Origin of the sequence: Desulfatibacillum aliphaticivorans DSM 15576 (assembly GCF_000429905.1) — a bacterium.
Taxonomy (GTDB): Bacteria; Desulfobacterota; Desulfobacteria; order Desulfobacterales; family Desulfatibacillaceae; genus Desulfatibacillum; species Desulfatibacillum aliphaticivorans.
On the sequence record NZ_KE386982.1, the window covers coordinates 1 to 56,286 of the forward strand.

A 56,286-nucleotide genomic window follows, 5' to 3' on the forward strand; every position below is an offset into this window, starting at 1 on the left:
ATATCCCCGTTTTTTGACAATGCCGCTGCGTCTCAGGAGCGACCGGAATTTCAGTTCCCTGAATGCTGAATTGATTTCAGAATCCATGGAAATGCTGGTGTTTTGAATTTGTTTTTGCATTGAGAGGGAAAATGTTTTACTTGTATTCATAGCGGCTCTTTCTTGTGTGTTATTAGGTGTTTGGCGATGTCTAATATTACACAATTAAGGCCGCTTTTCAAGTATTTTTTATATTATTTCAAATGGTTATATCTGTCCCCCTCCCATATTTCTTGTGCGAAACTTGAGTTAGGACTTTAGGTTTGATTTGATAATGGAGGCGTTCGAAAGGCCTTTTGAGCAGGGCAAGCCCTGAAACGACATGTCGGATTCACCGATGAACTTATAAAGCAGAGCGTCAGTTGGGCATGCCTATCCCGTTTCAGGGTGGCCGCGGCAGAGCAGTACCCTGCCGAGGCGCGTAAGCGCATTTTTTACAACCCATGCGGCCATTGAAATCTATGAGTTTTCTATAGCATATAAACTGTAGAAAGGTTTTAGAATTCAAATAGTTCAGTATGCATTCCCACGCAAAGCATGGGAACGAGACTTCAAAACGTCCTTCGCTTATTCGTTTGCCCTCAGAGATCGTCATCCCCGCAAGGGCCGGTCCGTTTTTCAGGACCGGCCCGCAAGCGGGGACCCAGCGTCGTGCTTATGAGTCGCCGAAATGGGCTCTTCAGCCAGCTAATTCCTTTGATAAAAGCGTCTACTCAATCTTTATGCCCGCGGCTTTGCGCTCCATGGCCGCGGCGGAGCGGTAAAATCCGAACATGTTCAGGTTGCCGCTTTGATATCCCAAATAGTCCAGAGAGTCGGCCTTGATGGCCCTGGCGGTTTTGTCCTTGGGATTAGCCTTGATGACCACGTCGCACAGCTCGCAAGCAAGCTGATGTTCGTTGGCTTTTTGGAGCTCAATAGCCCTCACCAGCAGTTTGTCCGCCCCGCCGGCCAATTTGACGACTTCCCGGTTTGCATAGGAGGAGGGAAGGGGATTAAGCCCCGAGCCATGGCCGTCGTACCAGCCTGTCTCGCCCTGGTAGATGCCGCGTACGGACCAGTCCACCCGGCCGTAAACCTCTTGTAAATGTTCTCGCGCGGCGAGGTTCGGCGGCAATTTGACCTTGGCCACGGCCTCTTCCACGGACAGGCCCTGATTGATGCACTCAATGGTCTGGTCGAATACGGATTTGATTCCGGCGGAGTGGGCTTCCAGGGTTTCCTTGATTTCCCGCGCCCCAATAATTTCAAAAGAATGGCCGGGGATGAGGTATTCGGCGTCCATCCTGGCCATGCGGTCCAAGGACTCGTACCAGCCCCTCACCGGCCTGGGCTCCAGCATGGGCGTGTGCAGGTTGGGGAAGCTGGCGTAATACAAGTCGCCGGGAAACAGGGCCTTTTCCTGGGGCATCCAGACCATGAGATGGTCGGGCGTCTCTCCGATGGTGTGGTACAGCTTGAATTCCTTGCCGCCCAGTTCAAAGGAGTATTCCTGATCAAAGGTGATGGTGGGCCAAACAATGTCTTTTTCGCCGGCGGTGTGGGACAGGCGCACCTTGGATTGCATGGGCGGCTTCCGGGCGTACTCCGAATCCATATCGCCGGACTGGATTTTCCGGCAGCGCCTTTGAAAGGGCGCCAGCCAGCCGAAATCCTTTTTCATGAACTCCACGCAATCCTCCGTGGCGATCACCTGGGTGTCGGGCCCCATAAAAACCGGAGCGCCCACGATGTGATCCACGTGGCCGTGGGTGTAGATGATGTACTTGACGGGCTTGTCTGTGATTTTCCGGAATTCGGCCAGGATTTCCTGGGCTGCGTCCAGGCTTTCCGTGGTGTCGATGATGACCAGGCCTTCGTCCGTGATAACCATCTGGACGCCTCCCAGGGCGTAACCCCGGGCGTAATAGATGTCATCCGTGACTTTGACGATGGTCGGCGTAAAGGCTTCTTTCAACTCCTTGATCTGGGCCAGGGATTCCACCATGACCTTGGGCGGCGGCGGAGGCGTGTATTCCACCGTGGATTCGCCGGGCGCCTCAGGCGCCCGCACAACCAGGCTGGAGCCTCCGAAGGATACGTAATGGCTTCCTAAAGCCACAATCAGCACAACAATGATGATGAATTGAAAAAAGGCCAGGACTTTGTATAGCATGTTACCCTCCCGATAAATATGGTGCATGTAACACGCCCTCGGTCAGGAGTTTCGCTGGATCTCCTTTCCAAACGGCATGGCAAGCAAGGCGAGATACTGGAGTTTGTCTTCCTCCCGAAATTTTGCCAGCCCAATGGTCATGCCCTGGTGGCCTTTTAAAGGGGCGGCCCGGTACGTGCCCATCAACCGGTCCCACCACGGCAGGCAGAATCCGAAATTGGAATTGAACTCCTTAATTATCACCGAATGATGCACCCGGTGCATATCCGGCGTAACCAGAAACAGCCGCAGGACTTTGTCCAGCCCCGCAGGCATGCGAACATTGGAATGGTTGAACATGGCTGAAGCGTTTAAAATCACTTCAAAGGCCAGCACGGCCAGGACAGGCGCTCCGATCAGGAAAATCACCCCGATTTTGATTCCCATGGAGAGCAGAATTTCCACAGGATGAAACCGGGCGCCCGTGGTCAGGTCGATATCCAGGTCCGCATGATGCATCATATGCAGCCGCCAGAACAAAGGCAGATGATGAAAAACCATGTGCTGCATATAAATGGCGAAATCAAGGACCAGGAAGGCCCCCAAGACCTTCAACCAATAAGGCGCCTCGATGAGAGCAAGAACGCCCCATCCCTTTTCCTGCGCCAGGATCGCGAATCCCGTGGCGCCTGCGGAAAAGAGATACCGTACGGCCAAAGTTCCCGTGGCCGTTATACCCAGGTTGGCCGCCCATCTTTTGGGTTTGGATGCGTTCAAACTTCTTTTTGGCGCCAGAACCTCCCACAAGGCCATCAGGAGGAAAACCCCAAAAAACGATCCAAGCCGGACAAGCATTTCATGTTGCAGGATCAGATTGCTCATGGGCTAAATTCCTTTTTGATTTCAGCGCCAGGCTGATTTGTATATAACATTTGAATAAAAATAATACAAATATTTCTTGAAAAAAATCTCATCGGCAGTTAAAGGGAAAGAATCAAGCCCATGGACGAAAGCGTTATCGCCAGTATTACTGGTATGAAAGGCGGATTCGCGGGCGTCCTGGCGGCCACGATATAGGTTCCGTATAAAGCCGGAACAGCCATGAAGTTATATATGACAAATATGGCCGGAGCCGCCCACGGCAGACCCTGGCGATAGGGTATGGCCAATAAAATGATCACGGCGGAGCTGGAGCAGAAGAATCCGCCGGCCACAATACGGAGGGCGGAAAGGATCATTCCCTGAAACTGAGGGGAAAGCTCTTCCCAATCCAGACCGGACGCCTGCTGGTGATAGGATAGAAATTTCGGCGTAAAAAAATAAACGCAGGCGGCGGCCAGGAAGCCCGCCGCGCAGATGGAAAAACATATGACGGCGACGGTGCGGTGAAGCCGCTCCGGCGCCCACAGTAAAACCACGGCCAGGATCAAGGCTCCGGCTGCAACGGTTATTATGGATTGTTTGAGCATGTTCTTCCCCTGGTTCATGGCTGCTCCTGGCTTTGAGGCGATTGTCTGCATTTGATTCCTATGGTATATACCGTTTTTACAGCAATTACGCAAACACAACAGCCACTGCGGACGCCGCCGGCGCGCATAACCCGTCGCGGCGGAGGGCGGGAGTAAAAAGGAACGAATGCAGGTCATCAAGGTTTTTCAGCAGAACAATAGCGGGGCGCGGAAAATTGCGGCGGTCAGGGAGAGGGCCGGGGACGATTTGGTCCTGGACGTCATCAATATTGACGATGCCCTGCCCATGGTTTTGGACGACACGGAGGAGTATCTTAAGGAAGCGTGGGAAATGGAGGCGGACCTGGTTCTGGACTACCTCAAGCACCCGGACCTTTCCTACGATTTATGCCGCATTTGCTCCGAACGGGGCATACCCGTGGTTTCCCCCACCAAAAAATGGCGGAGGCCCCACGTTTTTACGCCGCCCACATGCTGCGGCCTGCCGAGAAACGACGAACTGGGCGCCTACGCCTGCTCTTTTGGAGCGCCGGAAGTGGAAGCTGCGGTCGAGGACGGGGTGGTCAAGGAAATCCGGGTCATCCGGGGAGCGCCCTGCGGCGCCACCTGGGAGGCGGCCCGGGACGTTATAGGCAAGCCGGTGGAAGAAGCCGGCGTGGCCATTGGGTTGAAAGTCCAGTTTTATTGCGTGGCCGATCCTGCGGGATGGGACCCGATTTATGGAAAGAGTCCGGTGCATTTCGCCGGGCATGTGCATCAGGCCGCCTTGGAAAAGGCCTTGAGGAAATCGTGAAAAGCGGCCATTTTTATTGAAAAAAACAGGAGGGGATTGTATGGGGTATTATCTTAAAGCGCCCATGCCGGAGGCGCAAGTCGCGAAAATGCAAAATTTGGCTCAAACCCTGCGGGACGACCCGGTCAAGGGCAAGCACACGGACGAAATGCTGCAAGTGTCCTCCGGGACCATCGGCATCATCCTGGAGCATTTGTTCATCGAACCTTTAAACCGGGTGAACGCCGGAGCGGTATCACGCAAGGCCGCGTCCATGGGCATCAAAACCGGCCTATCCATGTTTACAAAAATTGCACGCAAATCCTTTGCCGGCTTTTCTCCGGACCAGCTTTTGGGCTTCGCCGACTGGCTGGAAGACGGCATCGGGACCGACTAAAGCGCGCACATCCTATTGGCTCAACTTTCGGGATTGGAAGTAGTGATTTGAAATCAATTAGTTATGTGTGCGGCTCAGATCTATCTATATACCAGAGCCCGAGAGTCATGGTCCCTTTCCCCCTGGCGGGGGAAGGACAGGATGGGGGGGAAACTGTCCGGAATGACGTACGATATCACCCCCACCCCAACCCTCCCACGTCAAGGGGGAGGGGGTTTTAGGGACGCCGGCTTTGATGTTTGATGCCTCATAGGCTACTGCAATCTCTTGAATATGTGAAGAAAAATTGATTCCCGAAATTGAACCGCAATTACTTGAATGACGGCAACTTTGTATGAAGCTCACATCTTAATTGAGAGGAAGACATGTCGCATTTTAAAGACAAGGTAGCCATCGTGACCGGGGCGGGCTCCGGCATTGGTAAAGGGTTGGCTCAAGCCCTGGCGGAGCGAGGAGCGAAAGTGGTTGCCAGCGACGTGAATGCGGAACGCATCGCTCAGGTGAAAAAGGAATTTTCGGCCAAGGGTTGGGAGTGCGATTCCCTCGCTCTGGACGTACGGGACGCCCGAGCCGTGAAGGACATGGTGGATTCCGCCGTGGAAAAATTCGGCCGCCTGGATTTCCTGTTCAATAACGCGGGCATAGCCATCGGCGGCGAGGCCAAGGACTGCGAACTGGAGGACTGGCAAAACGTTCTGGACATCAACCTCTACGGCGTGGTGAACGGCGTGGCCGCGGCCTATCCCATGATGGTGGAGCAGGGCTTCGGGCATATCGTCAACACGGCCTCCGTGGAAGGGCTGTGCCCTTTTCCCGGCACGGCTTCCTACGTGGCCAGCAAATACGGCGTGGTGGGCCTTTCCCATTCCCTGCGCCTGGAAGGCGCCGCACGGGGCGTGAAAGTCAGCGTTATTTGCCCCGGCTATATAAAAACCGCCATCTTTGACGACTCCAAACTCGTGGGGATGACCGAATACGAATTGGGCAAGGTCAGGCCGCCCGAATGGATCGGCATTACGTCGGAGCAATGCGCAGAAATCGTCCTTAAAGGCGTGGAAAAAAACAAAGCCACCATTGTGGTGACCAAATTCGCCAAGATTTTGGCCGCAATCAACCGGATTTCACCCACGCTCATGCAATGGATGATGATCCGCAGCTTTAAGGACGCTTTGAAAAAAAGGGCGAGGGAAGAACTAAAACGACAACAAGCCTAAGGGGGGAGGCCTGTCCATGTGGAATGACGCAACCGCACCATATTCCAAATTTGAATCCTGGTTTTACAACGCCTTCATCGCGCAAGGCATGCTTCCTTTTATGGATCGCGTGCAGGCCGACTTGAATCTCGAAGCGCCGGAAAAAGGCTCCTTGCTGGACGTAGGCTGCGGGGGAGGGCATATCCTGGAACGCCTGGCCGAAAAATTCCCCCAATTGACCTTGGCCGGGGTGGATCTTTCCGAAGAACAGGTGGCGCGGGCTAACGAGCGTTTGCGCCCTTACGTCAGCCGCACCCAGATCCGCCAGGGATCGGCACTCAACCTGCCTTATCCCCCGGACAAGTTCGACGTCATATTAAGCACAGGCTCCATCAAACACTGGCCGGACAAGGTCCTGGGCCTGTCCGAGTGCCTTCGGGTGCTAAAGCCTGGAGGCAGGCTGCTGATCATGGAGGCGGACCGGGGCTGCCGCCACAAGGACGTGGACAATTTATTCCTGCACACGAAAATTCCCGCCCTGTTAAGGCCGATTTTCAGATCCTTTTTCCTGCTGAAAGTGTCGGGCCCGTCCCTGGATTTGGACGACGTGCGCGACCTCGCCGCCCAGGCCCCGTTAAAAGATTGGTCCGTCTCCCGCATTAAAGACATGCCCGCCTGGGTCCTTGACGGGATGAAATAACAGTTTCGCAACACATAAAAAAAGGGGTCAAGTCTACGCTTGACGTTTGAGAATGTTTGGCCGGAAGTTAAACGAGTTTTTTGGGGCGCCGGCGGAGTGTGGCTTGTCGGGTCGCTCCGCAAGCGGCGAATGTGCATTTGAATGGCAGGACGCTGCTCCGCCGAATCTGACCTAAAAATTTGGGGCGTCAGCGCGCAGCGACCCGACATGCCTCACAGGCGCAGGCTGGTTCAACTTAGGGCGTATTTAAGGGCCGCTTCGGCGTGAATGATCGCCGTGTCCAAAAGCGGTATGGACAGGTCCTCCTGCTTAACCAGCAAGGGAATTTCCGTGCAACCCAGGATGACGCCCTGGGCGCCCTTTGCGACTAAGTCTTCCATTATCTCAAGATATATTTTCTTGGATTCTTCCAAAAAGCGGCCTCTTACCAACTCTTCAACAATGATTTTGTGTATGATTTCCTGCTGCAACGGATTCGGCGCCACGGTCTCCAGCCCAAAACGCGAAAGCCTGTTTTGATAAAAGCCGTCGCTCATTGTGTACCGCGTGCCAAGGAGGCCCAGCTTGTTCAGTCCTAATTCTTTGGCTTTGCCCGCCGTTTCGTCGATGATGTTGATCAATGGAAGGCCGGCTTTTTCCGCAACCAGGTCGAACACCTTGTGCATGGTGTTTGTGGCGATGAGGCCGAATTCGGCGCCGGCGCTTTTCAGTTTTTGGAATGAGGCGGCCAAGTCGTCGGCGATAAGATCCCATCTGCCGTCGCTTCTCCAGGCGTGATATTTTTTCAGATTTACAGAATAAATAATGATTTCAGGATAATCGTAGCCGTCGAATCGTTCGGCATAGGTTCTTGTAATGTACAAATAATAGCTTACCGTGGATTCCGGGCTTAACCCGCCGACGATTCCGATTTTTTGCTTCATTGCCTTTAATTCCATCCCGTGCCGTCGCCCAAAATCCAATAACCAATTCGATGGGCATTTTTTGAATAACTCCAGGGAATTATCCCTATCAGAATTCTATAGGAGTGACAAATGTTTTAGGCGGGGGGCGGGGCATTTCGCTAATACGCTGGCGTCTCAAATCATGTCGGGTTGCTCCGCACGAGAATTCGGAATTTCATATCATTCCCGGCAGGTCAGATTACTCCAAATTTTAACAAAATTCCTGGAAGGCTCCGCTTAACCCGACCTGCATAACTCATTAGAATATTGTTGGATTTTGTAGGTAGGGTTATTTGGAACGAGGAAATTGCATTGGATAGCCAAGACGCTGTTCTACCGCATCTGATTTAAAAACTTAGAGGGTAAGCGCGCAGCGACCGACATTTTTGCGATCATGCAACGGGTAACCCAGGCAGCAAACAACGCTGCCCGGGCTATCCAACAAAGGTGTACAAGGATGCGGCCGACGCATTATTCCTGCACCCTAAAGAGTGCAAGGCAGGCACAGGGGCCTGCCGCTACACTCCTTATTGGCGTTTCGTCCTGGTTATGGTCCTGTCTCGTTTTTTGCAGCCATATGAATCAGGCGCCTTTTTCCAATTCCGCAATGCGTTCCTTCTGGATGGCTTTCAGCTTGATCCAGAGTTCGTCCACCTGGGCTTGCGTTTTTTCCAGGCCTTCGGAGTTGTCCACCAGAAGGTCGCAATATCCCTTTTTGTCGTCCACGTCCATCTGGGCGTTGATAATGCTTTGGGCAAGCTCTTCGCTGTTCCCGTCCCGCTCTATGAGGCGTTTCAACTGCGTATCCCTGGGAGCGTATACCATAAGCAGGTTATGGAACATGCCCTGCATGTTGATTTCGATCAACAGGGGGATGACCACCTGGATGATGGCTTCCGGGTCCTGTGCCGTGTACTCCTCCACCAGCCTGAAGAACTCCTCGCCGATGCGGGGATGAGTGAAGCCTTCCAGCCTTTTGCGCTTCTCCATATCCGAGAACACGATTTCCCGCAGCTTGTCCCGGTCCAGGGTTTTATCCTCCTGCAGGACCTGTTCGCCGAAATAAGCCACGATGTCGTTGTATCCCTGGGTGCCTGGCTCCACAACCACCCGGCTCAGGACGTCAAAGTCTATGGTGAAGGCGCCTTTTTCCTCCAGCATTTTGGCTACCGTTGATTTGCCGGTGGCGATGCTGCCGGTGACTCCCAAAAGGAGGCGGCGTTTATTGCCCCGGAGAGCCGCGACCATGGCTTCCGCGCCGTAGGCGGCCGGAAAGGCGGCCGTGACGTCCGCTTCGGCGCCCGCGTAGCTGATGGGATACCGGATGCCCCGTTTATACAGGGATTCCAGGCCGGCCAGGGCTTTGTCCATGAGCCCTACGGGCAGGGCCATGACCAGTTCGTCGTCCTGGGCGTGTCCGTACCGGCGTTCCCCGTAGCAGGGGATGGTCAGCGACGGCTTGCCCGTGTTGTAGCAGCGGGCGATGGCGTCGGAGCAGGAGCTTTCTCCCACGCAGAAAAACTGCATGACCTCGTAGTCTTCAAACTGGAGCGCGTTGATCAGGAGCATCATTTGGGCCGGATTGGCGTAAATGAGCACGATGTCCGGTTCAAAGGGATTGTAAACCAGGGGCGCCATGATCACGGCTTCGTATTTCCCCGTGGGAATGCGCGGGATGCCGTTTTCGTATTTTTTGCCGTCCGCCCGGGATTTTGCCCAGACGATGCTGCGGAAGGTGCCGTCGGTCATGAATTCGGGCAGTTTCGCCAGGCCGATGATGGAGGGGCACATGACCGAGATGAACTCCTCCGCCGTGGCGCCCACGGTCCAGTCGAAATTGCGCACCAGGCTGGTGAGCTGGCACATGGTGGCTTTATGGCTCAACCTGCGCATGAAGGGGACTTTGTCGATATCCTCCTTGTTTTCCAGCATTTTAAACGCGACGGGAAAGGACTTGAGGCGCATAAGCAATTCCATGCGCCGGATTACGGGCTCCCAATTTCTTGCAGCTTTCAGATCGTTAGTTTCCATTGCAGGTCTCCTAATCCCGAAACCGGACCGGACGATAGCTTCCTGCATGCAGGGCTTGCACCAAGTCGGCCTCGCTGTTTATATTTACCGTGAATTCCGTGGCGTAGCAGCCGATGGTTCCCATCTCGTGGCAGTCGCTGCCGCCCGTGCCGGGCAGGCTGAGGGCGTCGGCCACTTTGGCTGCAAAACCGTTCTCATCAGGCGTTACCTTGCCGTTCAATACTTCAATGGCGTCCACGTGCTTGAACATTTCCCTTTGGGCGGCCTGCTCCACGCTCAGCCCCATTTGTTCGGCGCCGGTGATCAGAAAGCCCCGGAAAGGGTGGGCCATGACCATGAATCCTTCAGCCTCAATTACTTCGGCCCGCAAATCCGCAATCCTGATCACCCCTTTTATGTCGCGTTCCAGGCCGTAGACGAGAACGTCGCCCTGGTCGGTGATGACTTCGTTGCCCCGAAGGAGCAGGAAGCCGTGTTTGTCCCTTAAACGCTTTATATCATCCGATGTCCAAACATAGTTGTGATCCGTTACCACCATGCCGTGTACGCCAAGCTCCTTGGCTTCCCGGATAATCTCGTCAATAGGGGCCGAGGCGCAAGGGGAGGCCGGGGCCGTATGGACGTGCAGGTCGATGACCATGCCTCCGCTTGGACGGGGCGCGTCCGCAAGGGGCGGCGTTTCCGGAGCGGGCTGGGGCGGCGCAGGAGCCTTCACTTGAATGGATTGGGCGGCAGCCTTGGGCGGCGCCTGGTCCGGGCGCCACTCCGCAATAAAGGCTTCCAGGCTGAGCCCCGGGTCCAGGGCTGCGGCTTCCTGATATTCAATGGCCATTTTGGCGTTTTTTGCGGCGTGCCCCATTTCTATTAGCAGATTGGCGAAATGGCGGCAAGCGCCCCGGCCGATCACCTTGGCGACCTGGGTCCTGAATCCCGGCTCCAGACGCATGCCCACGGCGGGCTGAAGCATGTCCAAAGCCCGGGGGCATTCCGGGGTGGTGTACCTGTGCCACTTGCCGGTGATGGATAGAATTTCCAGGGCGCTCTGGCTGAACACCGCCGTCATTTCCACGCCGTACAGGTCGTCGTCCAACACGCCGAACACAGTCAGTTCATCGGGCGCGGTGCGATCCACGCTCATGGTTTTGTTGCGTAAATACTTTAGCATCGCTCTTCTCCTCCTACCCTTCGTCCAGGGCGCCCCGGACCATGGAGGATTCCGGAGCGTACGCCGCGCATCGGCCAATAAGCCGGGTGTTGGCCTTGGCCATGCTTTGGAAGATTTCCGCAGGCAGGTCGTCTTCGTTGGGGGCCATGGCCGCCATTTCCTTGGTGGAGCTTAAAATCACTCCGTGGCAGGCCTCCTCCACCATGAACAAAAGTTGACTGTCGGCCGCCTCCTCGCCCACAAGACCCTTGAAAATCTTCGCCATGCCGGGGCCCACGCGGATTCCGGCCAGTTGGGGCAGCAGGGGGATTGTGCGATGCTCCGCCGGATCGTAACAGCGCTCGATAGCGCCTTCCACCTTCTTGATTTCCATGTCCGGCAATTGCACTTCCACGGTGACGCGCATTTCACAAAACATGTCGTTCAAACGGCAAACGGTGCGCAACAGATTGCCCCCGGCCGCTTCCACGCTGGTGCATCGCGACCGGGAAAACTTGAATCGTTTGGGATTGGCCATATAGCTTTTCTTCCTTTCACCTTCTTCTATGGGGTCAAGTCTACGTTTGACGTTTGAGCGCGAATTTCAGTCTCAAACGTCAAACGTAGACTTGACCCCATTTCGTTTTCCCCGATCAACCTAAATATTTATCCAGGTTCTTTTTCAGTTCCTTTTTCACCACCTTGCCGATGAGCGAACGGGGCACGTCGTCGGTCACGATGAATTTTCTGGGCCGTTTGTAGTCGGCGAGGTGCTTTTTGCAATGGGCTTTCAGCGCCTCTATGTCCAGGTCCACGCCGGGTTCGGGAATCACAAAGGCCACGCCGATCTCCCCCCAGACCTCGTCGGGAGTTTCCATGACGGCGGATGTGTTGACCCCCGGATAGGCGTTGAGAAAAGCCTCGATTTCCTGGGGATACACGTTGTAGCCGCCGCTGATGTACATTTCCTTGATGCGGCCCATGAAAATCAGGTATCCCTGGTCGTCCAGCCTGCCCAGGTCGCCGGTGGCCATCCATCCGTCGCCCATGAAGACGTTTTTGTCGTCCTCCGGGTCCATGTAGCCGTTGATGACGCTGTCTCCGCGCACGAACATCTCCCCCACTTCGCCCACGGGCAGGTCGGCGCCGTGAAGGTCCACGATTTTCATTTCAAAGCCGGGAGCGGGCTTGCCCTCGGTTTTTTCGGCGCGTTCCGGCGGATCGTCAGGCGTGGTGAAGGTGAAGAAACCCGCGGTTTCGCTCATGCCAAAGGAGGCCACAATACTGCCGTTGGGAAAGGCCTGGGAAACCTGCTGGACCAATTCCTGGGAGGACGGCTCTCCGGAGAGCACAGCCAGGCGAACCGAGGACAGGTCGTGGGCGGTCACGTCGGCGTTTTTGAAGATCAGCCGATACATAGTGGGCACGCCGCCAAAGTAGGAAATTCCGTATTTTTCAATGGCCGCCAGGGTCTCCATGGGGTCGAACTTGGGCATGAGAATTCCGGTGGCGCCGGCGTAAAACTGGGCGGCCAAAAGATCATGGGTTCCGGCCACGTGGCTGGTGGGCATGTTGCACAAAACCTTGTCCGTGTGCAGGATGCCCCACATGTCCGTGGTGGCCTTGGATATGGCCCAGGAGTTTTTGTGGCTGATGACCGCGCCCTTGGGCCTGCCCGTGGTGCCGCTGGTAAAGATGATGATGTACGGGTCTTCGTCCGCCGGGTGGAATTCCTCCGGGACGGGCTTGGCGTCCCCCTCCAGAAGTTTTTCGTAGGGCAGGGCGCCGGGTTTGTCCAGGACTCCCATATAGTAGAAAATCCGTTCAAATTCATACAAGGAGGCTAATTGCTCCACTTCGGCCTTGATTTCCTCCGGAAAGGCCAAAGTCGCCAGGATTCTCGGCTTGGTGCGTTCGCACAGGGCCTGCATCTCTCCCGCCTTGAACCGGGGATCCAAAGGAACCACCACCATTCCGATGCGGCCGGCGGCCATAAACAAGGTGGAAAAGGCCGGAGACTGAGGAAGCAGGGTGGCGATTTTGTCGCCGGGCTTCATGCCCATGTTGAGAAGCGCGTTGGCCGCCTGGTCGATTTGGCGGTCGAATTCCCCATAGGTTACGGGCTGCTCGAAAAAATAATAGGCGATATGGTCGGGCCGCTCCTGGGCGTGCTGTTTGATGATATTGGGAAAAGGTCCGGTCATGAGTCTATCCCTCCTTAGCTCGCAGGTTATTGGGAATCGCGTTCGCGCAGCATGCGGCGCAGCAGCTTTCCGCTTTGATTCTTGGGCAGTTCGTCAATGAATTCCACCATCTTGGGCGCCTTGTAAGCGGCCATTTTTTCCTTGCAAAAATCCAGGATGTCCTGCTCGCTCGCCTGGACGTTGGGCTTGGGCACGATAAAGGCCTTGACGGTTTCGCCCCGGTAGTCGTCGGGAACGCCGATCACGGCCGCTTCCAGGACGGCTGGGTGCTGGTAGAGATAGTTTTCCACCTCCGCCGGAGCGATGTTGTAGCCGGAAGCCACAATCAGGTCCTTGATGCGCTCCACAAAAAAGAGGAACCCGTCCTCGTCCATGTACCCCGCGTCCCCCGTGTACCACCAGCCGTCCGACGTGAAGAGCTTGTCCGTCTCCTCCTGGTTTTGCCAGTACCCTTGGACAATGCCCTCGCCCCGCAGGACGAATTCCCCGACAACGCCCCGGGGTACGATCTTTCCGTTTTCGTCCACCACCTTGACCTCGCCGGTGCATACGCCCAGGGCGCCGCAGCCCGGCTTCTTTTTGTTCACCATCTCCACTATGCCGGGGCCGCAGGCCGTGGATTCGGTGCAGCCGTATCCGGCGTAAAGATAGGTTCCCACTTTCTGCTGCCATTCATCCTGCAAGGCAGGCGGCACCGGCGCTCCGCTGGCCAGGGTGTGCTTCAGGCTGGAAAGGTCGAACTTGGCAAAGGACGGATGGTTCAGCAGGCCGATATAGGCCGTGGGCGGAGCAAATCCGAAGGTCAGCTTGAAACGCTGGATCAGGTCCAGCATGTCTTCCGGATCGAACATGGGGATGGCCGCGCAGGTCGCCTTGGCCATGACCGCCGGAAAAAGAATCAGGGTCTGGCCGGCCACATGAAAGAGCGGAAACAGCATATAAAGCCGGTCCGTATCGTCCATGTCGATGAGATCCACCAATAGCCCGGCGGCGTGATTGTAATTGCAATGGGTGATCATGGCGCCTTTGGGAAAGCCCGTGGTGCCCGACGTATACAACAGGCAGGCCAGATCGTTTTCCGGGTCGATTTCCGGCAGGGGAACCGGACCCTGGTCCGAGGCAATGATCTCCATGAAATCCACCGCGCCATCCACCTCCTGCTTGGGCATGGCCAACAAGGGCGGAACCTTGGCCGTGGGCTCGCTGAAATCCGTTGCATGCACGGTCGCCGCCGCGAGCATGCCCAAATCCTTTGCAACCGGCAGGACCATGGGCGCCAATATGTCCAGGCAGAAAATCGCCTTGGCCCCGGATTGTTCGCAGATATACCGGATTTCCTGGTCCTTGAGCATGACGTTAAAAGGCACCATGGTGCAGCCCGCCTTTAGGATGCCGTAAATGACCATGACATGCTGCGTGCAATTGGGAAGCATGGTGGCGACTTTATCGCCTTTGCCCAGGCCCAGAGATGCCAGCCAGGCCGCAATGCGGTCGCTGCACTGGTCCAACTCCTTATAGGACGTGGTTTTGTGCAGGAAAATCAAAGCGTCCTTTTCGGGCTGCTCCCTGGCTGCCTGGCGCAGGAAATCAAAAACCGGGGTTTTAGCGGTATCCTTCGGGGGAACGGCGCCCCAAGAGGGGTCGAATTTTTGGTGAGATAATGCTTCGGCCATTGTAACCTCCTGGCGAAAAAAAGTGCGGTGCTCCGGGGGAAAGTAAAACGATGTTTTATCTATGGCGAATGTAAAACAATGTTTTCTCTTCTGTCAATAAAAAAATACTGCACACCCCGCTGGATTAAGAGGCGCTCTATATGCAAATATCTAAAATAAAAAGATAAAAAAGGACTATGGCTGCGAGGGTGCGGAAATGGTCTTCCAAAACAGGGGAAAAAAGAACTGCATGGCCTCCACCAGCTTCCATTGCTGGCCCCGGTAATACCAGATGGTGACTTCGCGCTGCATGTGCATGAAGTAAAGGCCGGTGATCTGGGCGTCGTCCACGTTGGGGTCCAGGTCGCCCCTTTCCCTGCCCACTTTGATGATTTGGCGCAGCAGTTCATGGATGTCGTACCGGGCGTAGGATTCCCGTTGCATCCAGGTCCGGGTGGGGACCGTGATGAAAAAGGTGATGGCCAGTTCCGGGTTCCGGTCGTAATAATCCAGGGCCACCCAAAAAGCCTTGTAAAACCGGTCTTTTGTATCTTTTACGCCCTGGCCGTGCATGGCCGTGAGGATTTTAAGCTCCCCGATTTTTTCTTCCAGAACGTCCAGGAGCAAATCTTCTTTGGAGTGAAAATACTTGTACATGGTTCGGGTGCTGACGCCCGAGGCATGGCTGATTTTTCGGATGTTAACTTGGTGAAAGTCGTTTTGGGCGAAAAAGTTCAGGACAATGGGGTACAGGCGGTCTTTGATTTTTTGCGGAACCGGGGGTTTTTTTTCGTCCTGCTTTTCTGGGGCCATGGTTATTTTCCGGCTAATGGGTTTACGCTTAAGTAAAACATTGTTTTTTATAATAGAGGCCTCAAAGCCCAGTGTCAAGGCAAATTCCGCTTGGCTTTTTCGTCGCAGACAGACATATGGGGCGGCGGCCTCTATGAACCTGTCCAACAAGCCGAACAGGAGGGTCAGGGAATCGAAGGGAGGGATTATTTTTGTGTATGGGAAGGCAAAAAGTTTTTGAGAAAGCCTACAAGCGCTGTTAACTCTTCACACTCATCCAGGTTGTCAGGAATCCATTTTTGATCTTCTATGGAAGCGTTCAAAGGCTTCCCCGGCTTCAACAATGCCGCGGCGGCGGACAAACGGGCTTTTAGGGGGCCGCTTGGCTTACGAAACTCCTTAAAGTCTTTTCCCTCTGGCGCTCCTTCTTTTTCACGCCATGATTGCACATATTGTTCCGCGTGCTTTGACAACTCAGGAAAGCGCAACTCAGAAAGAGGCATCAGCACATCCTCTATAGTCCCTTGCCTCCCGTCTCCAGGAAAGGAAAATATTCCGGAGCGCAACTCATCTGCATTGGCGACCTCCTCCAGATTGGCAGGTACGGGATACCCTGCTTCTCTTATCATCGGGGCAAATTCAGCAAATCTTTCCTTTGGAGTTTTGTCATCCGCATCCAAGATGATCGCCAAGGAGTCGGGCTTCCACTTCAAACGCAGAAAGGCCTCCATGTCCGCTTCCAAAGTTTCCCTGACTTTCGAGAGGCCTTGGGCGTTTCGAATTGCAATCAGTTTTGCGTCGCAATGAAGAATCGCCGGGGCTGGTACAGCTTTACGTTCTATGTTGTCATCCACGGGCCACTTAAACTGGTTGAGCCAGTTTTGAGCCGGTTCAGGGAGATTGCTTTTTTTACGGACGATGCCATACCCAAATGCCTTAAGGATTTGAGCCAGGAACACGACATCCAAAACGCCTTCGGCGATCATGTAGGAATATCCGCTCATCGCAAATCCAGCCCCGACTCTCGCAACCTGATCAATTTATCCTGGGCGTAACGCCTGATTAAATGCTCCTGATCATTTTTTTGTAAATAAAACAATACGGCGTCATCCGTTTTGTCTTTTACAACGGAAATAACGGCGTCAATGGCCTCCAAACTATGGGTGGTGGCAATGATTTGCACATTGGCGGTGCGTGCAGCGTTTAGCATCCAGCCCAGAATACTTGGCATGATGGCAGGGTGGATTCCAGCTTCCAGTTCGTCAATCAGGAGCACGCCTTCATTTGCTCTTGTTAAAGCCAAAGCCAAGGCGGCGGAGCGCCGCATTCCGTCTCCAAAGGAAGAGAGATCCACAATGCCCCGCTCCTTATGGCTGACTTTCACGCTGCTGCGGCCGTTGCTCACACTGACGTCCAAGTCCGTAACGGAGTCATCAAAATATTGAAGCAGTTCAACCGCCATGCCCTTTTTGCCGGAGTCAACCGCCTTGCTCAAGTGCTCCACCAAGGTTTTAATGGAGCGGTGCGTGGCGGAAGTAATCGTGAAGCAGCGATAAGAAACCACCCCCTCACTCCTATGGATCGTGGCAAAAGCGGATTTTCGAAAGGCCAAAGTTTCCCTCATGTTGTCCACCTTGCATTCCACATTCAGTGCTATTATCGGCAAATCCTCATCGTCCAAGTCGGTGCTTGCATGCCCACGAGCGCTGAAATTGCGATCTTCATCGCCAATTGTCGCTTTGAGTTCGATATGTTGCGTTTGTACAGGTCCTTCTTCAACATCCAGCGGTTCTTTGGACGGAAACATGGACCACACGCCATCCACAACCGCTAAATCAGAATCTCTTTGCCTGGCGACATTAAACCACTGGGAAAGGTCGAAAGGACGCAGCAAAAGAGCCGCCGCCTCAAGAACGCTGCTTTTGCCGGCATTGTTATCGCCCACAATGACGCTAAAAGGCGGTAAGTCATCCAGACGCACATTCTTCATGCCTCGAAAAGCGCCAATGTCCAGATTTTTTAAAAGCATGGATATTTCTCCGGTTGTCTTTATGGAAAATAGTATAACATGCTGAAAACAAATTTTAAAATAAAATCGCAGTTAAATTGGCGATTGGGCAAGGCGGCAGAGAAAGCGCATTTTTAACAGAATGCAGATTGAAAGGCCCTTGTCTATAGCAAGGCTTTTAGACAAGGGCTTGCGGACGCATCCCATTTTACGGTTCATATTCCAATATATCGCCGGGCTGACAATCCAAATGCAGGCAAATGGCCTCCAGGGTGGAAAAACGGATGGCTTTGGCCCGTCCCGTTTTTAGGATTGACAGGTTTTGCGGCGTGATGCCCACCGCCTCGGCCAGGTCCTTGGATGCCATTTTGCGCTTGGCCAGCATGACGTCAAGATTTACTATGATTGGCATAATGCACTCCCTTCCATGCTGGCTTTTATATGGTGAGAGATTGCTCCTCCTGAATCTTCCGGCCCTCATCCATGATCCAGGCCACCACGATTACCATCACTCCAATGATCAGGGCCGTAAAGTTGGCGTCACTGAATCCAACCTGAAGAACCCGTTGCCCGGGAGGGTTGGGCAGGGTCAGGGCCACGCTGGTCATGGCCTGCACCACAGGGTTAAGCGCCTGCTTCACCAGCAATGCAATCCCCAACACGCGGATGCACCTAACATTGCCGGCGCCGAAAATGATCCCTTGGGCGTAGAGTCCGAAAAGCATCCTAAGCCGGTTCAGCACGTACAGGCCCACGCACAGCGCTGGCAGGGACGCCGCAAAACCCAGGAGCCTGGACCAACCGGGCACAGGCAGTTGAAAGGGAACGCCCGCACAAGCCAAACCCTGAAAGGCGCCCAATCCGTCAAACTGCATCAGGTGATTGAAAAACAGCCAAAATAACCCGTACAAAAAGGGAACGGCCGCCAGTAAAACCAAAAACAAGCCGCTTAGCGCGCGGCTGACGCGAACGATTTTTTCCAAAATACACGCCTCCTTCGTGGCTGTTAGTAAAAAATTAAGGCTGGGCCTTTTCGCCATGGCAGGGTGATTATCAGTAAAAAATTATCGTTTGTCAATAATTTATTAATAAAAAACGGACGAAGTGAATGCTGAAGGCAACAGATGGAAGTCCCCCCAATAAAGAAACTGACTGCAAAGGGTTTCCTTCCTCAAGGGCGTGGCTTGGGTTTTTTCAGGCTACCCCACGGAAGTGAGGCTAACCGGCGGCCTGGAACGGCCCTCTTGAAAGCGGGATGATGCAGGCTGTTTTTCAACGCTTCCATTTTTGGATGTTTTTGAAGCCGCCTGATAGATCTGGGGGGGGACGTCTTTGGCCAAAGCCTGATAGGTCCTGGCATAAAGATTCTGCTTGTCCTGATCCGTGTCCTGAAACTTGTCCTTGATGACCAGAATTTCATCCAGGGTGGTGAAGAACGCGTCCGTCACCTCCGGCGAAAAATGATTTCCTCTTCCTTCCTGGATGATCCGAATGGCCTCGATGCCTGAAAACGCCCTCTTGTAGGGCCGTTCCGAGGTCAGTGCGTCAAACACGTCCGCAATGGCGGCTATTTGGCCGGCAATGGGGATTTGCCTGCCCTTAAGGCCTTGGGGGTATCCGGATCCGTCCCATTTTTCGTGATGGGTCAAAGCGATCATTTCGGCCATGCGGATGAAGCCGCTTTGGGCGCCGGAAAGAATGCTGGCGCCGATCTGCGGATGCCTTTTCATGATTTTCCATTCTTTGTCGGTCAAGGGCCCGGGCTTGAGCAGAATGCAGTCGGGGATGCCGATTTTACCGATGTCGTGCATGGGCGCGGAATACAGGATGGACTCCTGCACTCTTTTGTTGAATCCCATGGTTTTGGCGATGGCCGCCGCATAATGGCTCATACGGCGAATATGGGCGCCGGTCTCATTATCCCGGAATTCCGACGCCGCGGACAGCTTCACGATAGTTTCCAAAGAGGCGGTTTTCAATTGCCAGGTCTGCTGCTCGACCTTTTTTTCCAGGTTGCTTTGATAATCCGCCAGCCTGCCGTGCATTCTTTTCAACTTTAAATGCAGCCGCACCCGAGCCAGGATCACTTCCTTATGCTCGGTCTTGGACAAGAAGTCGTCCACGCCCATTTCCAGGGCTTTGGCGTGGTTCTCCACCGTATCCCGGCCTGTAAACAGGATGATGGGAATGAGGAACGCCTGCGGTTGCTCCTTGATTTGCCTGGCAACCTCAAAACCATCCATGCCCGGCATGGATAAGTCCAGGATCACAAGGTCGATGCCGCCCTGGGCGACTATTCCCAATGCCTCTTCCCCTGAATAGACGGAGAGGAGGCGGTAGCCTTCCCGCTCAAGAATATGCTGCATCAAACGATGAATGGCAGGTTCATCGTCGACAAGCAGAATGTTGGCTTTGGATTGCTGCATGAAATCCGTCTCCGATTATGACGTTCACTTCGGCCTGACAGGCCCTGTCAACGCTGACATCCAATAGATTATCTGAGCAACTATTTGAAATGCCGTGTTTTTGGTTTTGCCGGGAGCAGCCTGCATCCCCGGGCTATTTCGCCTGTGCATCACACTGGCGGCGGCGCAAGGGCGCCTTCCTGACTATTATTAATAATCGGCAGCAAAGGATTAAATCTTGACTATAAAGGAAAGGCTGTTCAGGCGATTCCAAAGGGGAGGAGTCTAATATTTTGTTTTTGATTATTATTTTGATGAGAAACGTTTTTTCGGCTTTCCCGGGGCGCAAGCGGCTTAACCCGTCTTTTGGGGGATGGGAGCGTTCCTGGGCGGCGCCCATTTGCGGCCGTCGTAGCTCCACTTGTCGGGGAGGCCCCTCTGGCTGCGCACCACGGGATTTTCAAGCCATTCCTTCATTTCCTCATAAGCGGCGTGCACCTTGCGGAAAAGAGCTGCGTCGCCTTTGTGGTCGGGGTGGTGGGCCATAACCTGTTTGCGGTAGGCGGACCGCAGGGCCTTTTGAGGGTCCGGGCCGATAACTTCGGATTTTTTCAACTTAAGAACGGACAGATGCCTTTGGCTGACCACCGGATGGGAGGCGTCCTGAGGACGAATCTGCCCCGGTTTGACCATGCTGGTGCGCGCCTGCTCCAATACGCTTTTGGAAGCCTGATGCCTGGACCTCAATTTGTCATGCTCCTTCCACCACAGCCGCCCCAACTGCTCCACAAGGTCTCCCAGGTCGTCCACCGGTTTTTTGCCCGGAGTGCGCTTCCATAGGTAGCTGTACACATGCGGGGCTCCCGAAGCCACCACGTGCAGCATGAGCGTGTCCCGGGTGAACGAAAAGGACGCGTATCTGGTATGCATGGCCCGCAGCAGATTCGCGGCCACTTCCAGGCGCCACAGCAGCTTCTGCCTGCAGGCTCTGGAGCAATATTTTCTCCGCCCCATGTTTTGATCCGTACCGCAGGCCTGGCAGGTATAAACCTTTTTACGGCCTGGAACTGCAGGGAGCATATTTTGGGGGCCGGAGCCCATTTTCACATGACTCATGGCTTCATCCGCGTACAATAAAAACTTACTGCGTTGCTTTGGGTTGCTTTTCCGCCTTTTTCAGGGCGTCGGCGATTTGCAAGTAACGAAGGCCCTTTTCCTTCTGGCCGATTTGCATCAATAAATGCCCCGCATTCCGGTTCGCCCGGGTCCAGCCGGGGGCTAATACGGCGCACTTTTCAAAGGCCGTGGCCGCTTTTTCAAAATCCCGGGCCTTGAACGCGGCCACGCCCAGATTCATCCAGATCTGGGGATTTTGGTCGTCCAGCTCCGCAGCCTTTGTAAAGGCTTCCACGGCTTCCGGAATTTTTCCCGTATTCATCTGCACGTTGCCGATGTTATTATGGACTTTGGCATAGTCGGGTTTGATTTGCAGCACCTTGTTGTAAACCTCCAGGGCTTTCTCGTTTTCTCCCATGGTCCCGTAGGCCACGCCCAGATTCAGCAAGGCGTTCATATGATAGGGATAGGCCTGAACGACCTTTTCCAGTTCGGGCGCCGCCTTTTCCGGCATTTGTTTTTCCAGGTACGCCCTGCCTAAATACGAACGCACCTTTACCCTGTATGGATCGGCCGCCAATACCTGGTTGCCTTTTGAGATGACCAGGTTCCAGTTTCCTGCGGACTCGCCCACATCCAGCCATTTGTACTGCTCATCCGCTTTCATGGCCCGGCTTCCCGCCCAGCCGGCGGCTATCAACAGCCCGGTGAATGCAACGCCGCAAATCAGCCAGACCGGGGCGGGCGGCGCCACTATGCGAGGAGGCTTTTCCTCATATTTGGGATCCCAGCGCGCCAGCATCGCCAGATAAAGGCTTACGACCAATAAAGGGGCCATCCTTTGAAACGGAAAGGACGCCGCAGCGTTTAAGCTAATGCCGGCCAGGCAGGCTGCAAGGGCGATCACGAGAAATTTTTCTTCCCCGTTTTCCTTCCTGAAAAGCCTGAGCAGGATTAAAAACGCTGAAACGCCGAGCCACAGGACCATGATAAGCCCGGGCAGGCCCAACTCCGCCGCAATCTGCAGGTAGTCGTTATGCACATTGGATAGTTGGGACTCCTCCGAAAACGCCCCTTCCACCTTCGCCCTCCGGGAGTAAATGGGGTAAAGCACCTTGTGGGAGCCCATCCCGACCCCAAGCAGGGGGTGGTCCTTGATCATCGCCAGGGTATTTGCCCAAATGTCCAGGCGCAATCTTTTGGAGGCGTCATACTTCCGGGGCGCCGCCGGAGAATCTTGCTTTTTATCCGCCGGAGCCTGCGTTTCGGGGCTCGTCCCGGGACTCTCCAAATCTGATTGACTGAGCGCCGAAACTCTCTGGAAAACCTTGCCGAATTGCCATTCAAAGCCCTTGGGCCCGCAATTGAACAAAACCAGAAAAAGCGCCAGGCACACGGCAAGGGAGATCATTTTTCCCCGATTCATGCCTATGGCGCCTGATTTGACTTTGTAAACAAGCAGCAGCGCCGCGAATACGGCGATTTGCAGAAGCAGGCAAAGCCAACCCGTTCTGTTGGAGGTGTAAAACAGATAATTCAGCATGCAGGTTGTACAGACAAGGAACGCAGCGGCCGGCCAGCCCCTTTTTTCCTGTAAAAAAAAGCCGACGCCCAGGGGCAGGGTCAAGACGATGAAGTGGACCGCCATGTTCCGGTTGGTGAAGGTGGAGGCGGGAGGCTCCGCCTGCTTGACGCCGAACCAGTTTTCCCCGCCCATATGCTGCAGGACGTCTCCTCCCAGATGTTGCAGTATGCCTAGCAGGGCAACGGCCGTTCCGGATAAAAAGAGCCCTTTCAGCAACAAAAGCCGCCGTTCCCTGGAATCCGGAACATTGAATGCCGCCGAGAAAAAAAACAGGCACGCAACCCAGGGAAGCCAGATTGTAACAGCCTCATAGGCGTTCGCCGCCCAGAAGATGCTAAGGCCGCCCCACAGGGTCAGAGCCGCCAGGGGAAAAAAAACCGTGGGGGGCGCAACGGCGCTTTTGGGGGAAAAGTAGCTTTTCAGGCAAAAGACGGCGCTTAACAGCAAGGCGCCGATAATGAAGAAAACCGTCTGAGGCAGGTTGGTCTGGTCGTATAAAGCAGGCCGGACGGCGAACGGCGTCAGCGCAACGATTGCAAAAAGAATCATGGTTGACGCTTTATCCAGGATGCGGGCCAGCTCCGACGGCGAAGCCGCCCCTTCGCCGGCGCCCGCTGCAATTTCCCGTTCTATTTCCTTGACCGGAGCTCCCAGGTGGGAGGCCATTTTGGAGACGGACATATGGCCGTGATTGCGGGCTATGAACTTCCTTTGTTTATTGGAAAGCGTCACAAGACATTCCCCTGTTTGGTTATGGCCTCCCGTTCAAACGCACCCGTGCGAGTCAAGCGGGGCTGAATAATAGCAGGCTTGAAAAAGTTTTTCAAAACAATGTGGAAGTTTTAACAGAGGACGGCGGCGGGGGCCTCGGTTGTTCGGCGCAGGGGGCGAATTTCCCTTGCGCCGAACCAAGCCGAGCGCGAGGCCTACAGCTCCGGCGGGCCGTCCGGAATCAGGCAGACGAAAAACAGGGGCGTTTCCCCGGAGCAGCGCAGTTGATGCTCCTCCTCGCCGGGGATGAATGCGGCGGCGCCGGCGCGGACGGGAACCCATTCCCCCTCCCTGTATATTTCGCCGAATCCTGCATGGATGAATATCTCGTGCTCCCAGGCGTGGCTGTGCCGGGGCGTGGCCGCGCCTGGCGGCAGTTCAAACAGACGCATGCAGAAATTTTCCGCGCCGTCTTTTTTCCCGACTAAAACGCGCCCCTTGACGCCTTTGGCCGGCTCAGGGAACTCCACAGGGTCGATTTCAGTAAAATGAACTATCTTCATGCTCTACTCCTTCTTGGATGTGTTAACATCTTTGTGCATCAAAGCAGGTTCCGCACCTTCCGGCTCAATCTCCAGCACCTCCGGAGCGCACTCCCCCAGCATGGCTGTCAACACGGGGCAACGCCTGCATTGGGCCATTTTTTCGCCCCAGTCCGAGCACACCTGGCCCCCGCACACGGTCCCGTTGATGAACCAACACAAGGCGCCCGCCTTGAACTCCCAGGCCGGGCATTTGCTTTTCAAATGGCTGGGGCATTTATTGATGGTCCAGCACGCCTTTCTGGGAACCTTGCTTCCCCGGCGGCGGGTTAAAAGAAAATACAGCTGTCTTTCCACGTGGGGCGGGACGTTTCTCCATCCCTGTTCATAGCTGTGCACCGCCTTGACTGAGACGCCTAAAATCTGAGCCATTTCCGTCTGTGTCTTAGCTAAAATGCTGCGGGCGTTGGTGAAGCCTTTGCGGGTCATGAGGCCTGGACTTTCTTTTGGACAATCGGTAAAAAAGTAATTGACACACTGTGTCATCGGTGATAGGCTGTTTCCTACAGTGTGGTAGCTCTCAGTACTGTCATATCAAGTCTGCTCTGTCAACGCAAAGGCGCAGTTTCAAGCACAACCATTTGATTTTTTTATCCTAAAGAATATGTATAGCAGGGTAATCCCGACAGGGCGGCAATCTAAGGCGTTTTATTTAGACCGAACGTTCGAGATAACTCGGGCGCGCTGAAAAAATTCATTGCAAAGGGCTTTTTGTTAAACCCAAATCAGGGAGGGAAGTATGAGCGTTTCAACCATGTCCTACGATGCCATCGTCGTAGGCTCCGGGCCCGGGGGGGCCACGGTCGCCAAGGAGTTGGCGGCAAAGGGCCAAAAGGTCCTGATGATGGATTGGGGCGGAGACGAACCCATTCAAGGCAGCTACCTGCAGGCGGCTGAAATGGGATTGGTCCCCGGAAAAAGTCTCCTGTTCACCTACAAGGGCCTTTCCATGGTGCGGGGCATTACGGCGGGCGGCAGCTCGATTTTGTATTACGCCACGGCCTTTGAGCCTCCTTTGGAAATGCTCCGGGGCTACGGAGTGGATATCGAGGAGGAAGTCCGGCAGGTCAAAGAGGAATTGCCCATTGCCCCTTTAAAGGACAGCCTGATCGGCCCCATGGCCAAACGCATTATGGAGAGCGCCCGGGAATTGGGCTACGACTGGCATCCTTTGAACAAATACGTCTACCAGGACAAGTGCCGGGCCGATTGCGACAAATGCAACCTGGGTTGCCCCTACGGCGCCAAGTGGAGCGCCCGCATGTTTGTGGACGAGTTCAAGACGCACACAAATTGTCGGTTCATCGCCCGGGCCAAGACCCGCAAGGTGCTGGTTGAAAACGGAAAGGCCGTGGGTGTGGAATACTCCGCGGGCGGGCAGACCCAAAAGGCTTACGCTCCGGTGGTGATTCTGGGGGCCGGAGGCATTGGAACGCCCGTGATTCTGCGCGCCAGCGGAATATACGCAGCGGGCTACGATTATTTTTTCGACCCCCTGATCTGCGTCATGGGAACCATCCCTGAAGACCTTGGAGGCAGGGAATTCCCCATGGCCACGGGCGCGCACATGTCGGACGAAGGATACGTCATGACCGACATGACCGTGCCCAAAGTCGCCTATCAGGGCTTTACCGCTCAAGTGGGGCGGGCGCACAAGCTTTTCAGCCACTCCCGCACCTTGCAGATCATGATCAAAGCCAAGGACACCCTGGGCGGAAAGCTCACGGACGCCGGCGGAGTGCGCAAAAAGCTCATCCCCCAGGACGACGCCAAGCTCATGAAAGGCTACGAACGGGCCAAGGAAATCCTCAAGAACACCGGGGCCAAGGATATTTACAAGTCCTGGTGCATCGCAGCCCATCCTGGAGGAACCGCCAAGATCGGGGACATTGTGGATCCCGACCTCAAAACCTTTAAATATGACAATTTGTACGTTTGCGACTGTTCGGTCATCCCCGAGGCATGGGGGCTGCCGCCTTCGTTGACTCTGGTGGCCTTGGGCAAAAGGCTCGCCAGTCATCTTGCGGCCGAACCAAATAATGAGGAAAGGGATTCTCAGGCTCATGCTGCCTAAAACGAGGTTTTCATGCCCAAAATAGTGGACCATGACAAGTACAGGGAAGAGCTTCTGGGGGGGTGTTTTGAACTGTTTTCCGATAAAGGCTATTCCAACGTGACCATGCGCCAGATCGCCAAGCGCCTGGGCATATCCACGGGGGCCTTGTATCATTATTTCCCGACGAAACAATCCATCCTGGACCAGATGTTTCAGTACATGGGCAAAAAGGACGTGGAGGAAGTCACCCAGGCGCCCTCCTTGTCCGGAACGTTTGAAGAGCGCATCAGCCGCTTCCTGGAGTTTTTTCAGGTTAAGGAATCGGCCTTCGGCAAAATGCTGCTTCTTTCCATCGATTTTGTCCGCTGCCACGATACGGCGCAGGCGCGTCAGACCGCCCGCCAGTGGCTGGATTACTACATCCGGAACATGGCCGTGTATCTGGGCCTGCCAAGCCAGGTGGCTGAATTCACAGCCACCTTTCTGGGCGGCCTGGTGTATCAAAACCGGCTTGTGCCCGGCTCCGTTTCCCTGCCCGATCAATTAGCGCTCCTGAAGGACGTGCTCATGGTGTATTTGGGCGAACACGAGAACCCTGAAAACAGGCTGTGCAAACTGTGTCCCTTCATGACCGACCATCATCTAATCGACGCCGAGGAGGTATCGTAATGCAAGGCCAGGACGCGACAACTCAGGAAGACGCAAAAAAAGCGCCCCCGGGAAACGGGAAAAACGGCGGGGCGGGGCGCGATCCCGCCATGGAAAAGCTGGCTGAAAAGCTGCTCCAGACCAAAGAGTTCAAGGACATGACCGGCGCCCTTATGCCGGAGATCCTTAAAGCCTGGGCGGGCGACTCAGCCGTTCGAAAGATAATATCCAAGCAAATTGCCAAGACCATGGAAAAGGGATTCCTGGCGAAAGCCGGCGAAGACGCCCCCCAGGTCAAGCTCTTTGAGGATATGGAGTTTTCGGAAATACTCATGTCCAAGGTTCCCGCTCTGGTGAACACGGGCATTAAAGGGACGGGAGGCCTCAGCAAGGCCCTGGACAGCCTGCCTGACGAAAAAAAACAGGCTTATATGGCCCAGGCGCTCCAGGCCATCGACTCCGCCTCCATTGGGCAGACGCTGGCCACCCTTATCCGCATTGTCAACGAAGTCCACGAAACCAATCCCACATTCGTCTCCGAGCAGATTCAGACGCCCTTTCAAGCCTTGGTGGAAAACCTGGACTTCGCCGACCTGGAAGACGTCATCAAGCATTCCCAGAACGACTTTGTGGGTATAGTGCGGGCCATTAACGAGGTTTTTGACCGGTATCCCTCCAAGGTGGTTTGCCTGTTGGGCCTGGTTCCGGCCACGTTCAACGTAACCGTCGCCATTCTTAACGAAGCCACGAGCCAGTTGGACAACATGCCTCCCGATCTGCTGACCGAAATCATTTTGTCCCTCATGGGGGATATCGACGGGGCGGCCGTGGGGCAGGCGGTTAATTACCTGCACGAGCTTTTACGCAAAATCCATACGGGCAGTTCCCTCCTGGGTCCTCCGGGGCATCCCCAGTTCACCCAGGAACTGACCAGCAAACTAAAAGAAATCGTAGCGGCCATTGACACGCAGGTCTGGTGGAAAGGCAGACAGGCGATTTCCGAAATCCGGGACGCCAAGGAAAACGCCAAGTACGCGCTGCTGCAGGAGCATCCGGACATGCTGATCCAGCAGTTGAAGGAATCTCCGGTGCTGCTGAACTCCCGGATTAAGGCGCTTTTGACCAATGTCTCCCTGCTGGAGGAAATGGACGATGAGGCGATAGCAGAAGCCGTGGCCGAGGGCGCGCTGCGCCTGGACATGCAGGACCTGGCCGAGGCTTTGAATCTCCACGCCCAGGTGGCCAACCGGATTCGCAAGGTCAAACCCGACCTTGCCATGAGCATCCTGGAGTCTTTCTCCTATTCCGTGGACCTGGACGAGGTCGGCGAAACCGCCCAGTGGCTGGCCAGGGACCTGGCCGACTCCTTCAAGCCCCTGGTGCGCTCGGTTTTCCCGCCCCTTGTTCAAGGCGTGTGCGAATGCCTGGCCCCGGAAAACGACGAGCATCAGGAAGGCATAGACAACGCCCTGAACGCTTTGCGTGAACTTCTCAAACCCCAGGAGGCCTAATCATGAATCCCATTTTTGAAGAAGCCGCAGATCATGTGGACAACCAGGTCATCCGGGAGTGGAAGGCGCAGGGCAAAAAGGTCATAGGCCACACGTGCAGCCACGTTCCCGAGGAAATCATATCAGCCGCGGGCATGATGCCCTATCGTCTGCGCGGCATCGAGTCGGAATCCACTTCCATCGGCGACACCTACTTCGGCCCGTTTATTTGCAGCTGCCCCAAGGCCATCCTGCAAAAGGCGGGGGAGGGCGCCTTTAATTTTCTGGACGGCGCGGTCATGGTGCAAAGCTGCGATTCCATGCGCCGCCTGGACGAATGCTGGCGCGCCGCCAACGAGGACTATCCCGGCATCCTGCCCGGCTTCTGGCATTATCTGGGCGTACCCCACAAGGCCGTGGACTATTCCCTCAAATGGTTTTCCGAAGAAATCGAAATGTTCAAAAAGCATATCGAGGAGCATTTCAATGTAACCATTACGGAGGATAATCTTAGAAAAGCCATCGCCCTTTATAACGAAACCCGGGACCTGTTGAAGGAACTGGACGAAGTAAGGGGCATGGAAAACACGCCCGTCTCGGGTCAGGAGGCCATGAACATCATCCTGGCTGGCACCGCCCTGCCCAAGGAAATGTACAATCCCCTGCTTCGGGAGGCCCTGGACGAGTTAAAGGCCCGTCCGGCCCACCACGGCGGCAAGAAACGCATTCTCCTGGGAGGAAGCGTGGTGGACGACCAATCCCTTATTTCCGTGATCGAGGCGGAGGGGGCCGTGGTCGTGGCTGACACGGTTTGCTTCGGATCCCGGTCTTTTGAAGGCATGGTCCCCGAGGACAGCCCCACCATGCTCACCATTGCAAGCAGGTATCTCCACCACCAGTTCTGTCCCAGAATGTTCGGGCATTACAAGGACCGCATGGCCCTGATCAAGCAGAAGATGGAACTGGCCAAGGTGGACGGCGTCATTCTCCAGAACATCCGCTTTTGCGACCTTCACGGTTCGGAAAACGGGCTGTTCGAGGCGGAGCTGGAGTCCATGGGGGTTCCCGCCATTCGGCTGGAAAGGGAGTACGGGGCCATGGCCGATGAAGGCCGCCTTCGCATGAGGATAGGCGCTTTCCTGGAAAGCATCCCTGAAAGAAGAACGGAAAAGCCTGCTGCATAGCAGTGGAAGGATATAGTCAGCCATGAGGAAGGAATACACGGAATATCCCTTTGACTGGGCGCTCCACAGCCTGTTTACGAACGCCGCCAAAGCCATTAACGGCACTCCCAAGGAGTATGACCGCATCATGTCCCGCATCGGAGACATGAAGGAGCTGGCGGACTTCGTGTTCGGCCATGGCGATCCCGGGGCCTTGTTCATGAAGGGATTCTCGCAATACACCGAGGCCATCACCACGGCTCACGCCAAGGGAAGAAAGCTGGCCTTCACCACATTTTGCCAGTCTCCGGCCATTTTCTGGGCCATGGACATTGTGCCCATCGTCCTGGAGCCCATGACGGTCCTGGGCAACCTGGTGAGAAAGGGCGGCACCGCCGAGTTTATGGATTTTTGCGTGGAGGCGGGGTTTACGGAAACCTCCTGCTCCTCCCAGCGCGGCGCCCTGGGCGCTTATTTGAAAGGCCTGGCCGAAAAGCCGGATTTCGTCGCCATAGACACCGGAGGAATTTGCGACACCAACGCCAATTCGTTCACCTTCGCCGCCAGCTACCTGGACATCCCGTTTTATCAGATCAACTATCCGCCCACGCTTACGGATCAGCGGGCCGCGGACTATCATCGCGCGGATTACCGGAACTTCATCAAGTTCCTGGAGGCGCAGACCGGCAATAAACTGGACGAGGACAAGCTGCGGGCGGTCATGCAGGAAATCGAAGTGCAGGACGACCTCATCTGCGAAATTCAGGAGCTGCAGCGTCTGAAGCCCAACCCGGTTCCTGTCATCTTCAACCTGTTCATATACGCCCTGCGCTTTACCATGGCGGGCATGGAGCCGTGCACCACCATGCTGAGAGCCTGCCTGGAAGCGGCCAAGAAAAACGCCGCCAAAGGCGTTTCCGGCCTAAGCTCCCGGGATGAAAAAACCCGGGCCTTGTTTGTGTACATCGACCATTACGCCACCAACATCCCTTTGTGGACCTTCATGGACCAAATGGGCATCGCCCATCTGGGCTGCATCCTGACCAAGTATTATCAGGACAAGGTGTTCTACTCCAATGGAGACGGATACCACCTGGACACGGCGGACCTGGACTCCATGATCGATGCGCTGGCCGAACAGAACTCCAGGCTGCCCATGGTCAAGCAAATCCGGGGGCCCTACGACGCCCCGGACATGTGGCTGGAAGAAGCCATGTACCTGAAAGACAGCATGAACGCCGACTTTGCCGTCTATTCAGGCACGCCCGGGTGCCGCAACACCTGGGGCATGCTCAAGCTCTTGGCCAAAAAACTGGAAGACGCCGGACTTCCCACCCTGATCATCAACGCGGACGCGTTTGACGAGCGAGTGGAATCCTGGGAAGCCACCCGGCATCGTTTTGAGGAGTTTTTGGAGTTGCGCCGACTGATTTAACTACCCCTGGCAGTAGTAAGAGGAGATCTCCATGAGACAAGCCTTGTTAGAGTATGACTACGATTGGAATATGCAGCGGGTTTTTGATCAGGGCTCTCGTTCCCTGGACGGAACGAGAAAGGAATTTGAAAGGGCCAGATCGCGGTTTCCCACCATGGGGACCGTTATGGATCTTTTTTATCAATACGAGGACGTGGGCAGGGCCATGACCAAAGGGGCGGCCAAATACATTTCCAATATCGTCACTGCACGCCAGGATGGACGCAAGGTGGCGCTGACCACCTTCTGCATGTCTCCGGCCCTGTGCTACGCCATGGACGTGGTGCCGCTGCTCATCGAGCCCATTACGGCCGTGGGCAACCTGTCCCGCAAGTACGGCATGGGCGAGTTTATGGACTATTGCCTGGAAATAGGCTTCGCCGAAACCGCCTGTTCGGCCCAGCGGGGCGCCATGGGCGCCTACCTGGGCGGGGCCGCCCAAAAGCCGGATTTTGTCCTGTGCAACATGAGCGGCATTTGCGACACCAACACCAGCGCCTTTGCATTCGCCGCCGAAGCCCTGGATCTTCCCTTATTCCAGTGCAACTTTCCGCCTCAAATGCGGGGGGAGCGGGCTGACGCCTATCATCGGGCCGATTACCGGGCCATGATCGATTTCATGGCCGAGCAGACGGGCAAGCCCCTGGACTCGGCAAAGCTCCGGGGCGTTTTGGAGGAAATTCAGAAGCAGGACGAACTCATCGTGGAAATGCAGGATTATCAGCGTATGATTCCCAGCCCCATCCCGACAACGTTCAACCTGTTCATGTATCTGCTGAGGTTTTTGTTCGGCGGCACGGAGGACGGCACTAAAACCCTGGAGGAAATGCTCAAGGTAATCCGTAAGAATGTCAAGGAGGGGAAGCCCGGAAACAGATTCGGCGAGGAAAAAGCCAGGGCCTTGTTCGTCTACACGGACCATTACGGCGGAGGGCTGCCTTTGTGGAATTTCCTGGACAGCCGGGGAATCACCCATCTGGGCTGCATTGCGGACCGTTTTTACCAACAGGCGGCGCCTTATGTGAAGGACGGCGAGGGATACACCGTGGACGCCGCAGACCTGGATTCCATGATCGACACCATGGCCGCCTTGAACTGCCGCATGCCCATGGTCAAGCAGATCCGGGGACCGTACGACGCACCGGACATGTGGCTGGATGAAATCCGGGCTCAGCGTGAACTCTACAATCCCGATTTCGCCGTGTACATGGGCACCCCCGGATGCCGCAACACCTGGGGCATGGTCAAGCTGCTGGCCAAGCAATTGGAAAAGGAAGGCCTGCCCACCCTGATTATTAATGCGGACGTGTTCGACGAAAGGGTGGAGTCATGGAGCATGACCCAAGCCCGATTTGAAGAATTTTTGGATGTCAGGAGGATTGGCATATGATAACTGCAGGTTGCGACGTAGGCTCCTTAACCTCCAAAGCCGTGGTCATCCGGGACGGCAGAATAATTGGCTCCGCCATTATTCGTTCAAGCTCCCGGCCCGAAATTTCGGCCCAAAAGGTTATGGATGAAGCCCTTGAAAAAGCGAAAATCTCCCAGTCCGACGTTGAGTATTGCGTGGGCACGGGATACGGCAGGGACAACATTCCCTTTGTGGACCTGGCCAGGTCGGAAATCGCCTGCCACGCCCGGGGAGCGGTCTGGCTGGCGCCCGCCACCAAAACCATTATCGACATCGGCGGCCAGGACTGCAAGGCCATCCGCCTGGACAAGAACGGCCGGGTGGAGAAGTTTTTGACCAACGATAAATGCGCCGCAGGCACGGGACGATTCCTGGAGGTCATGGCCAAGCTGCTGGGCGTTTCCGTGGATGATCTGGGCAAGATGTCCAAAAAATCCCGCGAGCCCGTCACCCTGGCCTCCACCTGCACGGTATGGGCCCAGGCCGACGTGATCCAGTACGTCAATTCAGGCATTCCCTTGGAGGACGTGGGGGCCGGCGTGAACAACGCCATGGCCGGCCGGGTGGCTACTCTGGCCAACGCCGTCCACGCCCAGCGCGAAGTGGCCATGACCGGCGGAGTGGCAAAAAACGCCGGCGTGGTCAAAGCCCTGGAAAAGCTCATCGGCCACAAAGTGACCATCATCAGAAAAGCGGACCCCCAACTGGCGGGGGCTATCGGCGCGGCTGTGCTGGCAAGCGACGTGAAAGAGGGGAGGGCGTAACATGATCGTAGCAGGTGTGGATGTGGGATCCCTCACGGCCAAGGCCGTGATCATGAAGGATAATGAAATTATAGCCAGCGCCGTCTTGCGGGCCAATCCTTCCCCAAGCCAGTCGGCCAGGGAGGTCATGGACATGGCTCTCGCCCAGGCCGGGCTCAGCCAGGGGGACATTGAATTCACCGTGGGCACGGGCTACGGCAGAAAGCAGATCGACTTTGTGAACCTGGTGGAGTCGGAAATCGCCTGTCACGCCCGGGGCGCGGTTTGGAACATGCCGTCCGTGCGCAGCATCATCGACATCGGAGGCCAGGACGCCAAGGCCGCCCGAATCGACGAAAACGGCAATGTGGAGCGCTACGGCTACAACGACAAATGCGCCTCAGGCACGGGACGCTTCCTGGAAGTCATGGCCGAAGCCCTGGACGTCCCCATGGAGGACATGGGCGACCTGGACCTCCAGGCGAAAGAGGACCTCTCCATCTCCAACCAGTGCGTGGTCTTCGCCGAAACCGAGGTCATCAGCCTGGTCAACAAAGGCTACGAAGTCCCGGATATCGCCAAGGCCCTGCACAAGGCCATGGCCGGCCGGGTGGCGGCCCTGGCCAAAAGCATCGGCGTGGAAGAGGATATCGCCTTCACCGGCGGCGTGGCCAAGAACAAAGGCCTGGCCCGGGCCCTGGCCAATGCCCTGAATATGGATCTGAAATTTTTGGATACCGATCCCCAGACCAACGGCGCCCTGGGCGCCGCCCTCATGGCCTCCCAGGTCATGGCAGAGAAAAAATCCGCCTGACCCAACGGACGGAAAGACCCTAATAAAAAGCCGCCGGAGGCGCATTGCAGAGCTGCAAAACTGCGCGCCTCCGGCGGTGTATTTTCAACTACGGAAAAGATTTTTTTGCCTCCGGCGGCCAACTTTTGAAAAAGTTGGATCAAAACTTTTTGGATGGCGCTGCGCGCGAGTCATGTCATAACTTATTTAAAACATTCCCCTGCAACCCTTTGTTTTTAAGAGGATGTGGGCTCCTGGGAGGGCTCTTCCTGTTTTTTGGTGAGCATGAAGTATTTCTCCCGGACCTGCTTTCTGTAGGTGTGGTAGAAAAAAAGGCTCATGACCTCGATGAACTCGCGGCATTCCTCGGTGTGCTCGGGGTTGGAGAATTTTTCCAGGTTGGCGGCCATGTAGCGGTTGTCGTTGGACATGATGAAGTCCCGGACAAAGTCTGCCACGATTTTCAGGTCTTGAGGGTCGTATCCGTGTTGGGGCCCGAAGCCCAGGTCGTCCATGTCGGAGATGAGGCGGGCGATATTCAGGTCATCGTGGGAGTATACCAACTCCTCTCCCTCCTTTTTGGGGCTCACCACCCCCCATTCCTCCATTTTGGCCAGCCATTTGGGGCTCATTCCCGAGGCTTTGATAAAGCGCTCCCTGCCGCGGATTTCAATGTTGACCAGTTGATCCATGGGCCGGAAGTACTTGGCCCGCCGGTCCACCATGGCCTGGTCCAGGGGGGACTGGCTTTTGCGGTTTTTCAGGATTTTTTTGATTTCCGGGATAGGGAGGAAAAAGTTGTCCCTCAGGTCCTTGATGAGCAAAAGCTGATCCAGGTGGGCCTGGGTGTATTCCGCATTGTTCACGCCGCTTTTCCGGGGTTTCCGGAGCAGGCCTTCCCGCATGTAAAAGTGGATGGTCTGTTTGGGGACCCCGGTCATTTTCACCAGATGGCCGATTTTCATAGCGTTGTCCGGGTGGTCAAGGGTTTTTTGTTGTTGGAAAAATCCTGTCATTCGTGCGGGTTAGTTTAATCCTAATAGTTATGCTTGTCAAGGGCTATATTAAATTCCATTGACAAAACATTTTGATATATTTACGATTAAACCATATAGCGTCATATACGCTTTACGTATGGTGCACTGTATGCTATACGGTTCTCGGCGGCGCGCATAAAGGGCCCGAGGCCAGGCGCTAAAGCCAAAGCAGGGCGCCGCCCTTAAAACCAAAAAACAAATAAAAACGAATCAGGCTGTTCCGGCCGGCTCGCTCAAGGGGGAAATCATGCTTCAACAAAATCAGCAGACGACGCAGGCTGCGCTTTTGTGTGCAACACTGTTCTCCTGTGTGCGCGTCCAAGCCGGTTCGGGGCCGAACGCCTAAGCGTTCGACGCCGCAATGAAATCCCGCCCGGGGCCGCAAGGGGGGCCGGGGGCTGGAAGAGAGAGGATGAAAAACGCGCGCCTCCATGGGGAGGCCGCAATCAAGACAACGCATTAGTAAAAAGGAGAACGTGAATGAAAAGATGTTTTTTCCTGCTTAGGGGGGTGCTTACGTTGTTGGTCCTGGGGATGCTGGTTAGCGGCGCATGGGCTTCCGACGCCCTCATGGATCGTATGGCGGATTTCGACCCCAGCAACCCTGTGATTCCCGAAGGGGACACTATTAAGATAGGGCATTTAAACCCCTTTTCCGGCCCAGCGGCCATGAACGGAGAGCTTTACCACATTGCGCTTCACTGGGTGGCCCACGACCTGAACAAACAGGGCGGCGTCATGGTGGACGGCAAGCTCAAGAAGATCGAGATCATCAAGGGCGACACCATGAGCAAGCCCATCAACGCCAAAAAGGCGGCGGAAAGGCTGATCCTGGGCGACAAGGTGGACTTGTTGTGGGGCAGCACCGGCAGCCATATCTCTTTGGTTTGCCAGCAGACGGCCGCCAAATACAAGAAAATCTACGTCAGCGCCCTGTCCATATCCGACTCTCTCATGGACGCGGAAAATTTCAACCGCTATACCTTTCACACGCCCTGGACCACCAGCCAGGCGGCCAAGAGCCTGGCCTATTTCTACGCCAAACGGCCTGAGAAAAAATTTTACATTCTGTGCCAGGATTATTCCTTCGGCCACGACTTGGCCGAAAAGTTCAAGGGATATTTGAAGGAATTCCGCCCGGACGCCGAAATCGTGGGCGAGGATTACCATCCCCTGTTCACCAAGGATTTCGCCCCTTATCTGGAAAAAGTCAAGGCTTCCGGCGCGGAGGTCATTTTTTCCGGCGACTGGATGCCCGACTCCGTGAACCTCTTGAAGCAAAGCCGGGATTCCGGCCTGAACCTGCCTTTCGCCAATATGTACATGGACGACCCCATCACCCTGGGCGTGGTGGGCGTGGAAGGCTCCGCCGGCCTGGTCAACGCCAATCAGTATATGATTAACGACATGGATTCCCGTACCCGGGAGCTCAACAAGGTCTGGCATGAACTGCACGAGACCAAATGGGAGGAGCCCTACAACAGCTCCCTCTACGTCTGGCCCCTGGGCGTTGTGGCCAGCGCCATCAACACCACCTATTGGATGATGGACGTGGTGGAGCGCGCCGGAACCACAGACCCGGAAAAAATCATCGAGACATGGGAAGGGGATAAATACGATTCCTTTGCCGGCGTTTTGGAAATGCGGGCCTGCGACCATGTCACCGTCCGCGACACCTATGTGAGCGAGTTCAGCAGCCCCACCAAGTGGTTCGACAATTTTTCGTACATCGACAAAATCGTCATCGTTCCTTCTTACGTGGTGGAGCCGCCGGTTCCCGAAGGCCTGGACAGGTGTAAAAAATAGCCAAATTGCGCCGCTTCCCTTGGGGAGCGGCGCATCCTTCCAGGCAGGGCGTCAGGATTGGACGCACGAAGACCCGGTCTGCTGACGACTGCACCGCCGCATTGCGCCGGAACTTCCATGGGTGGACGCTGAACGCCTTCCCTCGCCCATGAAGCGTCTTTCCTGCGCCCTGATCCTGGCTGAAGATATTCCTTAAAATATAAGGCCGCGGTCGGCTTTGATTCACGACCGGGAGGATTAGGACTTATGGATGCGACAACCGCCATGTACGTGGGGCAGATCATGCATGGTCTGGCTTATGGAATGCTGCTTTTCCTGGTGGCTTCCGGCCTTACCTTGATTTTCGGCATGATGGGGATTCTCAACCTGGCCCACGCTTCGTTTTTCATGCTGTCGGCCTATTTTTGCGTTTCCGTCATCCACATGGGCGGGAATTTTTGGCTCGCCCTGCTTGCGGCGCCAATAATTACAGCCGCAATCGGGGTCATGGTGGAGCGGTTCCTGCTTCGGGGCATCCACGCCTCGGGACATATCGGAGAGCTGATTCTCACCGTGGGAGTCATGATGGTGATCATGGAGGCCGTGCAGGTGTTCTGGGGCACGGACAGCCACATGATCAGCGTTCCTCCTGCATTGGCCGGCATGGTGAATATTTTTGGATTGCAATATCCCCTATACAGATTGTTCGTCATCTTCCTGGCGCTGGCGATTTTGGGGCTGCTGGTCCTTTTTTTGTTCAAAACCAAAATGGGCATGATCATCCGGGCCGGAGTTTCGGACGCTGAAATGGTGGAGGCCCTGGGCATCAATATGCCTCTGGTCTTCATGATGGTTTTTGCAGCGGGAACCTGGCTGGCCGGCGTGGCGGGCGTGGCAATCTCCCCCCTGTTGTCGGTTTTTCCGGGTATGGCCGACCAGATGGGCATGGACGCCTTTGTGGTGGTTGTGGTGGGCGGCTTCGGCAGCCTCTTGGGCGCCTTTGTGTCGGCCCTGTTTTTCGGTCTGCTCAATTCCTTCGGCATCCAGTTTCTGCCCAGGATCGCGCCGGTTCTGATGTTTGTGTTTATGGTTCTTGTTCTGTCCTTTAAGCCCAAGGGACTGTTTGGAGAAAGAGAATGACAAAGATCTGGATCAAAACCCTTGCGGCGATCATTCTAATAGGCGTTCTCATCGCCTTTCCCAAAGTCATGGGCGTGCTGAACACCAATATCTTTATCGGTTTCGCCATCATGGCCCTGTTTGCGGTTAGCCTGAATCTCATGCTGGGCTACACCGGCCTCTTGAGCTTCGGCCACGCCATGTTTTTCGGGCTGGGCGCCTACACCACGGCCCTGAGCCTCTAGCACATCGACAACCTGCCCATTTTTCTGGCCCTGCTTTCAGGCGTGTTGGGGGCCGTCGTGTGCGCGGTCATTGTCAGCCCGCTTTTGGTCAGGCTGAGCGGCACGGCTTTTTCCATGCTGACCCTGGCCTTTGGGCAGCTCATGTACATTGTGTGCCTGAAGTTTCGCGAAGTGACCGGCGGCGCCGACGGCCTGGGCGGCTTTCCCGTCCCGGACTTGAAGGTACCCTTCACCGGCGGGATAGACATGACCGACCCCACCAATTTCTACTATTTCGCCGTAACGGTTTTAGGGGGCTGCATCCTGCTTATATGGCGCTTTACCAAAACTCCCATGGGCAGCGTCATGATAAGCATCCGGGATAACGATAACCGGGTGGACTACCTGGGCTTTCACGTTCCTTCGGTCAAATCCCTGGTCTTCATCGTGTCCGGGGGATTCGCAGGCGCGGCCGGGGCCATATACGCCTTGTTCCAAAACATGGTTTCCACGGACGGCGTCCTGGGCCTTTTCACCTCGTTCAACCCCATTATCATGACCATCATCGGCGGCGTTTCCAGCTTTACCGGCCCCATCATCGGCGCGGGCCTGCTGACCCTGCTGGAGGAATTCCTCCTCAGATATACGGATCGCATCGCCTTGTTCAACGGTCTGGTGCTGATTCTTATGATTAAATTCGCCCCCGGCGGAATCATGGGAATCTGGGATGCGGTCTATCGAAAATGGTTTAAAAGGAGGACTTTATCATGAATATCCTGGAGACCAAAGACCTCCTGTTTGACTATAGCGGGCATAAAGTATTGAACGGCGTGAACCTGGAAATCCGGGAAGGCGAGCGCCATGCGGTCATCGGCCCCAACGGCGCCGGCAAGACCACCCTGTTCAACGTCATCACGGGCAGCTACAAGCCGTCTGCGGGCAGCATCAAGTTTCAGGGCAGGGAAATCTCCGGCATGAAGCCTTACCAGCTTAATCGTATGGGCGTGGGCCGCTCTTTCCAGATTACCAGCACCTTCGCCAAGCAGACCGTGTTTCAGAACGCCCGCATGGGAATTCTTTCCAAGCGAAAGGTCCGGTTCAATCCTTTTTCCAAAGTCGACAAAATGCACAAGATCACCGAGGAAACCAATCTGCTGCTGGAGCAAAGCAACCTGGCGGAGTCGGCGGACATGCCCGCCGGCCTGCTTTCCTACGGGAAAAACCGGGCTTTGGAAATCTGCCTGGCCTTGTCCACGGACCCCCAACTGGTCATGCTGGACGAGCCCACCGCAGGCATTTCCAAGGACGAAACCAAGTCCCTGGTGGAATTGATCCGCAAGCTGACGGAAAACAAAACCATGGTCATCATCGAGCACGACATGGACGTGGTCTTCTCCCTGGCCGACCGCATCACGGTGCTGCATCACGGCGAGGTCCTCGCCTGCGACGCCCCCGAAGTCATCAAGAACGACCCCTTCGTCAAACAGGCCTACCTGGGAACCTTGGAGGTGTGATCATGCTGCTGGAAGTCAAGGATATCAATACCTTTTACGGAGACAGCCATGTGCTCCAGGGCGTTTCCCTGCAGGTGCATGAAGGGGAGACCGTGGCTCTTCTGGGCCGCAACGGCATGGGCAAGAGCACCACCTTAAAGTCCATCATGGGGCTTTTAAAGCCAAGAAGCGGCAGAATTGTCTTCAAAGACAAGGACATCACCAAGCTCTCGCTTTTTAAAAAGGCCCGCCAGGGCATGGGCTACGTGCCGGAAGAACGGCGCATCTTCCCCCATTTGTCCATCCAGGAAAACCTGCTTATAGGCTCCCGAAACAAGACCGGCGAAAACGCCTGGGACCTGGATCGGGTGTACCACCATTTTCCCGTGCTTGATGAACGCAAGGCCATGAGCGGCGCCTATCTTTCCGGCGGCGAGCAGCAAATGCTTTCCATAGCCCGGGCTTTGATGGGCAATCCGGACCTTTTGCTGGTGGACGAGCCCACCGAGGGCCTGGCGCCCATCATGGTCCAGAAGGTGGCCGCCATCATCAAGGAGATTTCCGACGCCGGAGTTTCCATCCTGTTGGTGGAGCATAACCTGAACGCCGCCCTGGCTCTGGCCGACCGCGTTTACCTCATGGGCAAGGCGTACATCGGCTACGAAGGCACGGCCAAGGACCTGGAGCAGAACCCGGAAATCCGCAGCGAGTTCCTGGAAGTCTAACATTTAGATGCAAGGCCCAGAGGGGAGTGTAGGGGCGCTGCTTGCCGCGCCCTTGAATTTTGTATTGTTTAAAGGATGATTCAATGCCTTTGTCTGAAAGTCTGCAAAAATACGCCAAGAAGTTGGGATATCCCAATTCCAAAACCATGGAAAAAATCCTGTCCATCCTCTTTGACACACAGGAGAAGCAGACCATCGCCTCCCTGCTTCCCGGAAGCATCGACAACCTTGCAGGCAGGGCCTGCATGCTTCCGCAAGACGTGGAAAGGGTCATCAAGGAATTGCGATTCATGGGTGCGGTATGCCGCAACCACAGGCTGTCCGGGGACGAGGAAGTCTTTGAACTCTACCCCGGCGTCATCGAGCTGCGGGACGCGGTTTTGCTGACTCCGGGCATAGATTACTCCATGGTGGAGATGTGGGACCACATCATCCGAGAGGAATTGCCGGAAACCATCCCCCTTTGGAGAAAATACAAGGTCCCGCCGGCCTTGCGCACCATTCCCATAGAAAAGACCGTGGATTCCCGGTCAACGGTTCTGGACATCGAGTCCGCTGCGGCCATCGTACAAAACGCCGAGCAAATCGTGGTCCTGCCCTGCGTGTGCCGCTCCTCCCGGCACACTCTGAACAAAAGCCCGGAATGCCCCGCGCCGGACGACGCCCACATCTGCATGCTCATCAACCGTTTCGGCGAGGAGGCCTTGGAGCGCGGGATCGGAACCGCCGTCTCCAAGGAGGAAGCCCTGGCCAAGCTCAAGCTGGCGGAAGAGGCGGGCCTGGTGCACATGACCCGCAACAACATCAAGTCCGACCTGTCCCTGTGTAATTGCTGCTCGTGCTGCTGCACCGGCCTGTTTTTGATCAATCAGATCAAGTATGAGGCTTTTGCGCCTTCCCGTTTTCGCGTGACATTGAAGGAAGAGAACTGCCTGGGCTGCGGCGTGTGCGTGGACCGGTGTCAGTTTCACGCCATCGAGTTGGACGAGGTCGCCAAAATCGACCCCGACTCCTGCTTTGGCTGCGGCAATTGCGTGCTCACATGCCCCGCCGAAGCCCTTATCCTGGAGGAAATCCGGCCCAGGGAGTTTATCCGGTCCACATAAGACGCCTGTAAACAGGAATTCACCCAAACCCGTGCGGCCAAGCAACCGCCCCGGTTTTGAGATTGCCTGCGCCCGCTCGCATCGGGGAGGGTTGATGCGGGCTTCCTTAACGCCATTAATAGAATGGCATAAAAAACAGCTTGACGTATAGTATAATTGGATTTTAATATAAATAAATTCTCATTAAAATATTAGTTTCTATCTCGCTTTGTTTTCTTCAGCACCATTGAAAAGACCGTCCAAAGCGCCCGTCCCTTAACATGAAGCGGCGTCAATCAGGGCGTTGATCAGGCGCCGGAATTCCGCTTGTTTTCTGCACCGGCAAGGCTAAACGTCAAGCCCTTGTGTGAGGAAGTCCAGACATACACCTACGGCATCTTCCACCTCTCTGTTTTTAAGGGCTTTCATTCTCCTTGTCTTTTCACTCCACGGTCCGGGGCCGCGTAAGCGATGTCCTGGGCGGATCCGCGATTTTTCTCAAAGGCGTTTTGCATGCAACCTATTTGCTGAACAATAAAGGAGATTAAACCATGAGTGAGATAAAACAGGAAAATGGGAAAGGGTATTCCGAGATTGCCGCGGGCGCCTCAGCAAGAATGCCTGAAAAAAATTCAAGTGTTCAAACGCATGATGGTTGCATTGGGGATCTTTCATCAACAGACTATCTATGGAAAGACAAATTGGATCATAGCGAAGACGCGATTGTATCTGTCCTGGCGTCTGATGGCGGTTATGTTTACTCAGGGTGCGATGGATACGTCCAGCAAGTTCATGTGGAGAGCGGCAATATTCATGCCGTCAATAACCTGCCTGATAAAGGAAACCATGAAGTCAGGCTGGCTTTGACGGACTCGTATCTGGCCGCGGGCACGAACGGCTATGTTGTATTGGTTGATCTCGCCGACTTCGGGAATGCGAGTAAAAATAAAGATATTGACTTACCGGATGACGGCGGCAGGGAAGTCGTTTCCGTCATATATGACGGCAATAAATACATTTATGCGGGCTCCAACGGCTATGTGCACCAAATCGATGCAAGCAGTAGGACGCTTATCGCCACCAACACGCTGCCTGGTATGGGAAACCATGAAGTGCAATTGGCCCTCTCTGATTCCTACCTGATTGCAGGCACAAATGGCCACGTAATATTGGTCGACCTTGCTGATTTCGATAATCCGGGTAATAATATTTACGCACCTCTGCCGGACAAGGATGATGAAGTTGTTCATGTTGTGACCGACGGCAAATACATTTATGCGGGCTCCAACGGTTACGTCAATCAAATCGATTTCAACGGCAATATTATCGACTCCAATAGGCTTCCTGACAGGGGCAACCATGAAACCCGATTGGCGCTGACGGACTCCTATTTGGTTGCAGGAATACATGGATGGGTCGTCATGGTTGACCTTGCCGACTTTGGCAACACGAAAAAAAATATTAACGTTCCATTGCATCATTGCGGAGAACATTATGTTAATGTGTTGTTCGATTCCCAAAAGAATATATTATACGCCGGGTCTAATGGATATCTTTACGCATTGTATCCTGAAACCGGCGCCGTATACTTGTCGCTCGACCTTTCCAAGCTGGGAGAGGATGAAGTCAGAATATCCGTGAGGGATGAGCAGGTTTTTTTTGGGACCTATGGATATTTGGCTTCACTAAATGTTGTTAAACGATTGGAGGTAGAATTAATACCCCAGGAAACGGAACAGTGGTGCTGGGCCGCCAGTGCGGAAATGATCATGAAATATTTGGGGCGCGATGTTCCTCAATGCGAGCAGGCTAACACGGAGTTTAAACGTAATGACTGCTGCGGCGACCCCGTACCAAAAGAATGTGTAAAGCCGGGTAGTCCGCAATTCGCTCATTGGGATTTTCTCTATAGATTTATCGATCCCCCAGACGTATTGTCATTCCATGATTTGAAACATGAGTTTTGCTCCAACAGGCCTGTACAATTTGTTTGGAAATGGACAGGGGGTAAGAAAGGCGCCCACGAGATGGTGGCTACAGGATACAGCGATTATGACCAGATGATTCATATCAATAATCCTTGGCCGGTGGACAGTGGAGAGGTGGCATGGATAACATACAGTGAGTATGTAAGCGGGAAAGACCATACACATGGCCGTGATTATTATGATATCCATTATAATCCAAAAGAACGGGAAGCTCCTCCAGTGAAAGAGTCTTCCGGAGAAATGGTTATGGAAAAAGAGTCATCCGCACCAAAAAGGGAGGAGTTCGTTGATGCGCAGTCCGCAGCGATAAAAGGGCTGAAATTGTATGTATCTTTGGGCATGGCCCAAAGTGAAGCGTCGTTGAAGAGCCCGGAAGACGCCTCCAAACTCGAACTTGGGGAGCCCTTTCAAGTATATTTTATTGGATTTGACAAAATAGAGCAGTTTCAACCCGGTCAAAGTTCGGATCAATTTCTCCTGGACCTGGATGAACTGATGTTTCCCATACTCTGCAACGGGCAAGTTGTCTCCGCCGTTGCAGTCAACCGGGAGGCGGGTAAATGGCATGTTAAAAGCATTGGCAATTCAAATACAATAAAAGACCTGACCCGAACAAAAAACGTGTTCGCCCAAGATCACATAAATCTTTCGCCGAAGTACTTTGTCGTCACAATTCCAAGCATGTATACGCTGTTTCTTGCTTTTGAAGACGACCAGGGCAATCTGAATTTTGTCCATGTCTTTGACGATACCGAAAGGGCTTTTGTCAAGAACACCCTGCAAAACGCTCATGAGGTATTGCAGGCCCTGCAAACTTGATGCTCGGCGGCAACCGTAGGCATGGCCAGTGATAAAATATTCCCTATGGGAATGACGCAGGGCAAGCCCTGAATCTTGCATTTTGTAACGATTACGGTGGTTTTTGCCTTGTTCTTTCTACATGGCGCCGGGGACGCCGCGATTTTTTGCCTGCTCTGTTTTTGCGCGAAGCGCTGTTTTGAAGTTTTGATCAAACTTTTTTAAAAGTTTGCCGCCGGAGGCAGGCAGTTTAGTCGTTTTGCCGTTTGCCGTCGGAGGCATGTTTTTTTTTCAGGACTGCGATTGAAAAAACACCCCGCCGATGTAGGTGACGGTGTTGGGGCCGTTGTAATATTTGAGCCCTGCGTCCTTCATCATTTTCATGGCGTCGATGCCGTAGGCCTCCACGGAGTACAGGGCTTTTTCCGGGAAGCGGCAGGGCTCGCCGTCTACGTAGGAGCAGGTTTCGCACACCTGGCAGGCGCCTACGCCAAGGATGACAAAATTCTCCGAGGCCAAACTTTCCTTGATAGCTTTGCGCAGGTTCTGGATGCGATCCTGAAAGTCCTTGGCGCCGGCCATCATGCCTTTCCAATCGTAGCTGCTTTCCAGTTCGTACACCTTGTCAACAATAAGAAACCGTTCGTATTTCTCAAGCCCGGCCTGGAGTTCCTCCACGGGAGCTATGGCGGGCGGGCAGGTCCAGCTTTTACCCACGCTGCCGCATCGGTTGGCTTCGCACATTTTACGGACCATGGGGCTGAACGGAACTTCGTCGCAGGAGATATCTTTGTAATGGTCGAAAAATCTTTGGACGGCTTCAAGTTCTTGCATGGCGTTCTCGCTGTTCAGGGAAAGGTTAAACATGAAAATTTAAACGGCTGAAGCCCGCCGGAAGGCTCCAGCCGTTTGTGGAAATGCGTTTATAGGGGGAAAGGGGGAGAGCGATTGCTGCCTATGGCATCTTTCGCTCATGCCAATCCGCTGTGTCCGTTATTGAGTTAGAAGCAGAAAGCCATCCTGCCGCCAATATAGTTTTGGTCCACCCCGTTGTCCCGATCCACGTCCGTATTGTACTGAAGCAGCAGTTGAACTGCAGGCGCCAGTTGGTAATTGGCGGAGAACCTAAGGGTTTGGGTCAGCGCGTCGTCATTCTGATTGATTCCGGCCAGGGTGGTCTCGCCTCCGGTGAGGTAGTAATAGCTGAGTCCCAGCCAGAAGGAATCGGAAAGGTTGTAGCTGACATGGTTTTGGATGTGGTAAACGGCTTCCTTTTCCTCTTCCAAGTGCAGGGGAGTGCATTCGTCGTTGTCGGAAAAGAGCTGCACTTCCCCGGTGAGTTCATAAACAAAGGGGCCTTTGATGAACACCACGGGCGTGGCTTCCAACCGGTAGGTCCAGCGGTTGCTGCCGACGTTTGCAGCTTTTTCGGAATGGTATTCCCCTGTTGGCGCGGTCAGATAAAATCCGGCGGACATGCCGAACTTCGTATCCCCTTCATTGTATAGGAATGGGGTGTTGATATGGGTGGCCACGGTTGTATCCGCAATGCCGTCCGAATTGGAGCCGCTGGTAGTCGGGAACAGGACGTCCGAGTCGAACTCCATGGATGCAAAGGGCTGGACCACGTCCGCGCTCCAGATCCATCCTCCGCCTATATCCCAGAAGTGGGCGAGCCGGAACATGCCGAACTGCATATCAAAGTCAGCGTTGCTATCCAGATTTTGTCCATCAACGTAAAAGTTGCTGCCGTAGTAATTCCTGTAATAAAACAGGAACAAATTCGTGCCGCCGGGCGCTGCAATAGCGTCTCTTGGGTCGTTTTCAGCCATGGCTGATATCGGAAACAACATTGTTGCAATCAGAATTGCTGCTACAAAAAATCTTCCTATCCTCATTTTTCCCTACTCCTTCAAAACACCCCCTGCAACTTAGCAGCGGCAGGGGGCGTTGATACTTCCAATACTGCCTAAAATCACTGCTTTTTAGTACACGCCATGGGTTTTTGCAGCGTTGCAAAAGGCTAACATGGTGTCGTGCTTGCCTTCGTCCAGGGCGCAACCGATGCTCAGGATGTAGCCCTTGTCTTTTCCGGCGGCGTCGATCAGTTTCTTGGTTTCCTCCTCCACCTTTTCAGGCGTGGCGGTGAGAATCATGGAAACCGGGAATCCGCCGGCGATGCACACTTTGCCGCCCAAAACTTCGGCGGCCTTGGTCATGTCGGTGCGGTCGAACAGGTACATGCAGCGGATGTCGGATGTGTCCGCCAGGTATTCCAGGCGCTGGTTGTATCCGCCTTCCACAAAGCATCCGGGGATGCATCCCGCTTCAGCCAGGCCGTACATGACCTTTTTCAGGGTCGGCCAATAGAATTTTTCGAACTGAGCGTTGGACATGAATCCGTCCGCCCCTTTGTGCAACGGAATAAACACGATGGGGTTGTTATTGGCCACAGCGCCGGCGACGCCTGCGTCGATCATGGGCTGCACCAGCCTTTCCACGGCTTCCAGAACCATGTCGGGCTTGCGGTACAGGTCCATCATCAGTTGGGTGGTTCCCCTAAAAGAGTCGCTGATGGTGTCAAAAGGAGCCTTGGTGGCGCCGCCTGCGTAGAAGGGGAAGCCCATGGCCATGATTTTGCCCAGGTAGGCGCCCATGGTGTTGATCCAGTCAAAGCACTGTTTGCCGGCTTCCATGAGGGCCTTGAGGGCTTCCTGCATGGGAGGCGTGCCGATGCCGACCAGCCAGGGGCCCAGCATGGGCAGTTCCATGGCGCCGTAGATGGGCGGCATGTCGGCGAAAGGCGCCAGAGCGCCGTGGGTCCTGGGCATCCAGGTGCGCAGATAAAAGTCCGTGGGGTCGCTGATCAGCTTGCCGTACTCATCGGCCGTCATGTATTCCTTTTCGTGGAACTGGTAGGACAAATTGTCCGGAACGCCCTGGCCGGGCCATTTGTAGAGATTGTACTTCAGGGTCTCCAGGGCCGGGCCGTACATAAGCATGGGCGCGGCGCCGGCGGCGTCCGGCTGGTAGGTTTCACAGAAATCCACGTAAGCCTGGCCTGCGGCGTCGGGGTTGTACATGGCTTCCTTACCGGAAATGCCTTTCATCATGGTCGGCGCAAAGGTGGTCAAGGGCATGACGGGCACGCGCTTGATGGAGTCGTCAAGCCTGAACGCGGCGGCGATCAACCCGGCGCGCTCCTGGTAGGCTGCCTTTGTTTCTTCGCTGATGAACTCGATGCCTTCCCCCGAAATCCATTTGTCCAGGAAGGCGTCTTGCTTTTTTCTGACTTCGCTCATATCTGACATGTTCTCTCCTCCAAAGGTGATCTGTCGGTTTTCAGTTTCATTAGGCGGCCAGCCATTCTTTGCTCTGATTAACGCCCGCCACAGCGTCGGTCACCCAGGCGTCGGCGCCGATGTATTCGCATACCTGCTGGTCCATCTGGGCGCCGCCGATCATAACCTTGTACTTGTCTCTAAGACCCTCTGCAGCCAGTTTTTCCACAAAAGCCTTCATGGGGTCGAAAGCCAGGGTCAGAAGCCCGCTCAGGCCGATAATGTCCGGCTGGAATTCCTTGGCCGCTTCGATGATTTTGTCCGCGGGAACGTCCACGCCCAGGTCCATGACCTCAAAGCCGTTCAGGTCCAGCATCATGCCCACGATGTTCTTGCCGATGTCGTGGATGTCCCCTTCGATGGTGGCGATAAGGTATTTGCCGATTTTTCCGCTCTTGTCCTCGGCGGCGTCTTCCTTCAAATGGGGTTTGATGAGCTCGGAGCCGGTTTTCATCATTTCGCCGGCCATGATCAGCTCAGGCACAAAGTAGGTGTTGGCCTCAAAACGCCTTCCAATTTCTTCCATGGCCTTTTGATAAGCGTCGAAAATCTCACTGGGATCCTTGCCTTCGTCGAGATATTTCTTGGTCAGTTCCATGACTTTGTCTTCCATCATGTCCGCGATGGCGTCGATTAACTCTTGCATGTTTTTTGCCTCCTTAAGGAAGTGTTGTTTTGCGCGCCGTCCGCTCGTAGGCGCGTCCTTCAATTATTTTTCCGGTTTGGGACCGATAAGACCGGCCCTGAATGCCTTGTTGAAACTCATGCAGAACTTGTCGCGGCCCATGAGCATTTCGGATGTCATGATGGCGCCTTTGAGCTCGCGATCGTTGGGGTTGATGATGGCGCTGTCCAGGCCGGCCTGCACAGCCATGGCCATGAAGTAGCGATTGATCAGGGGGCGCAGGGGCATGCCGAACGAAATATTGCTGGCCCCGCCCGTGATGTGCACCTTGGGGAACTCCTGGGTGATGGTCTTGATGGTGTCGTAAGTGACCATGGCGTTGTTGGTGCCGGTGCTGATGGCGATTACCAGGGGATCGATATACAGCTTTTCGTCTTCCAGGCCGCCGTCCCGGGCCATGCCGATCAACTGGCGGATGATCTCCATGCGGCCTTCCACGGTTGCGGGAATGCCCTTGTCATTCAAGGCCAGCAGAATCAGGTCCGTCTTGTGCTCCAAAGCCAGGGGCAGAACGCCGTCGATGCGGGCCTGCTCGCCGCTCACCGAGTTGATCATGGGAGTTTTATTCACGGCGCCCAGGCCGGCCTTGATAGCCGCCGGGTTGGCGCTGTCCAGACAAAGGGGCAAGTCGGAAACCTCCTGGATTTGATTCACCATCCAGACCATGTCCTCAGGCTCCCTGTCCGGGGCCGTGCCTGCATTGACATCCAGAAAAGTGGATCCGCCTTCATCCTGCTCCCTAGCAAGATTCTTGATGAACTCGGCGTCCCTTTCCCGAATTGCGGCTGCCACCGCCTTGCGTGTACCGTTAAGTTTTTCGCCGATGATTATCATTGTTTCCTCCTCCCGGGTTCTCGTTGGTCAATATCCCGGATTGGTTTGTTTTCTATTTCGGCATTTTCCCTTGTTTTGAAAAAGGGAAGATGCTATCAGTCTTCTATAGGACTTGTAGCAAAAGTCTTATAGAGGAGTAAAGCACTTTTTTTAGGATCGCGTTAATTTTTTTTGGAAACCGCCCCTACGCCTATTCCAGAATCGTGCCATTTTGTGGGGCGCCGGGAGTTTGCACGGGTTGTAACTAAAGGATTTTCAATGGAAAACAAAGAGACGACTATTCGGATTCTGCCTGACGGCAATGAAATAAAGGGCAATTCAAACATGACCTTGTTCGAGTCCCTTATGCATCAGGGAATATTTTTAAGGTCCGACTGCGGGGGCAAGGGCAGATGCGGAAAGTGCAAGGTGCTGGTGCAAAACGGGGCCGGAAATTTTGACGAAGTGAAAGCCTGCGTGCACAAAGTGGAGGAGGACGTCTCCATTCAAATTCCCGCGGCCTCGCTTCTTTCCTCTCATGTGATGGACAAGGCGCCCCTGTCCTTTCCCGAGTCTTTTCTTAAAAGGATGGCGGCGAAAAAAAGGCAAACGCCCCGGTACGGCGCCGCCGTTGACTTGGGAACCACCACCATCGCCGTGTATCTTTGCGATTGGGCCAATGGGGAGGTGCTGGGCTCCATCGCCTTAAAGAATCCCCAATCCATGTACGGCGCGGACGTGATCAGCCGGATTAACGCGATAGTGAAAAATCCTGAAAACCTGCCCTATTTGCAGAAGCTGGTCGTTAACAGCATCGAATGGGGCCTGGGCAAGCTGATGCATGCTTCCCAGGCGGGCGCAATCAGCAAGATGGTCGTGGTGGGCAATCCGGCCATGATTCACATTTTCACCGGAGTCAATCCGGAATCCATTGGAAGGGCCCCGTACGAACCGGTTTTTTATGAGGCCAGGGAATGGGATTCCGCCGCCCTTGGGTTCACTTCGAAGCCTTTTGTTGTGCACACCTTGCCTATTGTTTCGGGATTTATCGGCGGGGATACCCTGGCTGCGGCGCTTGCGGCGGTTTTCGACCGCCAGCCGGACGGCGCCTTGTTGATCGACCTGGGCACCAACGGGGAATTGCTTTTCAAAAACAACGGCTCGTTTTACGCCGCGTCCTGCGCCACGGGCCCTGCCTTTGAAGGCGCTGAGCTTGACTGCGGCATGCAGGCCACGCCAGGGGCTATAAACGGCGTCAAAATCAATGGAGATCAGAAAGTGGCTTCCCTTTCAGTGATCGGCGCGAACGGGGGGGACGGCGTGCAGCCGGCCGGCATTTGCGGCCCGGGAGTCATAAACGCCCTGGCCGAGTTGTATCGCAAAGGCGTGGTCAAATCCGGCGGAGGATTTAAGGCCGGAGAGCGGGAGTTTGTTCTGTTCGGAGGGGATCCCAATAACGGGAATCATTCCGTGTACATCTCGCAAAAGGACATCCGGTCCATTCAATTGGGCAAGGGCGCCTTGGCCACGGGCATCGAGTTTCTGCTCATGGAAGCCGGGCTGGTTCAGCCGGAAAAGATTCTTATCGCCGGGGCCTTCGGCAACCATTTGAATAAAGAGGATATCATTTGTCTGGGCATGATTCCTGATTTGAAGTCCGAAAAAATCGAGATGGCTGGGAATTCCGCGGGAGCAGGAGCCGTGATGGCTCTTTGCGACGACCTGTATTTGCAAAAAGCCATTGAAATGGCGAAAAAGATTCAAACCATCGACCTGGCGGGCAACGTGGAATTTCAAAAGAAATTCGTCTACAATCTCAGCTTTCCGGAGGGCGCCTGCTAACCTTTTTTGGATTCCAGGGCGTCCTTGCAGAATTGAACGGCCAGGGCGGCGTCGGTGAACCACCGGTCCGCCTTCACATGATCGTTGATGAGTTCGTCCAGACAGTTGCCGCCCACGATAATCAGGTCCTTGGCTTCGGGTTTGGCCTTGCGGACCATTTCGACCGCTTCGGCCAGGTTGCCCAGGCAGTTGGTCAGCAGGCAGCTGATGGCCACGAAATCCGGCTCCAGTTCCAAGGCCTTTTCCACAAAGGTCTGGGGCGGAACGTCCACGCCCAGATCCGTGACTTTGAATCCGTTGCAGATTAGCATGTCTTTAAGAATGTTCTTGCCCAGGTCGTGAATGTCGCCCTTGATGGTGCCCAATAAAATGTGGCCCAGTTCCTTGGCGCTTCTCACTGTCGGCAGGAAGGAGTTCAGATACTCCGCAGACTGCCTCATGATTTCTCCGGCCATGATCAGGGCGGAGATATAATACTCGCCTTTTTCAAAACCGACTCCAACCCGTCTGACCCCTTCCATGCAATAGGTGAGAAGCTCCTCTGTGTCATAACCCTCTTGGTGGAGCTTTTTCAATTGCCGGAGGCTGTCCTTTTCCTGCAACGAGGAAATCAACTCGATTAAAAGGGCTTTTTCAGCCGGCGGAATTTCCTTTTTGGGTTGAGAATCACTCATTCCATACTCCAACCATACTTACCAGAGGCATTTGTTCATGAGGGATGATAAACCAGCCGTAAGCGCAGGGTTTATCCTTGAAGTCAAAATAGATGTATTCCAACTTAAAGGCGGCCCCGTCTCCTTCCTCTTGCAAAAGCTCTGCCTCCTGCCCGTCCATCCGGGTGGGCAGCAGCCTCAGGGTCCCTTTTTTATACCCATGCTGCTTTTTGCTGAAAAACAGATCCGACAGGCCCGTGGTCTCCAACATGCTTTCCACCACCGGGGCCCGGGGGTCGAAAGGCAAATAAGCCGTCTGCACGCAAAACGGGCGGCTATTATGAATAATCAAACGCTTTACCAGGATAACCGGGGCTTCCGCCTCCAACTCCAGGATTCCCCCCTCCGTTCCTCCGGCTCTCGCCACATTGGTCTGCAAAACCCTGACCTGCAACCCGTTGGTGTCGGTCAGTACGTTGTGCAGCCCGTCCAGTCCGAAAGTGGTGGACCCCACTTCAATTCTGCGGACAAAAGTCCCGCTCCCGTGCACCCGTTTAACCAAGCCCTCTTCCACCAGCACGCCAATAGCCTGGCGGATCGTCATTAAACTGACGTCATATTGCTTGGCCAGCTTGGATTCCGAAGGAATGCGAATGCCCGGCTGCAGCCGGCCAGTTGCAATATCTTCTTTGATGATCATCGCAAGCTGCGAGTAAACAGGCAGGGAGCCTCTTTTCTTTTCAACTGCCTTCCCCAATTTGCCTCGTCTCCATGTTCAAAAAATACCCCATCCGGGCAGAGTGTATAGCATGCTGAAAAAAACAATGAAAGCAATTATTTCTATACACATCTATAAGAATTTGATAGGGTGGCGGCCTTGTGGGGGAAAGGCTGGGGAATGAAAAAGGAAAAAAACGTGAAGTTAATCAGTTGCCGGGCTCTGGCCCACATTATCGAGCCCATGGTCGATCCCGACATGGAGCGGGTCATTTTGGATATCGGGCTGCATCTGAACCCGGACAGGCTGCGCGAGCGGGTGATTGAAGAAATCGCCCGGATGGAAGAGGATGGGGACGACATTATTCTGGGTTACGGCCTGTGCGGGCGGGCTTTGGAAGGCGTGTATGCAAGCAAGGCCCGCTTGATTTTGCCGCGTGTGGACGACTGCGTAGGGGCCTTGTTAGGCTCTCAAAAGCGCCATAAAAAGGTGATGTCCGAAAATCCCGGATGTTTTTTTCTGGAGCCGACCTGGATAGGCTCGGAAGTGGATATTTTCGAGCAATGCCAAAAAGGGCTTGAGCGGATTCCTGAGGAAAGAAGGCCTCAGATTATCGAGTTGGCCCTTAAGCATTATTCCAAGCTGGGCCTGTTGGACCACGGCTGGGAGGATACGGACCGGGCGGTAATCCAATGCAAGGCGTTGGCGGCAAAGCATCAATTTGAGTTCATCCGCTTTCCGTCGGATCTGACGCTGGTTCAGGATTTAACCTCAGGCCTGTGGACCCCGGAGCGATTCGTCATCGCCAATCCCGGCGAAAAGATCCCTTTTTTTTAATAGGGCGGCTTTTAAACCGCCTGTTGGCGATGATCGTTCGCATTCAGGCGCTTTTTGCAGGGGCGCCGTTTTCGTAAATTTTTTCCATGAGATGAACCACCAGCTCCTCCACCTCATCAATTTTTAGGGCCGAAGTATTAAACACCATGGTGTACAGGTTGGGGTCGTCGGCGTTTCCGCCATAGAAAAGCCCCAGGGTTTTGGCCCTGCGTTTGTCCTCCCGCCGCACCAGCTCCGTGGCTTTTGCCGTACTCATTTTATAATGTTCTTCCAGGAACTTGATCCGGTCCGGGAGGTCGGCCACCAAGAGCACTTTTACGATGTCCTCGCTGTCCGGCAGGATGAACTGGGCGCCCCGGCCCACGATGACCACCTTGCCTCCTTCCTGCCATAGGTTAGTCACAACGCTTTTCAGGAATTTGATATAGCGCTCTTCGCTAAAGTCCTGGCGATCTTCGCCCAGCAGCCGGTCAATAAAGCTGGAGCTGACCATGGAGTTCACCAGCTTCATGAGAAGCCCGCCGGCTTCGCGTTCTATAGCTTCCACCCATTGTACGGAAACCTTGGCCTCTTCGGCGATCTTTTCTATAAGCAGGCGATCCACAAGGTCATAGCCCAGTCTTTGAGATAAGGTTTCCGCAAGGGTGTGTCCCCCTGCACCGAATTGACGAGATATTGTGACCACGGACATGATTCTCTCCTTCTGCGTCTGGGTGGGAAAGGCGGCGCGCCGCCATAGCCCCCTTGGCTGGAAACGGCGGCGCCTCGGCGGCTCAGTCCTGGGGGCTTTTAGTTGGACGAGCGCATTTGGACAAGCTCGTAAATCAGGGATTCGGCCCGATCTATGGAAATATGACTGGTGTTGAGGCACAAGTCGTACAAGCTGGGGTCGTCCGGATCCCTGTCGGTGACCTTTTTCAAAAAGGCCGAACGGTTTTTGTCCCATTCCTTGATGGTGGTCCGGGCCTCATCCGCGGAAAGGCGGTGATGTTCGATAAGAAAGTTCTCCCGCCACGATACAGGCGCCACAAGGAGAATGCGAATGAGATCCTTGGCGTCCTTGCAATAGAACTGGCTTCCCCGCCCCACAAAGACCACTTGCCCCTGGGCGGCCGTCTCCGGTATCAGGCGGCGGAGAGATTCCCGAACCTTGGCGCCCATGCCGCTTGAATCCTGATCTCCACCCCGGATCCGGCCAAGGATTTTCGCCACCGTGCCGGTGGAGACCAGGCTGTCTTCACCATGCCCCTCTCGTTCCGTGACGGCGAACCATTCATCGGAGATGCCCAATTCCTTGGACACCTTATCCATAAGTTCATGATCAGCGAAGCGGTATCCAAGCCTTTGGGCGAGACTGACGCCTAAGGTTCGACCGCCCGCCCCAAATTGTCTGGAAATGCAGATAACGGCCATGGACAATCTCCTTAGTGTTTCAAATTAATATGAATTCTGTGTTATATTAATACGGCGGATTTGCTGTTGGCAAGAAAAAATATTTTTTACTTACACAAACGATCAATTTTTTAGTTTCAGCAATGTTTTCCGGCGCCGTAAAAATGATTATGCAAAACGGCTTTCCCCTTCAAATGCGCGCTTTTTTTCAAGCAAGAGATAATCGCTCTGCATAGTCCTCTGAAAACAAGGGATTTTTTTTCTTGAACTCCGCTTAGCCTTCATGCAATCATTGACGCAATGACTTAGCGTATCGACTAAGCCAAAGTCAGGTTAACGCTTAAGATGGAACCCTGTCCCGAACTCTTTTTTTAAAGACGTGAGCCGCGGAGTTCTCATTATGAAGCCTATTGACCTGGAAAAGTTATCAACGAATCGCCGGGAAATACTAAGGGCTGCTCAGCCTCCTCCCAAAAATCCCTATGTCCAAAAGGGCTTATCCCTGGGGATTTCCTCGCTTTTACTGTTCGCCTCCTGGATTCTTTTATCCGGCAAGTTCGACGCTTTTCACCTGAGTTTAGGCGCGGCCTCAAGCCTCTTCGTAGCCTGGATTTCCCGGGACCTCCTTTTTCCGTCCGGAGATGTTGCAACCCTGGCGCGGTCCATGGCGGGCATGGCGGCTTACACGCCCTGGCTTTTACTGCAAATCGTCAAATCCAATATCCATGTTTTACGAATTGCTTTCGCGCGCAATCCTGAACAACTTATTTATCCGCACATAATCAGCATGCACACGAAGCTGAAGGGGGAAATCCCTTTGGTCACCTTTGCAAATTCCATCACTCTCACCCCCGGCACCATTACCATCCAGGTATCCGCCGGAAACGAGGTGAGAATTCACGCCCTGGACTACACCACCGGAGACATGGACGCTCTGCGTGAAATGGAGTCCCGCGTGGCCAGGGCTTTTGGGGAGTCTGACTAACATGCACGGTTTTTTTCTGGGCGCGGCTTTGTTTCTTATTCTGCTCATGGCTCTGTCGCTGTACAGGGCGGCTTACGGCCCTACCGTGGTGGACCGCCTGGTCGGCGCCAACGCCATCGGCTCCAAAACCGTGGTCCTGCTGATCATCATCGGCCATCTTTTTTCGCGGGAGGACATGTTTGTGGATATCGCCCTGGCCTACGCCATGCTGAATTTCATCGCGGTGCTCGCCGCCTCGCGCTACTTTCACAAACGCAAAGGCCTGGACGCCGTGGAAGAGGAAATTACTCCTCGAATTCATTGGGATTAAGGAAAGATGTCATGTTGGACTTATTGGCCGTATTGTTGACTTTGGGGGGCTTGGTTTTTTTCGCCGGCGCCACTATGGGAATTCTCCGATTTCCCGACTTTTACACAAGGCTGCACGCTGCGGGAAAACTGGACACCCTGGGGGCTCTGCTCACTATGGCGGGCTTGGCCGTCTATAATTTGCATCCTTTTTCCATAACAACTCTTTTGACCAGCCTGAAGATCGGCTTCGCGGTAGGCTTTATTTTCATAGCCAGCCCCACGGCCACCCACGCCATTGTGGACGCCGGGGTTCGCGCCGGTCTGCGCCCCTGGGTTAAACAAGAGGACGAACAAAAATGATCTGGCAAGTGGATCTGGCTATTTTGGCGCTGGTGGTCATATGCGCCATAGCGGCCGTTACTGTGCGCGATTTGTTTGGCGCAGGCATTTTGTTTGGCGCTTACAGCTTCATGCTGTGCCTGTTATGGGCTGTCATGGGGGCCGTGGACGTGGCCTTTACCGAGGCTTCCGTGGGCGCGGGGGTCAGCACCGTGTTTTTTATCGCCGCCGTGTTCCGAACCACAAGGAGGACGAAAGATTAAACGCTTCTGGCTAATACCGGTGTTGTGCTGCTGGGGCATGCTGGTGCATGCGACCTTGGACTTTCCGGGTTGGGGGGATCCCAATGCTCCGGCTCATTTGCACGTGGCGCCCGAGTACCTGGAACAAGCCTACGAGGAAACCGCCACGCCCAACGTGGTCACCGCCGTCCTGGCCGACTATCGCGGTTACGACACCA

General features: G+C 54.7%; 54 protein-coding genes and 1 pseudogene (1 of these 55 only partly in view). 26 read left to right on the plus strand and 29 right to left on the minus strand.

Annotation, left to right across the window (positions count from 1 at the left end):
• Window positions 1–748 precede the first annotated feature (748 nt).
• The 3 genes from G491_RS32660 to G491_RS0126085 all read right to left on the minus strand — a co-directional run bounded on the left by G491_RS32660 (window position 749) and on the right by G491_RS0126085 (window position 3,660).
• A complete protein-coding gene (locus tag G491_RS32660; protein ID WP_051327534.1) occupies window positions 749–2,194 on the minus strand; it encodes an alkyl/aryl-sulfatase in 1,446 nt (481 codons plus the stop codon).
• A 42-nt stretch (window positions 2,195–2,236) separates the two neighbouring features.
• Window positions 2,237–3,055 carry a sterol desaturase family protein gene (locus G491_RS0126080; RefSeq protein WP_028316620.1) on the minus strand — a complete coding sequence of 273 codons (819 nt, stop codon included), beginning with the start codon at window positions 3,053–3,055 and terminating at the stop codon, window positions 2,237–2,239.
• 98 nt (window positions 3,056–3,153) lie between these two features.
• Window positions 3,154–3,660: a hypothetical protein gene (locus tag G491_RS0126085; protein WP_028316621.1), complete on the minus strand. Its 507-nt coding sequence runs from the start codon at window positions 3,658–3,660 to the stop codon at window positions 3,154–3,156.
• Window positions 3,661–3,808: 148 nt separating this feature from the next.
• Here G491_RS0126085 and dfsP point away from each other — a divergent pair, with 148 nt between their 5' ends.
• The 4 genes from dfsP (at window position 3,809) to G491_RS32665 (ending at window position 6,704) form a co-directional block, all read left to right on the plus strand.
• Window positions 3,809–4,435, plus strand: coding sequence for a DUF166 family (seleno)protein DfsP (gene dfsP / locus G491_RS0126090; RefSeq protein ID WP_028316622.1), 627 nt, complete (start codon window positions 3,809–3,811; stop codon window positions 4,433–4,435).
• Between the two features lie 40 nt (window positions 4,436–4,475).
• The gene (locus G491_RS0126095) at window positions 4,476–4,811 is read left to right on the plus strand and encodes a hypothetical protein (protein ID WP_015949585.1); all 336 of its coding nucleotides are present in this window, start codon (window positions 4,476–4,478) and stop codon (window positions 4,809–4,811) included.
• Between the two features lie 365 nt (window positions 4,812–5,176).
• A complete protein-coding gene (locus tag G491_RS0126100; protein ID WP_028316623.1) occupies window positions 5,177–6,025 on the plus strand; it encodes an SDR family NAD(P)-dependent oxidoreductase in 849 nt (282 codons plus the stop codon).
• A gap of 16 nt (window positions 6,026–6,041) precedes the next feature.
• Window positions 6,042–6,704: a class I SAM-dependent methyltransferase gene (locus G491_RS32665; RefSeq protein ID WP_051327535.1), complete on the plus strand. Its 663-nt coding sequence runs from the start codon at window positions 6,042–6,044 to the stop codon at window positions 6,702–6,704.
• Between the two features lie 230 nt (window positions 6,705–6,934).
• Here the strand turns inward: G491_RS32665 and G491_RS0126110 are convergent, their stop codons facing one another.
• The 16 genes from G491_RS0126110 to G491_RS32685 form a co-directional block, all read right to left on the minus strand.
• Entirely contained in the window at window positions 6,935–7,627 is a 693-nt protein-coding gene (locus tag G491_RS0126110; protein ID WP_028316624.1) for an aspartate/glutamate racemase family protein, read from the minus strand.
• Between the two features lie 603 nt (window positions 7,628–8,230).
• Window positions 8,231–9,679 carry a dephospho-CoA kinase gene (coaE, locus tag G491_RS0126115; RefSeq protein WP_028316625.1) on the minus strand — a complete coding sequence of 483 codons (1,449 nt, stop codon included), beginning with the start codon at window positions 9,677–9,679 and terminating at the stop codon, window positions 8,231–8,233.
• Window positions 9,680–9,689: 10 nt separating this feature from the next.
• Window positions 9,690–10,844, minus strand: a complete 1,155-nt coding sequence (locus tag G491_RS0126120; RefSeq protein WP_028316626.1) for a PHP-associated domain-containing protein — start codon at window positions 10,842–10,844, stop codon at window positions 9,690–9,692.
• 13 nt (window positions 10,845–10,857) lie between these two features.
• Entirely contained in the window at window positions 10,858–11,361 is a 504-nt protein-coding gene (locus G491_RS0126125) for a hypothetical protein (RefSeq protein WP_015949591.1), read from the minus strand.
• 115 nt (window positions 11,362–11,476) lie between these two features.
• Window positions 11,477–13,027 carry a class I adenylate-forming enzyme family protein gene (locus G491_RS0126130; protein WP_028316627.1) on the minus strand — a complete coding sequence of 517 codons (1,551 nt, stop codon included), beginning with the start codon at window positions 13,025–13,027 and terminating at the stop codon, window positions 11,477–11,479.
• A gap of 26 nt (window positions 13,028–13,053) precedes the next feature.
• Window positions 13,054–14,700 (minus strand): class I adenylate-forming enzyme family protein, encoded by a 1,647-nt coding sequence (locus G491_RS32670; RefSeq protein ID WP_051327536.1) that lies wholly within the window; start codon window positions 14,698–14,700, stop codon window positions 13,054–13,056.
• Window positions 14,701–14,874: 174 nt separating this feature from the next.
• Window positions 14,875–15,492 carry a TetR/AcrR family transcriptional regulator gene (locus G491_RS0126140; protein WP_015949594.1) on the minus strand — a complete coding sequence of 206 codons (618 nt, stop codon included), beginning with the start codon at window positions 15,490–15,492 and terminating at the stop codon, window positions 14,875–14,877.
• Between the two features lie 185 nt (window positions 15,493–15,677).
• Entirely contained in the window at window positions 15,678–16,457 is a 780-nt protein-coding gene (locus G491_RS0126145) for a DUF3226 domain-containing protein (protein WP_028316628.1), read from the minus strand.
• A gap of 14 nt (window positions 16,458–16,471) precedes the next feature.
• Window positions 16,472–17,500, minus strand: coding sequence for an ATP-binding protein (locus G491_RS0126150; protein ID WP_015949596.1), 1,029 nt, complete (start codon window positions 17,498–17,500; stop codon window positions 16,472–16,474).
• A 187-nt stretch (window positions 17,501–17,687) separates the two neighbouring features.
• Window positions 17,688–17,891, minus strand: a complete 204-nt coding sequence (locus G491_RS0126155) for a helix-turn-helix domain-containing protein (RefSeq protein WP_028316629.1) — start codon at window positions 17,889–17,891, stop codon at window positions 17,688–17,690.
• 25 nt (window positions 17,892–17,916) lie between these two features.
• Complete coding sequence (locus G491_RS34700; protein ID WP_028316630.1) at window positions 17,917–18,462, minus strand: DUF2975 domain-containing protein; 546 nt, start codon at window positions 18,460–18,462, stop codon at window positions 17,917–17,919.
• Between the two features lie 216 nt (window positions 18,463–18,678).
• Window positions 18,679–19,905, minus strand: coding sequence for an HD domain-containing phosphohydrolase (locus G491_RS0126165; RefSeq protein ID WP_028316631.1), 1,227 nt, complete (start codon window positions 19,903–19,905; stop codon window positions 18,679–18,681).
• Between the two features lie 333 nt (window positions 19,906–20,238).
• Entirely contained in the window at window positions 20,239–21,000 is a 762-nt protein-coding gene (locus tag G491_RS32680) for a hypothetical protein (protein WP_157468609.1), read from the minus strand.
• 25 nt (window positions 21,001–21,025) lie between these two features.
• On the minus strand, window positions 21,026–23,317 hold the full coding sequence (locus G491_RS0126175; protein ID WP_028316632.1) for a tetratricopeptide repeat protein: 2,292 nt from the start codon (window positions 23,315–23,317) through the stop codon (window positions 21,026–21,028).
• A gap of 194 nt (window positions 23,318–23,511) precedes the next feature.
• The gene (locus tag G491_RS0126180) at window positions 23,512–23,859 is read right to left on the minus strand and encodes a cupin domain-containing protein (RefSeq protein ID WP_015949602.1); all 348 of its coding nucleotides are present in this window, start codon (window positions 23,857–23,859) and stop codon (window positions 23,512–23,514) included.
• 3 nt (window positions 23,860–23,862) lie between these two features.
• Window positions 23,863–24,327 carry a helix-turn-helix domain-containing protein gene (locus G491_RS32685; RefSeq protein WP_015949603.1) on the minus strand — a complete coding sequence of 155 codons (465 nt, stop codon included), beginning with the start codon at window positions 24,325–24,327 and terminating at the stop codon, window positions 23,863–23,865.
• A gap of 310 nt (window positions 24,328–24,637) precedes the next feature.
• Here G491_RS32685 and G491_RS32690 point away from each other — a divergent pair, with 310 nt between their 5' ends.
• From G491_RS32690 to G491_RS0126225, 8 genes are read left to right on the plus strand one after another with little or no spacing between them, the layout of a single operon-like run.
• The gene (locus tag G491_RS32690) at window positions 24,638–25,972 is read left to right on the plus strand and encodes a GMC family oxidoreductase N-terminal domain-containing protein (protein WP_015949604.1); all 1,335 of its coding nucleotides are present in this window, start codon (window positions 24,638–24,640) and stop codon (window positions 25,970–25,972) included.
• A 12-nt stretch (window positions 25,973–25,984) separates the two neighbouring features.
• Window positions 25,985–26,623 (plus strand): TetR/AcrR family transcriptional regulator, encoded by a 639-nt coding sequence (locus G491_RS0126195; protein ID WP_015949605.1) that lies wholly within the window; start codon window positions 25,985–25,987, stop codon window positions 26,621–26,623.
• On the plus strand, window positions 26,623–28,113 hold the full coding sequence (locus tag G491_RS0126200) for a hypothetical protein (protein WP_028316633.1): 1,491 nt from the start codon (window positions 26,623–26,625) through the stop codon (window positions 28,111–28,113). The genes G491_RS0126195 and G491_RS0126200 overlap by 1 nt, the downstream gene beginning before the upstream one ends.
• Window positions 28,114–28,115: 2 nt before the next feature.
• Entirely contained in the window at window positions 28,116–29,276 is a 1,161-nt protein-coding gene (locus G491_RS0126205) for a 2-hydroxyacyl-CoA dehydratase subunit D (RefSeq protein WP_015949607.1), read from the plus strand.
• Between the two features lie 22 nt (window positions 29,277–29,298).
• Entirely contained in the window at window positions 29,299–30,690 is a 1,392-nt protein-coding gene (locus tag G491_RS0126210) for a 2-hydroxyacyl-CoA dehydratase subunit D (protein WP_015949608.1), read from the plus strand.
• A gap of 31 nt (window positions 30,691–30,721) precedes the next feature.
• Window positions 30,722–32,119, plus strand: a complete 1,398-nt coding sequence (locus G491_RS0126215) for a 2-hydroxyacyl-CoA dehydratase subunit D (RefSeq protein WP_028316634.1) — start codon at window positions 30,722–30,724, stop codon at window positions 32,117–32,119.
• A complete protein-coding gene (locus G491_RS0126220) occupies window positions 32,116–32,904 on the plus strand; it encodes an acyl-CoA dehydratase activase (protein ID WP_028316635.1) in 789 nt (262 codons plus the stop codon). The genes G491_RS0126215 and G491_RS0126220 overlap by 4 nt, the downstream gene beginning before the upstream one ends.
• Before the next feature lies 1 nt (window position 32,905).
• Window positions 32,906–33,697: an acyl-CoA dehydratase activase gene (locus G491_RS0126225; protein WP_028316636.1), complete on the plus strand. Its 792-nt coding sequence runs from the start codon at window positions 32,906–32,908 to the stop codon at window positions 33,695–33,697.
• Window positions 33,698–33,912: 215 nt separating this feature from the next.
• Here the strand turns inward: G491_RS0126225 and G491_RS34705 are convergent, their stop codons facing one another.
• Complete coding sequence (locus G491_RS34705; RefSeq protein WP_169829525.1) at window positions 33,913–34,641, minus strand: MerR family transcriptional regulator; 729 nt, start codon at window positions 34,639–34,641, stop codon at window positions 33,913–33,915.
• A gap of 552 nt (window positions 34,642–35,193) precedes the next feature.
• Here G491_RS34705 and G491_RS0126240 point away from each other — a divergent pair.
• The 7 genes and pseudogenes from G491_RS0126240 to G491_RS0126280 all read left to right on the plus strand — a co-directional run bounded on the left by G491_RS0126240 (window position 35,194) and on the right by G491_RS0126280 (window position 43,951).
• Entirely contained in the window at window positions 35,194–36,519 is a 1,326-nt protein-coding gene (locus G491_RS0126240) for an ABC transporter substrate-binding protein (RefSeq protein ID WP_028316639.1), read from the plus strand.
• Window positions 36,520–36,765: 246 nt separating this feature from the next.
• Window positions 36,766–37,638: a branched-chain amino acid ABC transporter permease gene (locus tag G491_RS0126245; protein WP_015949614.1), complete on the plus strand. Its 873-nt coding sequence runs from the start codon at window positions 36,766–36,768 to the stop codon at window positions 37,636–37,638.
• 68 nt (window positions 37,639–37,706) lie between these two features.
• A pseudogene (locus G491_RS32700) lies at window positions 37,707–38,612 on the plus strand (branched-chain amino acid ABC transporter permease).
• The gene (locus G491_RS0126255) at window positions 38,609–39,355 is read left to right on the plus strand and encodes an ABC transporter ATP-binding protein (RefSeq protein ID WP_015949616.1); all 747 of its coding nucleotides are present in this window, start codon (window positions 38,609–38,611) and stop codon (window positions 39,353–39,355) included. The pseudogene G491_RS32700 and the gene G491_RS0126255 overlap by 4 nt, the downstream one beginning before the upstream one ends.
• Window positions 39,356–39,357: 2 nt before the next feature.
• A complete protein-coding gene (locus G491_RS0126260; RefSeq protein ID WP_035220330.1) occupies window positions 39,358–40,059 on the plus strand; it encodes an ABC transporter ATP-binding protein in 702 nt (233 codons plus the stop codon).
• Between the two features lie 83 nt (window positions 40,060–40,142).
• A complete protein-coding gene (locus G491_RS34715) occupies window positions 40,143–41,165 on the plus strand; it encodes a 4Fe-4S binding protein (RefSeq protein WP_051327539.1) in 1,023 nt (340 codons plus the stop codon).
• A 530-nt stretch (window positions 41,166–41,695) separates the two neighbouring features.
• Complete coding sequence (locus G491_RS0126280) at window positions 41,696–43,951, plus strand: papain-like cysteine protease family protein (protein WP_028316642.1); 2,256 nt, start codon at window positions 41,696–41,698, stop codon at window positions 43,949–43,951.
• A gap of 270 nt (window positions 43,952–44,221) precedes the next feature.
• Here G491_RS0126280 and G491_RS32710 read toward each other — a convergent pair whose 3' ends face one another.
• The 5 genes from G491_RS32710 to G491_RS0126310 form a co-directional block, all read right to left on the minus strand.
• Window positions 44,222–44,764, minus strand: coding sequence for a DUF2284 domain-containing protein (locus G491_RS32710; protein WP_169829526.1), 543 nt, complete (start codon window positions 44,762–44,764; stop codon window positions 44,222–44,224).
• 167 nt (window positions 44,765–44,931) lie between these two features.
• Window positions 44,932–45,762 carry a transporter gene (locus G491_RS0126295; RefSeq protein WP_169829527.1) on the minus strand — a complete coding sequence of 277 codons (831 nt, stop codon included), beginning with the start codon at window positions 45,760–45,762 and terminating at the stop codon, window positions 44,932–44,934.
• A 153-nt stretch (window positions 45,763–45,915) separates the two neighbouring features.
• Entirely contained in the window at window positions 45,916–47,241 is a 1,326-nt protein-coding gene (locus G491_RS0126300; protein WP_028316644.1) for a uroporphyrinogen decarboxylase family protein, read from the minus strand.
• A 40-nt stretch (window positions 47,242–47,281) separates the two neighbouring features.
• Entirely contained in the window at window positions 47,282–47,917 is a 636-nt protein-coding gene (locus tag G491_RS0126305; RefSeq protein ID WP_028316645.1) for a cobalamin B12-binding domain-containing protein, read from the minus strand.
• 63 nt (window positions 47,918–47,980) lie between these two features.
• Window positions 47,981–48,790 (minus strand): dihydropteroate synthase, encoded by an 810-nt coding sequence (locus tag G491_RS0126310; protein WP_028316646.1) that lies wholly within the window; start codon window positions 48,788–48,790, stop codon window positions 47,981–47,983.
• Window positions 48,791–49,048: 258 nt separating this feature from the next.
• Between G491_RS0126310 and G491_RS0126315 the strand changes: the two genes are divergently transcribed.
• Complete coding sequence (locus tag G491_RS0126315; protein ID WP_028316647.1) at window positions 49,049–50,611, plus strand: ASKHA domain-containing protein; 1,563 nt, start codon at window positions 49,049–49,051, stop codon at window positions 50,609–50,611.
• Here G491_RS0126315 and G491_RS32715 read toward each other — a convergent pair.
• Together G491_RS32715 and G491_RS0126325 are read right to left on the minus strand one after the other, a co-directional pair.
• Window positions 50,608–51,285 (minus strand): cobalamin B12-binding domain-containing protein, encoded by a 678-nt coding sequence (locus G491_RS32715; RefSeq protein WP_051327541.1) that lies wholly within the window; start codon window positions 51,283–51,285, stop codon window positions 50,608–50,610. The two genes, G491_RS0126315 and G491_RS32715, sit on opposite strands and share 4 nt — an antisense overlap.
• Window positions 51,278–52,021, minus strand: a complete 744-nt coding sequence (locus tag G491_RS0126325) for a GntR family transcriptional regulator (protein WP_028316648.1) — start codon at window positions 52,019–52,021, stop codon at window positions 51,278–51,280. The genes G491_RS32715 and G491_RS0126325 overlap by 8 nt, the downstream gene beginning before the upstream one ends.
• Before the next feature lie 159 nt (window positions 52,022–52,180).
• Between G491_RS0126325 and G491_RS0126330 the strand changes: the two genes are divergently transcribed.
• Window positions 52,181–52,819: a DUF1638 domain-containing protein gene (locus G491_RS0126330; protein WP_169829528.1), complete on the plus strand. Its 639-nt coding sequence runs from the start codon at window positions 52,181–52,183 to the stop codon at window positions 52,817–52,819.
• 43 nt (window positions 52,820–52,862) lie between these two features.
• On the opposite strand, the gene G491_RS0126335 is transcribed toward G491_RS0126330, so the two are convergent.
• On the minus strand, window positions 52,863–53,510 hold the full coding sequence (locus tag G491_RS0126335; protein WP_015949628.1) for a cytidylate kinase-like family protein: 648 nt from the start codon (window positions 53,508–53,510) through the stop codon (window positions 52,863–52,865).
• A gap of 98 nt (window positions 53,511–53,608) precedes the next feature.
• Complete coding sequence (locus G491_RS0126340) at window positions 53,609–54,232, minus strand: cytidylate kinase-like family protein (RefSeq protein ID WP_028316650.1); 624 nt, start codon at window positions 54,230–54,232, stop codon at window positions 53,609–53,611.
• 379 nt (window positions 54,233–54,611) lie between these two features.
• On the opposite strand from G491_RS0126340, the gene G491_RS0126345 reads away from it, so the two are divergent.
• The 5 genes in view from G491_RS0126345 to G491_RS0126365 are tightly spaced (at most 19 nt apart) and all read left to right on the plus strand, a layout consistent with a single transcriptional unit that may run on beyond the window.
• Window positions 54,612–55,196, plus strand: coding sequence for a Na+/H+ antiporter subunit E (locus G491_RS0126345; RefSeq protein WP_051327542.1), 585 nt, complete (start codon window positions 54,612–54,614; stop codon window positions 55,194–55,196).
• A 1-nt stretch (window position 55,197) separates the two neighbouring features.
• A complete protein-coding gene (locus G491_RS0126350) occupies window positions 55,198–55,506 on the plus strand; it encodes an MrpF/PhaF family protein (protein WP_015949631.1) in 309 nt (102 codons plus the stop codon).
• An 11-nt stretch (window positions 55,507–55,517) separates the two neighbouring features.
• Window positions 55,518–55,847 carry a monovalent cation/H(+) antiporter subunit G gene (gene mnhG / locus G491_RS0126355; RefSeq protein WP_035220338.1) on the plus strand — a complete coding sequence of 110 codons (330 nt, stop codon included), beginning with the start codon at window positions 55,518–55,520 and terminating at the stop codon, window positions 55,845–55,847.
• On the plus strand, window positions 55,844–56,089 hold the full coding sequence (locus G491_RS0126360; protein ID WP_028316653.1) for a Na(+)/H(+) antiporter subunit B: 246 nt from the start codon (window positions 55,844–55,846) through the stop codon (window positions 56,087–56,089). The genes mnhG and G491_RS0126360 overlap by 4 nt, the downstream gene beginning before the upstream one ends.
• 19 nt (window positions 56,090–56,108) lie before the next feature.
• On the plus strand, window positions 56,109–56,286 hold the 5' end (the start) of the coding sequence (locus G491_RS0126365) for a Na(+)/H(+) antiporter subunit B (RefSeq protein WP_248635536.1). Its footprint extends 632 nt past the window's final position; 178 of the gene's 810 nt are visible here — the first part of the coding sequence; the start codon lies at window positions 56,109–56,111; its stop codon lies beyond the right edge, outside the window.

Excerpts from the sequence above, each read along its gene's own strand:
- G491_RS32690 (WP_015949604.1), top strand. The coding sequence starts at position 24,638 with ATGAGCGTTTCAACCATGTCCTACGATGCCATCGTCGTAGGCTCCGGG.
- G491_RS0126315 (WP_028316647.1), top strand. The coding sequence starts at position 49,049 with ATGGAAAACAAAGAGACGACTATTCGGATTCTGCCTGACGGCAATGAA.
- G491_RS0126155 (WP_028316629.1), bottom strand. The coding sequence starts at position 17,891 with ATGCCAATCATAGTAAATCTTGACGTCATGCTGGCCAAGCGCAAAATG.
- G491_RS32665 (WP_051327535.1), top strand. The coding sequence starts at position 6,042 with ATGTGGAATGACGCAACCGCACCATATTCCAAATTTGAATCCTGGTTT.
- G491_RS0126255 (WP_015949616.1), top strand. The coding sequence starts at position 38,609 with ATGAATATCCTGGAGACCAAAGACCTCCTGTTTGACTATAGCGGGCAT.
- G491_RS0126340 (WP_028316650.1), bottom strand. The coding sequence starts at position 54,232 with ATGGCCGTTATCTGCATTTCCAGACAATTTGGGGCGGGCGGTCGAACC.
- G491_RS0126260 (WP_035220330.1), top strand. The coding sequence starts at position 39,358 with ATGCTGCTGGAAGTCAAGGATATCAATACCTTTTACGGAGACAGCCAT.
- G491_RS34705 (WP_169829525.1), bottom strand. The coding sequence starts at position 34,641 with ATGAAAATCGGCCATCTGGTGAAAATGACCGGGGTCCCCAAACAGACC.
- G491_RS32715 (WP_051327541.1), bottom strand. The coding sequence starts at position 51,285 with ATGAGTGATTCTCAACCCAAAAAGGAAATTCCGCCGGCTGAAAAAGCC.
- G491_RS0126345 (WP_051327542.1), top strand. The coding sequence starts at position 54,612 with ATGAAGCCTATTGACCTGGAAAAGTTATCAACGAATCGCCGGGAAATA.
- G491_RS0126080 (WP_028316620.1), bottom strand. The coding sequence starts at position 3,055 with ATGAGCAATCTGATCCTGCAACATGAAATGCTTGTCCGGCTTGGATCG.
- G491_RS0126180 (WP_015949602.1), bottom strand. The coding sequence starts at position 23,859 with ATGAAGATAGTTCATTTTACTGAAATCGACCCTGTGGAGTTCCCTGAG.
- G491_RS32685 (WP_015949603.1), bottom strand. The coding sequence starts at position 24,327 with ATGACCCGCAAAGGCTTCACCAACGCCCGCAGCATTTTAGCTAAGACA.
- G491_RS0126130 (WP_028316627.1), bottom strand. The coding sequence starts at position 13,027 with ATGACCGGACCTTTTCCCAATATCATCAAACAGCACGCCCAGGAGCGG.
- G491_RS0126210 (WP_015949608.1), top strand. The coding sequence starts at position 29,299 with ATGAGGAAGGAATACACGGAATATCCCTTTGACTGGGCGCTCCACAGC.
- G491_RS32660 (WP_051327534.1), bottom strand. The coding sequence starts at position 2,194 with ATGCTATACAAAGTCCTGGCCTTTTTTCAATTCATCATCATTGTTGTG.
- G491_RS0126085 (WP_028316621.1), bottom strand. The coding sequence starts at position 3,660 with ATGAACCAGGGGAAGAACATGCTCAAACAATCCATAATAACCGTTGCA.
- G491_RS0126215 (WP_028316634.1), top strand. The coding sequence starts at position 30,722 with ATGAGACAAGCCTTGTTAGAGTATGACTACGATTGGAATATGCAGCGG.
- G491_RS0126300 (WP_028316644.1), bottom strand. The coding sequence starts at position 47,241 with ATGTCAGATATGAGCGAAGTCAGAAAAAAGCAAGACGCCTTCCTGGAC.
- G491_RS32670 (WP_051327536.1), bottom strand. The coding sequence starts at position 14,700 with ATGGCCGAAGCATTATCTCACCAAAAATTCGACCCCTCTTGGGGCGCC.
- G491_RS0126225 (WP_028316636.1), top strand. The coding sequence starts at position 32,906 with ATGATCGTAGCAGGTGTGGATGTGGGATCCCTCACGGCCAAGGCCGTG.
- G491_RS0126220 (WP_028316635.1), top strand. The coding sequence starts at position 32,116 with ATGATAACTGCAGGTTGCGACGTAGGCTCCTTAACCTCCAAAGCCGTG.
- G491_RS0126305 (WP_028316645.1), bottom strand. The coding sequence starts at position 47,917 with ATGCAAGAGTTAATCGACGCCATCGCGGACATGATGGAAGACAAAGTC.
- G491_RS34715 (WP_051327539.1), top strand. The coding sequence starts at position 40,143 with ATGCCTTTGTCTGAAAGTCTGCAAAAATACGCCAAGAAGTTGGGATAT.
- G491_RS0126295 (WP_169829527.1), bottom strand. The coding sequence starts at position 45,762 with ATGGCTGAAAACGACCCAAGAGACGCTATTGCAGCGCCCGGCGGCACG.
- G491_RS0126245 (WP_015949614.1), top strand. The coding sequence starts at position 36,766 with ATGGATGCGACAACCGCCATGTACGTGGGGCAGATCATGCATGGTCTG.
- G491_RS0126205 (WP_015949607.1), top strand. The coding sequence starts at position 28,116 with ATGAATCCCATTTTTGAAGAAGCCGCAGATCATGTGGACAACCAGGTC.
- G491_RS0126195 (WP_015949605.1), top strand. The coding sequence starts at position 25,985 with ATGCCCAAAATAGTGGACCATGACAAGTACAGGGAAGAGCTTCTGGGG.
- G491_RS32680 (WP_157468609.1), bottom strand. The coding sequence starts at position 21,000 with ATGAGTCATGTGAAAATGGGCTCCGGCCCCCAAAATATGCTCCCTGCA.
- G491_RS0126100 (WP_028316623.1), top strand. The coding sequence starts at position 5,177 with ATGTCGCATTTTAAAGACAAGGTAGCCATCGTGACCGGGGCGGGCTCC.
- G491_RS0126310 (WP_028316646.1), bottom strand. The coding sequence starts at position 48,790 with ATGATAATCATCGGCGAAAAACTTAACGGTACACGCAAGGCGGTGGCA.
- G491_RS0126350 (WP_015949631.1), top strand. The coding sequence starts at position 55,198 with ATGCACGGTTTTTTTCTGGGCGCGGCTTTGTTTCTTATTCTGCTCATG.
- coaE (WP_028316625.1), bottom strand. The coding sequence starts at position 9,679 with ATGGAAACTAACGATCTGAAAGCTGCAAGAAATTGGGAGCCCGTAATC.
- G491_RS0126360 (WP_028316653.1), top strand. The coding sequence starts at position 55,844 with ATGATCTGGCAAGTGGATCTGGCTATTTTGGCGCTGGTGGTCATATGC.
- G491_RS0126335 (WP_015949628.1), bottom strand. The coding sequence starts at position 53,510 with ATGTCCGTGGTCACAATATCTCGTCAATTCGGTGCAGGGGGACACACC.
- G491_RS0126120 (WP_028316626.1), bottom strand. The coding sequence starts at position 10,844 with ATGCTAAAGTATTTACGCAACAAAACCATGAGCGTGGATCGCACCGCG.
- G491_RS0126280 (WP_028316642.1), top strand. The coding sequence starts at position 41,696 with ATGAGTGAGATAAAACAGGAAAATGGGAAAGGGTATTCCGAGATTGCC.
- G491_RS0126095 (WP_015949585.1), top strand. The coding sequence starts at position 4,476 with ATGGGGTATTATCTTAAAGCGCCCATGCCGGAGGCGCAAGTCGCGAAA.
- G491_RS0126150 (WP_015949596.1), bottom strand. The coding sequence starts at position 17,500 with ATGCTTTTAAAAAATCTGGACATTGGCGCTTTTCGAGGCATGAAGAAT.
- G491_RS0126240 (WP_028316639.1), top strand. The coding sequence starts at position 35,194 with ATGAAAAGATGTTTTTTCCTGCTTAGGGGGGTGCTTACGTTGTTGGTC.
- G491_RS0126140 (WP_015949594.1), bottom strand. The coding sequence starts at position 15,492 with ATGGCCCCAGAAAAGCAGGACGAAAAAAAACCCCCGGTTCCGCAAAAA.
- G491_RS0126165 (WP_028316631.1), bottom strand. The coding sequence starts at position 19,905 with ATGCAGCAATCCAAAGCCAACATTCTGCTTGTCGACGATGAACCTGCC.
- mnhG (WP_035220338.1), top strand. The coding sequence starts at position 55,518 with ATGTTGGACTTATTGGCCGTATTGTTGACTTTGGGGGGCTTGGTTTTT.
- G491_RS0126125 (WP_015949591.1), bottom strand. The coding sequence starts at position 11,361 with ATGGCCAATCCCAAACGATTCAAGTTTTCCCGGTCGCGATGCACCAGC.
- G491_RS0126145 (WP_028316628.1), bottom strand. The coding sequence starts at position 16,457 with ATGATCGCCGAAGGCGTTTTGGATGTCGTGTTCCTGGCTCAAATCCTT.
- G491_RS32710 (WP_169829526.1), bottom strand. The coding sequence starts at position 44,764 with ATGCAAGAACTTGAAGCCGTCCAAAGATTTTTCGACCATTACAAAGAT.
- dfsP (WP_028316622.1), top strand. The coding sequence starts at position 3,809 with ATGCAGGTCATCAAGGTTTTTCAGCAGAACAATAGCGGGGCGCGGAAA.
- G491_RS0126110 (WP_028316624.1), bottom strand. The coding sequence starts at position 7,627 with ATGAAGCAAAAAATCGGAATCGTCGGCGGGTTAAGCCCGGAATCCACG.
- G491_RS0126200 (WP_028316633.1), top strand. The coding sequence starts at position 26,623 with ATGCAAGGCCAGGACGCGACAACTCAGGAAGACGCAAAAAAAGCGCCC.